This is a genomic window from Pseudomonas sp. B21-031 (genome assembly GCF_024748985.1).
GTDB classification, from domain to species: domain Bacteria; phylum Pseudomonadota; class Gammaproteobacteria; order Pseudomonadales; family Pseudomonadaceae; genus Aquipseudomonas; species Aquipseudomonas kermanshahensis.
In genome coordinates, this window is sequence record NZ_CP087181.1 from 4,750,130 (window position 1) to 4,807,800 (window position 57,671).

General features: G+C 63.0%; 48 protein-coding genes (2 of these 48 running past the window's edge). 26 read left to right on the forward strand and 22 right to left on the reverse strand.

Going from position 1 to position 57,671, the window contains the following annotated elements; all coding sequences use genetic code 11:
- From LOY53_RS21185 to LOY53_RS21210, 6 genes are all read left to right on the forward strand, one after another.
- Positions 1 to 325, forward strand: partial view of a glutamate/aspartate ABC transporter substrate-binding protein gene (locus LOY53_RS21185; protein ID WP_252825647.1) — the 3' end only. It extends 593 nt beyond the left edge of the window; only the last 325 of its 918 coding nucleotides appear in the window; the start codon falls outside the window, past its left edge; the stop codon is at positions 323 to 325.
- Positions 326 to 467: 142 nt separating this feature from the next.
- On the forward strand, positions 468 to 1,214 hold the full coding sequence (locus tag LOY53_RS21190; protein WP_027594180.1) for an amino acid ABC transporter permease: 747 nt from the start codon (positions 468 to 470) through the stop codon (positions 1,212 to 1,214).
- Positions 1,215 to 1,886 (forward strand): amino acid ABC transporter permease, encoded by a 672-nt coding sequence (locus tag LOY53_RS21195; protein ID WP_252825648.1) that lies wholly within the window; start codon positions 1,215 to 1,217, stop codon positions 1,884 to 1,886.
- Positions 1,883 to 2,617, forward strand: coding sequence for an amino acid ABC transporter ATP-binding protein (locus LOY53_RS21200; RefSeq protein WP_027594178.1), 735 nt, complete (start codon positions 1,883 to 1,885; stop codon positions 2,615 to 2,617). The genes LOY53_RS21195 and LOY53_RS21200 overlap by 4 nt, the downstream gene beginning before the upstream one ends.
- Positions 2,618 to 2,684: 67 nt before the next feature.
- On the forward strand, positions 2,685 to 4,589 hold the full coding sequence (locus LOY53_RS21205; protein ID WP_186677485.1) for an ATP-binding protein: 1,905 nt from the start codon (positions 2,685 to 2,687) through the stop codon (positions 4,587 to 4,589).
- A complete protein-coding gene (locus LOY53_RS21210) occupies positions 4,586 to 5,914 on the forward strand; it encodes a sigma-54 dependent transcriptional regulator (RefSeq protein ID WP_085273564.1) in 1,329 nt (442 codons plus the stop codon). Before LOY53_RS21205 ends, LOY53_RS21210 begins: the two co-directional genes overlap by 4 nt.
- Before the next feature lie 36 nt (positions 5,915 to 5,950).
- Here the strand turns inward: LOY53_RS21210 and LOY53_RS21215 are convergent, their stop codons facing one another.
- On the reverse strand, positions 5,951 to 6,946 hold the full coding sequence (locus tag LOY53_RS21215; RefSeq protein ID WP_252825649.1) for an alpha/beta fold hydrolase: 996 nt from the start codon (positions 6,944 to 6,946) through the stop codon (positions 5,951 to 5,953).
- Positions 6,947 to 7,142: 196 nt separating this feature from the next.
- Here LOY53_RS21215 and metR point away from each other — a divergent pair, with 196 nt between their 5' ends.
- Positions 7,143 to 8,060 (forward strand): transcriptional regulator MetR, encoded by a 918-nt coding sequence (gene metR / locus LOY53_RS21220; RefSeq protein ID WP_027594174.1) that lies wholly within the window; start codon positions 7,143 to 7,145, stop codon positions 8,058 to 8,060.
- On the opposite strand, the gene LOY53_RS21225 is transcribed toward metR, so the two are convergent.
- A complete protein-coding gene (locus tag LOY53_RS21225) occupies positions 8,044 to 8,457 on the reverse strand; it encodes an NUDIX domain-containing protein (RefSeq protein ID WP_252825650.1) in 414 nt (137 codons plus the stop codon). The genes metR and LOY53_RS21225 overlap by 17 nt on opposite strands.
- Before the next feature lie 127 nt (positions 8,458 to 8,584).
- On the opposite strand from LOY53_RS21225, the gene LOY53_RS21230 reads away from it, so the two are divergent.
- Positions 8,585 to 12,865: a DEAD/DEAH box helicase gene (locus tag LOY53_RS21230; protein WP_258703264.1), complete on the forward strand. Its 4,281-nt coding sequence runs from the start codon at positions 8,585 to 8,587 to the stop codon at positions 12,863 to 12,865.
- Positions 12,866 to 12,975: 110 nt separating this feature from the next.
- On the forward strand, positions 12,976 to 14,595 hold the full coding sequence (locus tag LOY53_RS21235) for an FMN-binding glutamate synthase family protein (RefSeq protein WP_027594171.1): 1,620 nt from the start codon (positions 12,976 to 12,978) through the stop codon (positions 14,593 to 14,595).
- Between the two features lie 38 nt (positions 14,596 to 14,633).
- Here the strand turns inward: LOY53_RS21235 and LOY53_RS21240 are convergent, their stop codons facing one another.
- Positions 14,634 to 16,052, reverse strand: coding sequence for an amino acid permease (locus tag LOY53_RS21240; protein WP_099455156.1), 1,419 nt, complete (start codon positions 16,050 to 16,052; stop codon positions 14,634 to 14,636).
- A gap of 418 nt (positions 16,053 to 16,470) precedes the next feature.
- On the opposite strand from LOY53_RS21240, the gene LOY53_RS21245 reads away from it, so the two are divergent.
- From LOY53_RS21245 to LOY53_RS21255, 3 genes are all read left to right on the forward strand, one after another.
- Positions 16,471 to 19,608, forward strand: coding sequence for a transglycosylase domain-containing protein (locus LOY53_RS21245; protein ID WP_099430279.1), 3,138 nt, complete (start codon positions 16,471 to 16,473; stop codon positions 19,606 to 19,608).
- 87 nt (positions 19,609 to 19,695) lie between these two features.
- Positions 19,696 to 20,241 carry a PadR family transcriptional regulator gene (locus LOY53_RS21250; RefSeq protein ID WP_252825652.1) on the forward strand — a complete coding sequence of 182 codons (546 nt, stop codon included), beginning with the start codon at positions 19,696 to 19,698 and terminating at the stop codon, positions 20,239 to 20,241.
- Positions 20,234 to 20,995, forward strand: a complete 762-nt coding sequence (locus LOY53_RS21255) for a siderophore-interacting protein (RefSeq protein WP_252825653.1) — start codon at positions 20,234 to 20,236, stop codon at positions 20,993 to 20,995. Before LOY53_RS21250 ends, LOY53_RS21255 begins: the two co-directional genes overlap by 8 nt.
- Positions 20,996 to 21,167: 172 nt before the next feature.
- On the opposite strand, the gene LOY53_RS21260 is transcribed toward LOY53_RS21255, so the two are convergent.
- Positions 21,168 to 21,809 carry a Pr6Pr family membrane protein gene (locus LOY53_RS21260; protein WP_252825654.1) on the reverse strand — a complete coding sequence of 214 codons (642 nt, stop codon included), beginning with the start codon at positions 21,807 to 21,809 and terminating at the stop codon, positions 21,168 to 21,170.
- A gap of 1 nt (position 21,810) precedes the next feature.
- On the reverse strand, positions 21,811 to 22,032 hold the full coding sequence (locus LOY53_RS21265; RefSeq protein WP_027594165.1) for a VF530 family DNA-binding protein: 222 nt from the start codon (positions 22,030 to 22,032) through the stop codon (positions 21,811 to 21,813).
- A gap of 164 nt (positions 22,033 to 22,196) precedes the next feature.
- On the opposite strand from LOY53_RS21265, the gene LOY53_RS21270 reads away from it, so the two are divergent.
- From LOY53_RS21270 to LOY53_RS21290, 5 genes are all read left to right on the forward strand, one after another.
- Complete coding sequence (locus tag LOY53_RS21270; RefSeq protein WP_258703265.1) at positions 22,197 to 24,248, forward strand: TonB-dependent receptor; 2,052 nt, start codon at positions 22,197 to 22,199, stop codon at positions 24,246 to 24,248.
- Positions 24,249 to 24,568: 320 nt separating this feature from the next.
- The gene (locus LOY53_RS21275) at positions 24,569 to 25,903 is read left to right on the forward strand and encodes a carbohydrate porin (RefSeq protein WP_252825656.1); all 1,335 of its coding nucleotides are present in this window, start codon (positions 24,569 to 24,571) and stop codon (positions 25,901 to 25,903) included.
- A 31-nt stretch (positions 25,904 to 25,934) separates the two neighbouring features.
- Positions 25,935 to 28,346, forward strand: a complete 2,412-nt coding sequence (locus LOY53_RS21280) for a glucose/quinate/shikimate family membrane-bound PQQ-dependent dehydrogenase (RefSeq protein WP_027594162.1) — start codon at positions 25,935 to 25,937, stop codon at positions 28,344 to 28,346.
- A gap of 147 nt (positions 28,347 to 28,493) precedes the next feature.
- The gene (gene lon / locus LOY53_RS21285) at positions 28,494 to 30,914 is read left to right on the forward strand and encodes an endopeptidase La (RefSeq protein WP_252825657.1); all 2,421 of its coding nucleotides are present in this window, start codon (positions 28,494 to 28,496) and stop codon (positions 30,912 to 30,914) included.
- A gap of 108 nt (positions 30,915 to 31,022) precedes the next feature.
- Positions 31,023 to 31,415: a protease inhibitor I42 family protein gene (locus LOY53_RS21290; RefSeq protein WP_099455161.1), complete on the forward strand. Its 393-nt coding sequence runs from the start codon at positions 31,023 to 31,025 to the stop codon at positions 31,413 to 31,415.
- A gap of 6 nt (positions 31,416 to 31,421) precedes the next feature.
- On the opposite strand, the gene LOY53_RS21295 is transcribed toward LOY53_RS21290, so the two are convergent.
- Together LOY53_RS21295 and LOY53_RS21300 are read right to left on the reverse strand one after the other, a co-directional pair.
- The gene (locus LOY53_RS21295) at positions 31,422 to 32,357 is read right to left on the reverse strand and encodes an alpha-xenorhabdolysin family binary toxin subunit B (RefSeq protein WP_258703266.1); all 936 of its coding nucleotides are present in this window, start codon (positions 32,355 to 32,357) and stop codon (positions 31,422 to 31,424) included.
- Between the two features lies 1 nt (position 32,358).
- The gene (locus LOY53_RS21300; protein ID WP_252825659.1) at positions 32,359 to 33,549 is read right to left on the reverse strand and encodes an alpha-xenorhabdolysin family binary toxin subunit A; all 1,191 of its coding nucleotides are present in this window, start codon (positions 33,547 to 33,549) and stop codon (positions 32,359 to 32,361) included.
- Between the two features lie 216 nt (positions 33,550 to 33,765).
- On the opposite strand from LOY53_RS21300, the gene cmoA reads away from it, so the two are divergent.
- Together cmoA and cmoB are read left to right on the forward strand one after the other, a co-directional pair.
- Positions 33,766 to 34,509: a carboxy-S-adenosyl-L-methionine synthase CmoA gene (gene cmoA, locus LOY53_RS21305; RefSeq protein ID WP_027594159.1), complete on the forward strand. Its 744-nt coding sequence runs from the start codon at positions 33,766 to 33,768 to the stop codon at positions 34,507 to 34,509.
- A complete protein-coding gene (gene cmoB / locus LOY53_RS21310) occupies positions 34,506 to 35,462 on the forward strand; it encodes a tRNA 5-methoxyuridine(34)/uridine 5-oxyacetic acid(34) synthase CmoB (RefSeq protein WP_252825660.1) in 957 nt (318 codons plus the stop codon). The genes cmoA and cmoB overlap by 4 nt, the downstream gene beginning before the upstream one ends.
- Positions 35,463 to 35,529: 67 nt before the next feature.
- On the opposite strand, the gene LOY53_RS21315 is transcribed toward cmoB, so the two are convergent.
- Positions 35,530 to 35,733 carry a hypothetical protein gene (locus LOY53_RS21315; protein ID WP_252825661.1) on the reverse strand — a complete coding sequence of 68 codons (204 nt, stop codon included), beginning with the start codon at positions 35,731 to 35,733 and terminating at the stop codon, positions 35,530 to 35,532.
- Between the two features lie 246 nt (positions 35,734 to 35,979).
- Between LOY53_RS21315 and LOY53_RS21320 the strand changes: the two genes are divergently transcribed.
- Both LOY53_RS21320 and LOY53_RS21325 read left to right on the forward strand, forming a co-directional pair.
- Complete coding sequence (locus LOY53_RS21320; RefSeq protein WP_258703267.1) at positions 35,980 to 36,654, forward strand: heavy metal response regulator transcription factor; 675 nt, start codon at positions 35,980 to 35,982, stop codon at positions 36,652 to 36,654.
- Positions 36,651 to 38,033, forward strand: coding sequence for a heavy metal sensor histidine kinase (locus LOY53_RS21325; protein WP_258703268.1), 1,383 nt, complete (start codon positions 36,651 to 36,653; stop codon positions 38,031 to 38,033). The genes LOY53_RS21320 and LOY53_RS21325 overlap by 4 nt, the downstream gene beginning before the upstream one ends.
- Positions 38,034 to 38,160: 127 nt before the next feature.
- Here LOY53_RS21325 and pdxJ read toward each other — a convergent pair whose 3' ends face one another.
- From pdxJ to rpoE, 10 genes are all read right to left on the reverse strand, one after another.
- Positions 38,161 to 38,883: a pyridoxine 5'-phosphate synthase gene (gene pdxJ, locus LOY53_RS21330; RefSeq protein ID WP_189662533.1), complete on the reverse strand. Its 723-nt coding sequence runs from the start codon at positions 38,881 to 38,883 to the stop codon at positions 38,161 to 38,163.
- Between the two features lie 61 nt (positions 38,884 to 38,944).
- On the reverse strand, positions 38,945 to 39,628 hold the full coding sequence (gene recO / locus LOY53_RS21335) for a DNA repair protein RecO (protein WP_252825664.1): 684 nt from the start codon (positions 39,626 to 39,628) through the stop codon (positions 38,945 to 38,947).
- 149 nt (positions 39,629 to 39,777) lie between these two features.
- Positions 39,778 to 40,680, reverse strand: coding sequence for a GTPase Era (gene era, locus LOY53_RS21340; RefSeq protein WP_027594149.1), 903 nt, complete (start codon positions 40,678 to 40,680; stop codon positions 39,778 to 39,780).
- Entirely contained in the window at positions 40,673 to 41,362 is a 690-nt protein-coding gene (gene rnc, locus LOY53_RS21345; RefSeq protein ID WP_027594148.1) for a ribonuclease III, read from the reverse strand. The genes era and rnc overlap by 8 nt, the downstream gene beginning before the upstream one ends.
- 161 nt (positions 41,363 to 41,523) lie before the next feature.
- Entirely contained in the window at positions 41,524 to 42,378 is an 855-nt protein-coding gene (gene lepB, locus LOY53_RS21350) for a signal peptidase I (protein ID WP_027594147.1), read from the reverse strand.
- A gap of 5 nt (positions 42,379 to 42,383) precedes the next feature.
- Positions 42,384 to 44,183 carry a translation elongation factor 4 gene (gene lepA / locus LOY53_RS21355; RefSeq protein ID WP_085273580.1) on the reverse strand — a complete coding sequence of 600 codons (1,800 nt, stop codon included), beginning with the start codon at positions 44,181 to 44,183 and terminating at the stop codon, positions 42,384 to 42,386.
- Positions 44,184 to 44,455: 272 nt separating this feature from the next.
- A complete protein-coding gene (locus tag LOY53_RS21360; protein ID WP_408981382.1) occupies positions 44,456 to 45,862 on the reverse strand; it encodes a DegQ family serine endoprotease in 1,407 nt (468 codons plus the stop codon).
- A gap of 209 nt (positions 45,863 to 46,071) precedes the next feature.
- Complete coding sequence (locus LOY53_RS21365; protein WP_252825666.1) at positions 46,072 to 47,037, reverse strand: MucB/RseB C-terminal domain-containing protein; 966 nt, start codon at positions 47,035 to 47,037, stop codon at positions 46,072 to 46,074.
- Between the two features lie 8 nt (positions 47,038 to 47,045).
- Positions 47,046 to 47,642 (reverse strand): sigma-E factor negative regulatory protein, encoded by a 597-nt coding sequence (locus LOY53_RS21370; protein WP_099430294.1) that lies wholly within the window; start codon positions 47,640 to 47,642, stop codon positions 47,046 to 47,048.
- Positions 47,643 to 47,673: 31 nt separating this feature from the next.
- A complete protein-coding gene (rpoE, locus tag LOY53_RS21375; protein ID WP_003252049.1) occupies positions 47,674 to 48,255 on the reverse strand; it encodes an RNA polymerase sigma factor RpoE in 582 nt (193 codons plus the stop codon).
- A 433-nt stretch (positions 48,256 to 48,688) separates the two neighbouring features.
- On the opposite strand from rpoE, the gene nadB reads away from it, so the two are divergent.
- Entirely contained in the window at positions 48,689 to 50,293 is a 1,605-nt protein-coding gene (gene nadB / locus LOY53_RS21380; RefSeq protein WP_252825668.1) for an L-aspartate oxidase, read from the forward strand.
- Between the two features lie 317 nt (positions 50,294 to 50,610).
- Here nadB and LOY53_RS21385 read toward each other — a convergent pair whose 3' ends face one another.
- Positions 50,611 to 51,075: a protein YgfX gene (locus LOY53_RS21385; RefSeq protein ID WP_258703269.1), complete on the reverse strand. Its 465-nt coding sequence runs from the start codon at positions 51,073 to 51,075 to the stop codon at positions 50,611 to 50,613.
- Complete coding sequence (locus LOY53_RS21390; RefSeq protein ID WP_027594141.1) at positions 51,059 to 51,313, reverse strand: succinate dehydrogenase assembly factor 2; 255 nt, start codon at positions 51,311 to 51,313, stop codon at positions 51,059 to 51,061. Before LOY53_RS21390 ends, LOY53_RS21385 begins: the two co-directional genes overlap by 17 nt.
- A 133-nt stretch (positions 51,314 to 51,446) precedes the next feature.
- On the opposite strand from LOY53_RS21390, the gene LOY53_RS21395 reads away from it, so the two are divergent.
- On the forward strand, positions 51,447 to 52,388 hold the full coding sequence (locus LOY53_RS21395) for a folate-binding protein YgfZ (protein ID WP_252825671.1): 942 nt from the start codon (positions 51,447 to 51,449) through the stop codon (positions 52,386 to 52,388).
- A gap of 55 nt (positions 52,389 to 52,443) precedes the next feature.
- Positions 52,444 to 53,250, forward strand: a complete 807-nt coding sequence (locus LOY53_RS21400) for an HDOD domain-containing protein (protein WP_027594139.1) — start codon at positions 52,444 to 52,446, stop codon at positions 53,248 to 53,250.
- 165 nt (positions 53,251 to 53,415) lie between these two features.
- Here the strand turns inward: LOY53_RS21400 and LOY53_RS21405 are convergent, their stop codons facing one another.
- Entirely contained in the window at positions 53,416 to 54,795 is a 1,380-nt protein-coding gene (locus tag LOY53_RS21405; RefSeq protein WP_027594138.1) for a sensor histidine kinase, read from the reverse strand.
- Positions 54,788 to 55,459, reverse strand: coding sequence for a response regulator (locus LOY53_RS21410; RefSeq protein ID WP_027594137.1), 672 nt, complete (start codon positions 55,457 to 55,459; stop codon positions 54,788 to 54,790). Before LOY53_RS21410 ends, LOY53_RS21405 begins: the two co-directional genes overlap by 8 nt.
- 200 nt (positions 55,460 to 55,659) lie before the next feature.
- Here LOY53_RS21410 and LOY53_RS21415 point away from each other — a divergent pair, with 200 nt between their 5' ends.
- Both LOY53_RS21415 and LOY53_RS21420 read left to right on the forward strand, forming a co-directional pair.
- On the forward strand, positions 55,660 to 56,949 hold the full coding sequence (locus tag LOY53_RS21415; protein ID WP_258703270.1) for an OprD family porin: 1,290 nt from the start codon (positions 55,660 to 55,662) through the stop codon (positions 56,947 to 56,949).
- A 32-nt stretch (positions 56,950 to 56,981) separates the two neighbouring features.
- On the forward strand, positions 56,982 to 57,671 hold the 5' portion of the coding sequence (locus tag LOY53_RS21420) for a tripartite tricarboxylate transporter substrate binding protein (RefSeq protein ID WP_027594135.1). The gene runs 291 nt beyond the window's last position; only the first 690 of its 981 coding nucleotides appear in the window; it begins with the start codon at positions 56,982 to 56,984; its stop codon lies beyond the right edge, outside the window.

Below are 57,671 nucleotides of genomic sequence, written 5' to 3' on the forward strand. Positions count from 1 at the left end.
CGTGGCTTTCATGATGGACGACGCCCTGCTGGCCGGTGAAATGGCCAAGGCTCGCAAACCGTCCGACTGGGTTATCACCGGTACACCTCAGTCGTACGAAATCTACGGCTGCATGGTGCGCAAGGAAGACGCTGCGTTCAAGAAAGCGGTCGACGAGGCCATCGTGGCTTACTTCAAGTCGGGCGAAGTCAACAAGAGCTACGACAAGTGGTTCATGCAGCCAATCCCGCCAAAGGGCCTGAACCTGCAGTTCCAGATGAGCGACGAGCTTAAAAAACTGATCGCCGAGCCGACCGACAAAGCGGCGGACGAGAAGAAGTCCTGATCCTCAGATAGTGGCCTGGTGCGCATGCGCACGAATCAATTCTGCAGGCCACTCATTAGTGTCTAACCTTTCATCCGAGGGCGCCAAGCGCCCCCGGATGCTCGAAGGTGCCCGTGAAACAACCGTCTGAGGGGAAATCCCGATGAATTACAACTGGGACTGGGGCGTGTTCTTCAAGTCCACCGGCGTGGGCAGCGAAACCTATCTGGACTGGTACATCACCGGCCTGGGCTGGACCATCGCCATCGCCATCACTGCCTGGATCATCGCGCTGCTGCTGGGGTCTGTCCTTGGCGTCATGCGTACCGTGCCGAACCGCCTGGTATCGGGCATCGCCACTGTCTATGTGGAGCTGTTCCGCAACGTGCCGCTGCTGGTGCAGCTGTTCATCTGGTACTTCCTGGTACCGGACCTGCTACCCGAAGGCCTGCAGGAATGGTTCAAGCAGGACCTCAACCCGACCACTTCGGCGCTGATCAGCGTGGTGGTGTGCCTGGGCCTGTTCACTGCGGCCCGTGTCTGCGAACAAGTGCGCACCGGCATCCAGGCGCTGCCCCGCGGCCAGGAATCCGCAGCCCGCGCCATGGGCTTCAGCCTGCCGCAGATCTACACCAACGTGCTGCTGCCGCAAGCCTACCGGATCATCATTCCGCCGCTCACGTCCGAGTTCCTCAACGTGTTCAAGAACTCCTCGGTGGCCTCGCTGATCGGCCTGATGGAGCTGCTGGCACAAACCAAGCAGACCGCAGAGTTCTCCGCCAACCTGTTCGAGGCGTTCACCCTGGCCACGCTGATTTACTTCACCCTGAACATGGGCCTGATGCTGCTCATGCGCCTGGTCGAGAAGAAAGTCGCAGTACCTGGCCTGATTTCTGTGGGGGGCAAGTAAATGGACATGGATTTCAGCGAAATCATCCCGGCCCTGCCTGCCCTCTGGGAAGGCATGATCATGACCTTGCAACTGATGGTCATGGGCGTGGTCGGCGGTATCGCACTCGGCACCCTCCTGGCGCTGATGCGCCTGTCGTCGAGCAAACTGCTGTCGCGGCTGGCGGGCGCTTACGTCAACTACTTCCGCTCGATCCCACTGCTGCTGGTGATCACCTGGTTCTACCTGGCGGTGCCGTTCGTGCTGCGTTGGATCACCGGCGAAGACACCCCCGTCGGTGCGTTTACCTCCTGCGTGGTCGCGTTCATGATGTTCGAGGCCGCCTACTTCTGCGAAATCGTCCGTGCCGGTGTGCAGTCGATCTCCAAGGGCCAGATGGGCGCCGCGCAAGCGCTGGGCATGAACTACGCCCAGACCATGCGCCTGATCATCCTGCCCCAGGCCTTCCGCAAGATGACCCCTTTGCTGCTGCAGCAAAGTATCATCCTGTTCCAGGACACCTCGCTGGTGTACACCGTGGGCCTGGTCGACTTCCTCAACTCGGCACGCTCCAACGGCGACATCATCGGGCGCTCGCATGAGTTCCTGATCTTCGCCGGGGTCGTCTACTTCCTCATCAGCTTCTCCGCTTCGTGGCTGGTCAAGCGCCTGCAAAAAAGGATCACCGTATGATTTCCATCAAGAACGTCAACAAGTGGTACGGCGACTTCCAGGTACTGACCGACTGCAGCACCGACGTCAAGAAGGGTGAAGTGGTAGTAGTGTGCGGGCCGTCGGGCTCGGGCAAGTCCACCCTGATCAAGTGCGTCAACGCGCTGGAGCCGTTCCAGAAGGGCGACATCGTGGTCGATGGCACCTCGATTGCCGACCCGAAGACCAACCTGCCGAAACTGCGCTCGCGGGTGGGCATGGTGTTCCAGCACTTCGAACTGTTCCCGCACCTGACCATCACCGAAAACCTGACCATCGCCCAGCGCAAGGTGCTCGGCCGCAGCGAGGCAGAAGCCTCCAAAAAAGGCCTGGCCCTGCTCGATCGCGTCGGCCTCAGCGCGCATGCCAAGAAACACCCCGGCCAGCTTTCCGGCGGCCAGCAGCAACGGGTGGCGATCGCCCGCGCCCTGGCCATGGACCCAATCGTCATGCTGTTCGACGAACCCACCTCGGCACTGGACCCTGAAATGGTCAGTGAAGTGCTCGATGTGATGGTTCAGCTGGCCAACGAGGGCATGACCATGATGTGCGTGACCCACGAGATGGGCTTTGCCCGCAAGGTCGCCAACCGGGTCATCTTCATGGACAAAGGCAGCATCATCGAAGACTGCACCAAAGAAGAGTTCTTCGGCGACCAGAACGCCCGCGACCAACGCACCCAGCACTTCCTCAGCAAGATCCTGCAACACTAAGCCGGCCTCAGCCTCCGCTGCCCGCCCCCATCGGGCAGCGGACGCTGGTCGTGACAAGGCCACTGTGATGAAATGCGATCCTTCGCTTCTTCTCCCTGCCAGACCTGCCGTGAATTCCCGCCTGATTCGTCAATTGCTGTTACCCCCCCTGATCATCCTGCTGATGGTCGGCCTCGGCATGGCCGGTTACCTGGTCAGCGAGAGCAATGGCATCCGCAGCCTGAGCGAAAACGGCGAGCGTCAGCTGGAGCTGCACGCGCGCACGGTAGAGAGCGAGATCAGCAAATACACCTACCTGCCTAGCCTGCTGGAGCTTGAAGACAGCGTCTCGCACCTGCTCACCGAGCCCGATGGCGGCTCCCGCCAGGCGGTCAACGAATACCTCGAAGGCCTGAACCGGCGCAGCCGCAGCCGGGCAATCTTCGTGCTCGACACCAACGGCCGGGTGCAGGCCACCAGCAACTGGCGCGATGCCGATTCGTTTCTGGGTGAAGACCTGTCGTTCCGGGCCTACTTCCAGACTGCCGTGCGCGGCGAACCCGGGCGCTTCTATGGCATCGGCAGCACCACCGGCGAGGCCGGCTACTACCTGGCCCATGGCCTGGAAGAACACGGCAAGATCATAGGCGTTGCGGTGATCAAGGTACGCCTGGACACCCTCGAAGAACGTTGGCAGCGTGCCCGCCTGGAAGCGTTCGTCAGCGATGAGAACGGCATCATCATTCTGTCCAGTGACCCGGCACGGCGCTTGAAGTCGGTGCGCCCGCTGACCCCGCAAATCAAGGAGCGCCTGGCGCGCAGCCTGCAGTATTACTGGTGGCCGTTGAACGAGCTGCAACCTCTGGCGCGGGAAACCCTCGCCGATGGTGTTGAAAAGCTGACCTTCCCGGCCAACAGCGAAACAGCACAAGGCAAGGCCCATGAAGTGGCCTACCTGGCCCAGACCCGTCGCCTGGTCGACACCCCGTGGCATTTCACCCTGCTGACCCCACTGCAAGACCTGCGCCGAGAATCGATGGTGCAAGGCATCCTGGTCGGGGTGGCATTCGCCCTGCTGGCCATCCTGGGCATCGCCTGGAACGAACGCCGCAAAGTCATCGCCACCCGCTTGGCTGCCCGTGAGGCGCTGCAGGAAGCCAACAGCCAACTCGAACGCCGCATCACCGAACGCACCGCCGACTTGCGCGCCAGCAACGAGCGGCTGAAGGGGCAGATCCGCGAGCGCCGACATGCTGAGCAAACCCTGCGCCATGCCCAGGATGAGCTGGTGCAGGCGGGCAAGCTGGCTGCCATCGGGCAGATGTCGACCAGCATCGCCCATGAACTCAACCAGCCCTTGGCCGCGTTGCGCACGTTGTCCGGCAACACCGTACGCTTCCTCGAACGCGGCGCGCTGGAAACGGCCAGCACCAACCTGCGTACCATGAATGACCTGATCGACCGCATGGGCCGAATCACCGCCAGCCTGCGTTCATTCGCCCGCCGTGGCGACGACGGTGGCCAGGCATCGCTGGCCAAGGCAGTGGACGCCACCCTGCAGGTACTGGCCAACCGCGTCAGTGGCTGCCACTTGCAATTGCACAACCAGTTCGAAGACCATCAACTGGCCATCGACCAGACCCGCCTGGAGCAGATCCTGGTCAACCTGATCGGCAACGCCATCGACGCCATGGCGACACAGCCCCTGCCAGAGCTGTGGCTCGAAGGCGAACTGCAGGGTGACAAGTATCGCCTGCGGGTCCGTGACAACGGCCATGGCATTGACGCCGAGGCACGCAAGCATCTGTTCGAACCCTTCTTCACCACCAAACCGGGCGAACATGGCCTGGGCCTGGGGCTGACCTTGTCGGCGAGCCTTGCCGCCGCCGCCAAAGGCAGCCTGAACGTCGAGCATCCTGTCAGTGGCGGCACGGCCTTTGTGCTTGTCCTGCCCCTGGTATCCCCCCCTAGCGAACCGGCAGAGCACCCATGAACCAAGCGCCTCTCACCGTCCTGATTGTCGAAGACGACCCGCATGTGCTGCTCGGCTGCCAGCAGGCATTGGCCCTGGAAGACATCGCCTGCGAAGGAGTCGGCAGCGCCGAACAGGCCCTGGAACGCATCGGCGACGACTTTGCCGGCATCGTCGTCAGCGACATTCGCTTGCCGGGCATTGATGGCCTTGAGCTGCTCAACCGCCTCAAGGCCCGCGACCGCAGCCTGCCGGTGGTGCTGATCACCGGCCACGGCGATATCGACATGGCGGTCGGCGCCATGCGCAACGGCGCCTACGATTTCATGGAAAAGCCCTTCTCCCCCGAGCGCCTGGTCGACGTGGTGCGCCGCGCCCTCGAACAGCGCGGCCTGTCCCGCGAGGTAGTTGCCTTGCGCCGCCAGTTGGCCGAACAGAGCAGCCTGGAGGGCCGCATCATTGGCCGCTCGCCGGCCATGGAGCACCTGCGTGAACTGATCGCCAACGTCGCCGACACCTCGGCCAACGTGCTGATCGAAGGCGAGACCGGCACCGGCAAAGAACTGGTCGCCCGCTGCCTGCATGATTTCAGCCGCCGCCAGGGCCAACCTTTCGTGGCGCTGAACTGCGGCGGCCTGCCCGAAAACCTCTTCGAGAGCGAAATTTTCGGCCACGAAGCCAACGCCTTTACCGGCGCAGGTAAACGCCGAATCGGCAAGATCGAACACGCCAATGGCGGCACGCTGTTCCTCGACGAGGTCGAGAGCATGCCGATCAACCTGCAGATCAAGCTGCTGCGGGTGTTGCAGGAGCGCACACTGGAGCGGCTGGGCTCGAATCAGAGCATCGCGGTGGATTGCCGGGTGATCGCCGCGACCAAGTCCGACCTCGATGCCATGGGGCAGAACGGGCAGTTTCGCAGTGACCTGTACTACCGGCTGAACGTGGTGACGCTTGAGCTCCCCCCCCTGCGTGAGCGCCGCGAAGACATCCTGCAGTTGTTCGAACACTTCCTGCAGCAATCGGCCCTGCGCTTCGACCGTGAAGCACCGACACTGGACAGCCAGACCTTGTCGCGGTTGATGGCCCATGACTGGCCGGGCAACGTGCGAGAACTGCGCAACGTTGCCGAGCGTCATGCCTTGGGCTTACCGGCCTTCAAGAAAGGCCCGAGTGGCGGCGCCAGCCAGGGCCTGGGCTTTTCCGAGGCGGTGGAGGCCTTTGAACGCAACCTGCTCAGCGATGCCTTGCAACGCACCGGCGGCAACCTCAGCCAGGCCAGCCAGGAGCTGGGCATGGCCAAGACCACGCTGTTCGACAAAGTGAAAAAGTACGGGCTGGGCTGAAAATCGGCGGCGCCTGCTTCGCGGGCAATGCAAATCTCACAGCCCCGCAATATGCGTCACATCCTGCCGATGTGATTGCAGGTAAGGCAGCACCGCCCCCAGCAACGGCGCCTTGAACGGCTCCTGAAAGCGGTGCGCCAGCCCCGGTATCAAGCGCAGCTGACTGCCCTGGATATGCGCCGCCAAGTGCACCCCATGCATCACCGGCAACAATGGGTCGGCCGTGCCATGCACCACCAGCGTCGGCACGCGCAGCTGGTTGAGCAACGCCACCCGGCTCGGTTCGGCCAGGATCGCCATGATCTGGCGCTTGGCGCCATCCGGGTTGAATGCCCGGTCATAGGCCACCGCTGCCTGCTGCAACAAGGCGGCCCGATCATCACGCACCTGTGGGCTGCCCAGTGCCGCCAGCAAGTCAGCCTGCTGCTCGATCGCTACCTCACGGCTGGGCGCACTGCGCCGGGCCAACAGCTGCACCAGAGCAGGGTCCGGCGCCGGCAGCCCTGCGGCGCCTGAGCTGGACATCACCAGCGTCAGGCTACGGACCCGCTCCGGCGCCATTGCCGCCAGGTGCTGGGCAATCATCCCGCCCATGCTGACACCCAGCACATGAAACTGGCGTACGCCCAATGAATCCATCAACCGCAACCCATCCCCCGCCATGTCGGTGAGCGTATAGGGGGCGGAAACCGGCAGGCCGAGCTTGTAGCGCAGCAGCTCGACCGTCAGGTTGGCCGAGGGTGGCAGTTGGTTCCAGCGCGACAGGCCGACATCGCGGTTGTCGTAGCGTATCACCCGAAAACCCTGGCGGCACAAAGCCTCGACCACGTCGTCCGGCCAATGGATCAGTTGCCCGCCCAGGCCCATGACCAGCAGCAATGCAGGGTCTCGCGGCGCACCGACGCTTTGGTAAACCAGGCTCAAATCACCCAGTTCAGCCCGTTGTACCGCTACCTGCGTGTCACAGCGCTGGTCGGCGAAACTCGCCGGCACGCTGAAAAGGAAGAAGAGAAACAGCAGCAAAGCCCGCATGAAAGAAACACCAGAATGCAGATCCCCAGTAGAGCGCGAGTGTGATGAATTTCTGTCGGGCGCGCTGCCACAGTTCAGTGACAGTTTGATGACCCCCGCTGAGTGGTGTGGCCAACGGTCCAGTCGACAGCCTGGGAAACATGAGAGAAACTCAACTCAATTGTTTCCCTTTGGCATTCAACCCTCGGAGTCAGCAGTGCTGGAGATCCGCCACCTGAAAACCCTTCATGCCCTGCGCGAGGCCGACAGCCTGGTAGAGGCCGCCGAACGCCTGCACCTGACACAGTCGGCGCTGTCGCACCAGTTCAAAGAGCTGGAAGAGCGCCTGGGCTTGCCGCTGTTCGTGCGCAAGAGCAAACCGATCCGCTTCACCAGCGCCGGCCTGCGCTTGCTGCAACTGGCAGATGCCACCCTGCCGCTGCTGCGCGGCGCCGAGCGTGACATCGCGCGCTTGGCCGGTGGCACCGCCGGGCGCTTGCACATGGCCATCGAATGCCACAGCTGCTTCCAATGGCTGATGCCGACCATCGACCAGTTCCGCGATGCCTGGCCGGAAGTCGAACTGGACCTGGCCTCGGGTTTCGCCTTCGCTCCCCTGCCCGCGCTGGCCCGTGGCGACCTGGACCTGGTGGTCACCTCCGACCCGCTGGACCTGGCCGGTATCACCTATGTGCCGCTGTTCACCTATGAAGCCATGCTCGCCGTGGCCAACCAGCACCCGCTGGCCAGCAAGCCTTACATGGTGCCGCAAGACCTGCTCGACCAGACCCTGATCACCTACCCGGTGGAACGCGATCGCCTGGATATCTTCACCCGCTTCCTGGAGCCGGCCGACATCGAGCCAGCCGCCGTGCGTACCTCGGAGCTGACGGTGATGATGATGCAATTGGTCGCCAGCGGCCGTGGCGTGTGCGGCATGCCGCACTGGGCACTGCACGAGTACAGCTCGCGGGGCTACGTGAAAGGCAAGCGCCTGGGCGAAAAGGGCCTGTTCGCCACGCTTTATGCGGCGGTGCGCACCGACATGCTCGATGCGCCGTACATGCGCGATTTCTTGCTGACCGCCAAGGACACCTCGTTTGCCACCCTCGATGGGGTCAGCGCGGTACGCTGACGGCCTGGCGGTACAACGGTAGGATCAGGTCGCGGGTCAGCGGCGCCAACTCAAGCGCAGGCGCCTGGTCCGCCGCCAGCCACACCACTTCTTCGATTTCCGCTGCCGGGGTCACGGCCTCGGCGCTGTCGACGCGAAACAGTTCGGCTTGCACCAGGTAGCCTGGCTCGTTGGCAGCCGGCGCGCTGAACTGGCCGACGTGGACGGCCTGGGCGGGGTCGATGCGCAGGCCCAGTTCCTCATGCAGCTCACGCACCAGCGCCTCTACCGGCGACTCGCCCGCATCGATCTTGCCGCCGGGCTGCATGAAGGCCACGGTACCGCGCTTGCGCACCAGCAGGGTGCGGCCCTGGGGGTCGATCAGCAGGGCGGCGGCGATGCGAAGGGTGTTGGGCATGGGATGGGCTCGCTGGAAAAGCCTGAGAGGATCCCATGGGGCTCATCGCCTGACAAGGACAGTGCAACTCGCACTCACAGACGAACGGCCCCTTGCCAACCCGCCGCCCACCCGCCATAACCAACACATGAACCTGCCCGCCCAACAGCACCCGGTGCTGGAGCTGTTCCACCCCGCCGTCGGCACTTGGTTCCGTCGCCATTTCGCCACGGTCACCGACGCCCAGGCGCGTGCCTGGCCATTGATTCACGCCGGCCGGTCGATGCTGCTGGCCGCACCGACCGGCTCCGGCAAAACCTTGAGCGCCTTTCTGGCCGTGCTCGACGAACTGTTCTGCCAAGGCCTCGAACACGGCGGCGAACTGCCCGCGTGCACCCAGGTGGTGTATGTCTCGCCGCTCAAGGCGCTGTCCAACGATATTCGCCTGAACCTGCAAGCACCGCTCGAAGGCATCAGCCAGGCGCTGGAAGACCAGGGCCTCAAACCGCCCCGCATCAGCACCGCAGTGCGCACCGGCGATACACCGCAAAAAGAACGTGCAGCCATGCGCAAGCTGGCCCCGCATATCCTGGTGACCACGCCGGAATCACTCTATGTGCTGATGGGCTCGGCCTCGGGCCGCGCGGGCCTGGCCAGCGTGCACACAGTGATCGTCGATGAGATCCATGCCCTGGCCGGCAACAAACGGGGGGCGCACTTGGCACTGACCCTCGAACGCCTGCAGGCGTTGACCGGGCGGCCGTTACGTCGCATTGGCCTGTCGGCCACCCAGCGGCCGGTAGAGCGCGTGGCGCAATTTCTGGTCGGCCATCAGCGCCCTTGCGCGATCGTCGACATCGGCCACGCCCGCCAGCGCGACCTGGTCCTCGAGGTGCCGCCCGTGCCCTTAGGCGCAGTCATGGCCACGGACGTGTGGAACCTGGTCTACGACCGACTGGCAACCCTCGCCCGCGAGCACCGCACCACGCTGGTATTCGTCAACACCCGGCGCCTGGCGGAACGCCTGACCCGCCACCTCAGCGACCGCCTGGGCAAAGACGCGGTGGCCGCGCACCACGGCAGCCTGGCCAAGGAACTGCGCCTAGACGCGGAACAGCGCCTCAAAACCAGCCAGTTGCAGGTGCTGGTGGCCACCGCGTCGCTGGAGTTGGGCATCGACATCGGCGATGTCGACCTGGTCTGCCAGATCGCCTCACCCGGCTCGATCGCGGCTTTCTTGCAACGTGTCGGGCGCTCCGGGCACCAGGTCGAGGGCATCCCCAAAGGGCGCCTGTTCCCCACTTCACGCGACGACTTGATCGAATGCATCGCCCTGCTGGACTGCGTGCGCTGCGGGGAGCTCGACCAACTGCACATTCCCACTGCGCCCCTCGACGTGCTGGCCCAGCAGATTGTCGCCGAAACCAGTAATCAGACGTGGCAGGAACAAGCGCTGTTCGACTGCCTGCGCCAGGCAACGCCCTACGCCGAACTCGATGTAACGCACTACCAGGCGCTGCTGCGCATGCTCGCCGAAGGCTATAACGGCCGCCAGGGCATCCGTAGCGCCTACCTGCACCGCGACGCGGTCAGCGGAACCTTGCGCGGCCGCCGCGGCAGCCAACTGACTGCGCTGACCAGTGGCGGCACTATCCCTGAAACCGCCGACTATGCCGTGCTGCTCGAACCGCAGGCGCTGAACATTGGCAGCGTCAATGAAGACTTCGCTGTGGAAAGCATTGCCGGCGATATTTTCCAGTTGGGCAACGCCTCCTACCGGATCTTGCGCGTCGAATCGGGCCGGGTGCGGGTGGAGGATGCCCATGGGCTGCCGCCGACCATCCCCTTCTGGCTAGGTGAAGCGCCGGGGCGCAGTGATGAATTGTCCGCCGCGGTCGCTCGGCTGCAGGCACGCATTGATGAGCGACTGGGGTTGCCCGGCGCCGACAGTACCGCCGTGCTGGCCTGGCTGCAGCGCACCTTCGAGCTGGGCGAAGACAGCGCCAGCCAGTTGCTCGATTACCTGGGGCGCACCCGCGACGTGCTGGGCGCCCTGCCCTCGCAGCAGACGCTGATCATGGAGCGCTTCTTCGATGAGTCCGGCGGTACCCAGCTGATCATCCACTCGCCCTACGGCAGCCGCATCAACCGTGCCTGGGGCCTGGCCCTGCGCAAGCGCTTTTGCCGTACCTTCAATTTTGAACTGCAGGCGGCGGCCAGCGAAGATGCCATCGTCCTGTCCCTGTCCACCAGCCACAGTTTTACGCTGGACGAGGTGTGGCGCTACCTGTCCAGCCGCAGCGCCGAACAGCTCCTCATCCAGGCCCTGCTCGATGCGCCATTGTTCGGCGTGCGCTGGCGCTGGAACGCTGCCGTGGCCATGGCCTTGCCGCGCTTCGTCGGTGGACGCAAGGTGGCCCCGCAGCTCCAGCGGATGAAAAGCGAGGACCTGATTGCGTCGGTGTTCCCCGACCAGATCGCCTGCCTGGAAAACATCGCCGGCGAACGGCAGATTCCTGATCATCCGCTGGTCGAGCAGACCCTCGACGACTGCCTGCACGAAGCCATGGACAGCGAAGGCTGGCTGGCCTTGCTGCGCCGCATCGAAGGCGGTGAGGTGCGCTTGCTCAGCCGTGACCTGCCGGCCCCGTCGCCACTGGCCTCGGCCATCCTCAACGCCAGGCCCTACGCCTTTCTTGACGATGCGCCCCTGGAAGAGCGACGCACCCAGGCCGTGCTCAACCGGCGCTGGAACGAACTGCACAACGCGGATGACCTCGGCGCGCTGGACACCGATGCCATTGCCGCCGTAGAGAGCGAGGCCTGGCCGCAAGCGGCTAACGCCGACGAGATGCACGAAGCGTTGATGAGCCTGGGGGCCATCACTGCCCATGAAGTGCAGGCCAACGCCCCTTGGGATTTACTGCTTCGGCAACTGGCCAAAGCGGGGCGCGCCTTGCGCCTGCCGGATCAACAGCTGTGGCTGGCGCGTGAACGCCTGAGCCTGCTGCAACGCGTGTATCCAGGTTCAGCCACTGAACCTGCGCTGAACGTGCTGCCAGGCTTCGAGCAGGCCATCGAGGCGGACAATGCGCTAAGCGAACTGCTGCGTGCTCGCCTGAGTGGCCACGGCCCGCAAACCGTGACGCAGATCGCTACCCCTCTAGGCAAGCCGCAGCCAGACATCGAACAGGCCCTGGCCCGCCTGGAAGCCGAAGGCTACGTGTTGCGTGGCTATTTCAGGCCTGCGCAACAACAGCTGCAGTGGTGCGAACGGCACTTGCTGGCGCGCATCCACCGCTACACGGTCAAACGCCTGCGCCGGGAGATCGAACCGGTCAGCCTGCAAGACTTCATGCGTTTTCTGTTCGACTGGCAGCACCTGGCCGCAGACGAGCGCCTGCGCGGGCCACAGGCCGTGGCTGAAGTGCTGGCACAGTTGCAGGGCTTCCCCGCTGCGGCCGGCGCCTGGGAGGCGGAGCTGCTGCCGGCACGCATCCAGGACTACAGCCCGCACTGGCTCGACGACACCTGCCGCAGCGGGCAGTTTGCCTGGAGCCGGCTGGCAACCACGGTGGCCAGCACGACCTTGGCCAGTACACCGCTGGTGCTGCTGCCGCGCGAACACCTGGGCCTCTGGCGCAGCCTGGCGCCCGTACCGGCAGTAGACGAACTCGGCCCGCGGGCGCAACGCGTGCATGACGTGTTGCAGGCGCATGGGGCGTTGTTCTTCGATGAACTGACGCAGGAAGCCCACCTGCTGCCCAGCGAACTGGAAACCGCATTGCAGGCACTGGTGGGCTTCGGCCTGGTGGGCGCCGACAGCTTCACCGGGCTGCGTAGCCTGATCACGCCAGCGGCAAAACGCACCTCGCGCAACAGCAGGCGTGGCCATGCCCCTCTTTCCACCAGCATGGCCCACGCCGGCCGCTGGGCGCTGTTGCGCAGGGGCACTGCTGCAATAGACGACAGCCAGCGTCTGGAGCACATCGCCCGCGCCCTGTTGCGCCGCTATGGGGTGATCTGCTGGCGGCTGCTGGAGCGGGAAAGTGATGTATTGCCGCCCTGGCGCGAATTGCTGCGTTGCTATCACCGCCTGGAGGCCCGCGGCGAAATCCGGGGTGGGCGCTTCATTGCTGGGCTAGCCGGTGAGCAGTTCGCCTTGCCAGAGGCTGTGGGCCTGTTGCGGCAAGTGCGCCGGCGTGAGCCGGAGGGCGCACTGGTGATGGTCAGCGCCAGCGACCCGCTCAATGTGGTCGGGTCATTGCTGCCGGGGGCGAAACTACCCGCGGTGAGCGGTAACCGCTTGCTGTACCGCGATGGCGTGCCGGTGGCGGTGCGAGTCGCCGGGCGTTACCAGTTCCTCATTGAGGCCTCGGTGGAGGAACAGCATACCTGGCGTCACAGGTTGTTGAGCGATGCACGCTGAAGCGAATGATTTTCGATACCCCGATTTTCATTTTCAGCATCGCCCAACCGGGCTATGGTCGGGGTTTGCCCCAGGCCCTGAGCCTGACCGCGCCATCGCAAGGACCCCGTATGAGCCTGTCACTTCTCAGCCGCTACGCCTTCTTCGCCGCCTGTGTATTGTTCACCCTGGCGAGCCTGCCGTTCACCCACCATGAGTGGTTGTGGCCGTTCACCCTGACCACTGCCGTGCTCAGCCTGATCGGTGTGTTCGACTTGCTGCAGCAACGCCACGCCGTACGCCGCAATTACCCGATCCTCGGCAACATCCGTTACCTGGTCGAGGGCATTCGCCCAGAGATCCGCCAGTACCTGCTCGAAGCCGACAGCGACGCCCTGCCCTTCTCCCGCGCGCAACGCTCGCTGGTCTATGCCCGGGCCAAGAACGAAGCCTCGGACAAACCCTTCGGTACCCTGATCGACGTGTATGAGTCCGGCTTCGAATTCATCGGCCACTCCATGCGCCCGGCACCGCTGACCGACCCAGCGAGCTTCCGCGTCATCGTCGGCGGGCCGCAGTGCCGGCAGCCGTATTCGGCGTCGATCTTCAACATTTCCGCCATGAGCTTCGGCTCACTCAGCGCCAACGCCATCCGCGCCCTTAACCAGGGCGCCAAGCTGGGCAACTTCCACCACGACACCGGCGAAGGCAGCATCAGCCCTTACCACCGGGAACACGGTGGCGACTTGGTTTGGGAGCTGGGCAGCGGCTACTTTGGCTGCCGCACGCCTGACGGGCGCTTCGACCCGGAGCGCTTTGCCGCCCAGGCACGCAGCCCGCAGGTGCGCATGATCGAGATCAAGATGAGCCAGGGCGCCAAGCCAGGCCACGGCGGCATCCTGCCCAAGCACAAAGTGACCCAGGAGATTGCCGAAACCCGCGGCGTGCTCATGGGCGAGGACTGCATCTCGCCGTCACGCCACAGCGCCTTCTCCACCCCGATAGAAATGATGCAGTTCATCGCCCAGCTGCGTGAGCTGTCGGACGGCAAGCCGGTGGGCTTCAAGTTCTGCCTGGGCCACCCGTGGGAGTTCATGGGCATCGCCAAGGCCATGCTGGAAACCGGCATCCTGCCCGACTTCATCGTCGTCGACGGCAAGGAAGGCGGCACCGGTGCAGCGCCGGTTGAGTTCACCGACCACATTGGCGTACCGCTGCGCGAAGGCCTGCTGTTCGTGCACAACACGCTGGTGGGCCTGAACCTGCGCGACAAGATCAAGCTCGGCGCCAGCGGCAAAATTGTCAGCGCGTTCGATATCGCCAGCGTGCTGGCCATCGGCGCCGACTGGGCCAACTCGGCGCGCGGCTTCATGTTCGCCATTGGCTGCATCCAGTCGCAAAGCTGCCACACCAACAAGTGCCCGACTGGCGTGGCCACGCAAGACCCGTTGCGCCAGCGTGCGCTGGTGGTGCCGGACAAAGCCCAACGGGTGCTGAACTTCCACCACAACACCCTGCGCGCCTTGGCTGAAATGCTGGCAGCGGCCGGCCTGGACCACCCCGCGCAACTGGAGGCCAAGCACCTGGTACGGCGCGTATCGGCCACAGAGATCAAGCTGTTCTCGCAGATGCACGTATTCCTCAAGCCGGGCGAGTTGCTGACCGGCGAGGTGAATGGGCAGTTTTATTCGCGGATGTGGCAGCTGGCCAGGGCGGACAGCTTCGAGCCGAACAGTGAGGTGGCAGCCTGACATGGCTGGGGCCGCTATGCGGCCCCAGCCAGTTCACATCAGGATGCGGTGCTCGCGACCCCTTGCGCCTCCTTCGGCGCCAGGCGGAAGGTGTAGTACAAGGCGGTCAGCAAGACCAGGAACGCCGGCCCGATGTACAGCGCCACGCGGGTATCCTCGAAGTACGCCATCAGCCCCACCACCAGCACCAGGAAGGCCAGTGCCAGGTAGGAGCTCAGCGGCCACAGCCACATGCGGTATTTCAACGCCTTGCGCTCGGCAGTCGACAGCCCGGCGCGGAATTTGAGCTGCGCCAGCAGGATCATCACCCAGGTCCAGATCGCGCCAAAGGTGGCGATCGAGGTCACCCAAACGAAGACTTTTTCCGGCACGAGGTAGTTGGCCAGCACGCCCAGCAACAGTGCGCCAATCGACAGCAGCAATGCATTGCGCGGCACACCGTTTTTCGAGGTGCGGGCAAAGGTCGCCGGGGCCTGGCCATTTTGCGCCAGGCTGTAGAGCATGCGCCCAGTGCTGAAGATGCCGCCGTTGCACGACGACAGCGCCGCCGTGATGACCACGAAGTTGATGATGCCGGCCGCAGTCTTGATACCGAGGCGCTCGAAGGTCATCACGAACGGGCTGCCCTGGCTGCCGATCTCGTTCCATGGGTAGATCGACAGGATCACGAACAGCGCGCCCACATAGAACAGCAGAATGCGCCAGAACACCGAGCCGATGGCCTGGGGGATGGTTTTTTGCGGGTTGCGCGCTTCGCCGGCGGTCAGGCCGATCATTTCCACGCCCAGGTAGGCAAACATCACCATCTGCAGCGACATCAGCACACCGGTCACGCCGTTGGGCATGAAGCCGCCATTGCTCCACAGGTTGGAAATGCCCACCGCCACGCCGTCGTTGCCCAGGCCGAAAGCAATGATGCCGATGCCCCCGAGGACCATGGCAATGATGGTGACGATCTTGATCAGGGCGAACCAGAACTCGAACTCACCGAACGCCTTGACCGCAATCAGGTTGACCGCACCCATGCTGCCCAGCGCCGCCAAGGCCCAGATCCAGCGGGGTACGTCGGGGAACCAGATGCCCATGTAGATGGCCACCGCGGTGATTTCCGCCACGCAGGTCACCAGCCACAAGAACCAGTAGTTCCAGCCGGTGAGAAAACCGGCCAATGGCCCAAGGTAGTCCTGGGCGTAGCGGCTGAAGGAGCCGGCAACGGGGTTGTGCACGGCCATCTCACCGAGGGCGCGCATAATGACCAGGATGGCCAGGCCACCGATGATGTAGGAAAGCATGATGGCAGGGCCGGCCATTTCGATGGCTTTGGCCGAACCGAGGAAGAGACCGACACCGATACAGGCGCCCAGCGCCATAAGACGGATGTGCCGTTCGCCCAGTTCACGCTTGAGAGGGCCGCCTTGTGCGGTCTCGGCATGGGCAGGGTGGTTGCCGACTGGCATAGCAATACAACCTCATTTTGTTATTGGATTTGACCTTCGTGCCGCAACGGCCGCGCCGATAGGCGGGGCAGTGACTGGCCAGGCTGGCCTTGTGGGCCGGCCCGTGTGCCGGAGTAGAGCGTCCGGCAGGCCGAAGGGGCGAGCAGTATAGGAAGCTACCTGTAGGGATTTTCACTGTATAAAAGGGGAAATTTGGCGAGAAATCTCGGGTCCATTCCACTGCTCATAGGGTTCTGAGGCTGTTACACGCCGCAGATTCAGGGCGACACCTTATCAACATCACCTGGCCCCGAAACCCACACCAAAGCCGCATATCCCTACGCCACTTTTCTCGCCTTCCTACAAATTTTTCACCCAACCCGGTCAACGTCTAAGCTTCAGACAAGCAAGACGAAAATACCTGGCCGGATTGAAGACTATGGGCGCACTGTGGCAATCGGAACCAACCAGAACGGAAGCACCCGCAACCCCTCCGGCCGAGACGCCACCTGCAAAGTCCCCACGTCAGCGTCGGCTCTGGTGGCGGCTGATCATTTTGATCCTGCTGGTGGCCCTCATCGCCCTGGGCTTTGCCGCCTATGACGAATTCCGCACCTCCAACCTGCAATCGCGGGAGTTCAGCAAGCTCGCCACCACCCTGACCTACTCGCTGCAGCCAGGCCCCAGCGACGCCATCGTCTACCCCGGTGAAGGCCCGTTCGACAAACGCCTGGGTTACAGCGCGCTGGGCGAATTCCTGCCGCGGCTGCTCAAACGCGACTACCTGATCAGCGAACAGGTGCAGTTCTCGCCCGCATTGATGGACTACGTCGATCACGGACTGTTTGCCCCCTATATTGAGAAGATCCAGGCGGGCCTGTCGATTACCGACTGCCGTGGCGACACGCTGTACCAGTACAACTACCCGCAACACCTGTACCCGGACTTTGCAGCGATCCCGCCGGTGATGGTCAACAGCCTGTTGTTCATCGAAAACCGCGACCTGCTCGACACCACCGACCCGCGCAACAACCCGGCCGTCGACTGGCCGCGCTTCGCCAAAGCCGCCTACAGCCAGGTGGCCAAGTACTTTGCCTTGCCCGGCCAGTCGGCCGGTGGCAGTACCCTGGCGACGCAGCTGGAAAAGTACCGCCACTCGCCGGATGGCCTGACCGTGTCCGGCGCTGAAAAGATCCGCCAGATGGTGTCCGCCAGCGTGCGTGCCTACCAGGGCGGCCCGGACACCACCGAGGCCCGGCAACGCATCGTGCGCGACTACCTCAACAGCGTGCCGCTCTCGGCGGTGCCCGGCCACGGTGAAGTGCATGGCATGGCTGAAGGCTTACGGGTGTGGTACGGCGCCGATTTCGACCAGGTCAACCAGGCCCTGCTGTCGACCGCCAGCGACCCCGAAAGCCTGGCGGCGCGTGGCCTTGCCCTGCGCCAGGTACTGTCGCTGATGATCGCCCAGCGCCGCCCCTCGCATTACCTGTCCAAAGGCCGGGTCGAACTGGCAGAACTCACCGACTCCCATGTGCGTGTGCTCGCCGCCAACAAAGTCATCGACCAGCCGCTGGCCGATGCGGCGCTGGCCAGCAAGGCGGTGTATCGCGACTGGGTGGCACAACCGACCATCGTGCCGATCATCACCAACAAGGGCATCAGCCTGGCCCGCAATCGCCTGGCGGCGATGCTCAACCGCCCGCTGTACGACCTTGATCGCCTCGACCTGTCGGCCACCAGCACCCTGCAGGCCGACCTGCAGATGCAGGTCAGCCAGTACCTGAAGAACCTTTCGGACCCTGAATTCGCGGCGCAGATCGGGCTGATCGGCGAGCGACTGCTGACCACCAAGACCACCGATCAGGTGCGCTACAGCTTCACGTTGTTCGAGCGCACCGCCGATGGCTCGAGGGTTCGGGTGCAGACCGACAGCACCGACCAGCCGTTCGACATTAACGAAGGCAGCAAGCTGGAACTGGGCTCGACGGCCAAGCTGCGGGTGCTCACCACCTACTTGGAAATCATCGCCGAGCTGCACGACAAGTATGCCGGCAAGCCCGCTGCCGAACTGAAGAAAGTCGAGGTGGCCGAACTGGACCGCATCACCCAGTGGTCACTGGAATGGCTGATGCAGAACAGCAAGGACCAGAACCTCGATGCCATGCTCGACGCCGCCCTGGAACGCAAGTATTCGGCCAACACCGGCGAAGCCTTCTTCACCGGGGGTGGCATGCACGTGTTCAACAACTTCCGCAAGGAAGACAACAGCCGCAATCCAACGCTGAAGATCGCCCTGCGCGAATCGATCAACCTGCCGTTCATCCGCCTGATGCGCGACCTGGTGCGCTACGTCACCTATCAACAGCCGTTCAATCGGGTACCGCTGCTCAAGGACGACGCCGACCCCCGCCGCCAGGAATACCTGGCCCGTTTCGCCGACAAGGAGGGCACCAACTACCTGATGCGCTTCTGGAAGAAGTACCAGCGCAAAACCTCGCAGCAACGCCTGGACACCTTCCTCGACAGTATGCGCGTGACCCCGCAGCGCCTGGCGGCGGTGCACCGCTACCTGTTCCCCGAAGCCGGCCAGGAAACCTTCAACGCCTTCGTGCGCGCGCACAGCAAGGACGACAAGATTGCCCTGGGCAAACTCACCGACGGTCGCCTGTCGGAAATGTACGACGCCTACGGCCCAGGCAAGTACGACTTGCCCGACCAGGGTTACATCGCCAAGGTCCACCCGCTGGACCTGTGGCTGCTCGGCTATCTGCTCAAGCACCCTAGCTCGACGTTGACCGAAATGGTCAATGCCAGCCGCTTCGAACGCCAGGAAGTGTATGGCTGGCTGTTCAAGAGCCGCCATCAAGGTGCACGCGACAGCCGTATCCGCACCATGGTCGAGATCGAAGCGTTCCTCGACATCCACCAGCGCTGGAAGCGCGTGGGCTATCCGTTCGACCACCTGGTGCCGTCACTGGCCACCGCCATTGGCAGCTCGGGTGACCGCCCGGCCGCCCTCTCCGAACTGGTCGGCATCATTCAGAACGACGGCGTGCGCCTGCCGACCTTGCGCATCGACACCCTGCACTTCGCCGCCAACACCCCCTACGAGACCAAACTGGTGAGTGACCCCGATCGCGGCCAGCGGATCCTCCCGGTGGAGGTCGCGCGGGCCCTCAAAGGCGCTATGTCACAAGTGGTCGACGCGGGGACTGCGCGGCGTATTTCCGGCAGCTTCAAGCTGCAGGACGGTACACCGCTGGTGATGGGCGGCAAGACCGGTACCGGCGACAACCGCATCGAAAGCTTCGGTGCCGGGGGCCGCTTGATCGGCTCGCGTTCGCTGAACCGCACTGCCACCTTCGTGTTCTTCCTGGGCGATAACCACTTCGGCACTTTGACCGCATTCGTGCCGGGGCGCTCGGCTGAAGCGTTCAAATTCACCTCGGCGTTGCCCGTGCAAGTGCTCAAGGGCATGGCGCCGATCCTTATGCCCTACCTGCAGCCAGGTAACCCGAATGAATGTAAAGCGCCGCAGGTTGCGATGCACGGGAGCGACTCATCTAACATTTAGATGATAATCATTGGCATTCATGGCTTGTCTTTAGATATATCTTGAGTAATATCTTAAGATATATCGCACAAGACGGAGCCCATGTTGATGCGCGACCATACACCCCACGATCCTTTCGAGCGCCGCCCCGGCCGCGGCGAACGCGGCCCTCGCGTATTCGCCCCCGGCGACCTCAAGCTGCTGATGCTGGCCCTGCTGGCTGAGCAACCTGGCCACGGTTATGACTTGATCCGCCAGATCGAAAACCTGTTCGACGGCAGCTATAGCCCAAGCCCTGGCGTCATCTACCCGACCCTCAACTTCCTTGAAGAGGCCGAGCTGATCAGCGGCCAGGTCCAGGGCAGCAAACGCCTGTACGCCATCACCGATACCGGCCGCACCGCCCTGGCCGAGCAAGCGGTCGCCCTCGACGGCGTGCGCATGCGCATCGAAGTCAGCAAACGCGCCCTGCGCGGGCACGACCGCCCACCCGAGATCCACGAAGCGGTCGGCAACCTGCGCCATGCGCTGCACATGCACAGCGGGCGCTGGACACCAGAAGAAATCGAACGGGTCCGCGACCTGCTTAACAACACGGCCAAGGCCATTGCCTCCGGGCCGGACGATGCCGTTACGGAGAACCCCCATGAGTGACACCATTCACCGCGTCAACCACGAAATCCGCCAGCGCCGCCTTGACGTGCTGCGCGTTACTGACCTGACCCCACGCATGCGCCGTATCACCCTGGGCGGTGCGGAACTGGCGGGCTTTACCAGCGTCGGTACCGACGATCATGTGAAGCTGCTGTTTGCCGAAACGCCGGCGCAACAGCAGGCCATCGACGCCCGTAATCTTGGCCGCGACGGTGGCGAACGGCCCACCATGCGCGAATACACGCCACGGCGCATCGACCTGGTGGCCAACGAACTGGACATTGACTTCGTCCTGCACGGTGATGGCCCTGCCTCCACCTGGGCCGCCCAGGCGGCGCCAGGCCAACACCTGAACATCGCCGGCCCACGCGCCTCGTTGGTGGTACCGGATATCTTCGACAGCTACCTGCTGATCGGTGACGAGACGGCGATCCCCGCTATCGGCCGCCGCCTTGAAGAACTGCCCGCGGGCCGGCACGTGCTGGCGGTAATCCAGATCGAAGACGAACAGGAACGCCAGCCGCTGCCAAGCAAGGCGCAGGTGGATGTGATCTGGGTCCGGCGCCAGGAAGAGGACCTGCTCGCCCTGCTGAAAAACCTGACCTTGCCACAAGGCAGGTTGTACGGCTGGGTGGCGCTGGAAAAAGCCCTGACCCGCCAGGCCAAGGCGTTGCTGCTGGAAAAAGGCGTGCCGGACGATGCCTTGAAGGCAGCGGCCTACTGGCGGGCGGACGGTACTGCGGACGACGAGTAAGCGCCGTTCTCGCGTAACGCGCTTGAGCTTCGCCCCAGATAATGGACGGGTGCCCAACATCTGAGGCGCAGCTCAGCTTTCTGTAGGAGCAGCCTTGTGCTGCGAAGAGGCCAGTGGCATCACCCCAGTTCTTCAGAGGCTCCACTGGCCTCTTCGCAGCACAAGGCTACTCCTACACGCTGACCGCCAACTGCCGGCCGCGCCAGCGGTCCAACCCCAGCAACACCAGCCCGATCCCCCAGAACCCCGCCAACACCCCGAGGGCATTGAGCATCACCCGCCCATACCCGAGGCTCGCCACATCGATGAAGGGGTAGGCATACACGCCAATCTCACTGCCCCGCCACAGCGCATAGGCAAAGTACCCCGCCGGGTACAGCGCCCAGCCCGCCAGGTGCCACAGCCGCAAATGGCCCTTGGGCACTGCGACCCACCAGTACAGCACGAACAACGCCGGCATCACATCATGCAGCAACTCGTCTGCCAGCCATTGCCAACCCTCGGGTTGCCACAGGTGACGCAGCAGCACGCTGTAGGCCAGCGCCACCAGCACGATACTGGCCGCCACGGCGGAGCTGACCGAGGGCAACAGAAAGAAGCGCCTGGCGCTGCCCTCCCGACCAAACGCGGCATAACTCAGCACCGTCGCCACCAAGGTGTTGGTCAGCACGGTGAAATAACCAAACACGTTGACCAGCCCGCCGATCAGGCTGGCCTGTTCCTGCCAGCGCGCCAGCAACACCAGGTAGACCTGCACCGCAAGGCCGAACCAACCGAGCACGGCGGCCAGGCTCAGCCAGGGATGGCGCCGCACCTCAGGCCTTGCGCTGCAGCTTCACGTACAGCTGTTCGACCTTCTCCCGCGCCCAAGGCGTCTTGCGCAAGAAGGTCAGGCTCGACTTGATGGTCGGGTTGCTCTTGAAGCAACGCACATCGACGCGCTCGGCCAGGCCCTGCCATTCGTAGTGAGCCACCAGTTCGGTGAGGATCTGCTCTAGGGTCTTGCCGTGCAACGCGTTGTGTTGGGCCGTGCTCATGCCAGTGCTCCAGCGTGGGAAAGGTGCGCACCTTACACGAGTGTAGTGGCCAGGGGACTCAGGTCGCTTGAAAAACCGCTGGCCAGAGGCGAAAGCCTTATGCTGAAATAGCAATGTTATACAGTAACAATACAAAAGCCTCTGCCAAGGAACGCCCCATCCCCATGCTGTACATCCCGCTCCGCCTCTCCCCCCTCGCCGTCGCACTGTGGCTGGCCTCATCACCCAGCCAGGCCGTTGAACTCGAACCCCAGGTCATCACCGCCAACCCGCTGGGCAATCGCCAACTGGCCGCCCCGAGCACGGTCCTCGAAGGTGACCACCTGCTGCAACAGCAACACGGCAGCCTCGGTGAAACCCTGAACAAACAGCCCGGCGTCGCCTCTACCTGGTTCGGCCCTGGGGCAAGCCGCCCGGTGATCCGCGGCCTGGACGGCGACCGCATCCGCATCCTGCGCAACGGCGTCGGTGCACTGGATGCCTCGTCGCTGTCCTACGATCACGCCGTACCGCTCGACCCGGTGACCGTGGAGCGGGTCGAAATCGTCCGCGGGCCCGCTGCCCTGCTCTACGGCGGCAATGCCATTGGCGGTGTGGTCAATACCTTCGATAACCGCATCCCCGATGCGCCCATCGAAGGCATCCACGGGGCGGGCGAACTGCGTTATGGCGGCGCCGACACCACCCGCAGCAGCGCCGGTAAACTGGAAGCCGGCAACGGCGCCTTCGCCCTGCACCTGGACGCCAACAGCCGCCAGTTCAACGATTTGCGCATCCCTGGTTACGCGCGCAGCTCAAAGGTGCGTGACGCCGACGAGCCGGGGAGCAAACACCGCTTGGAGAACAGCGACGGGCGTCAGGATGGCGGCGCCGTCGGCGGCTCTTACCAGTGGGATCATGGCTATGCCGGCCTGTCCTACAGCCGCTACGACAGCAACTACGGCTCGGTGGCCGAACCCGGCGTACGCCTGGACATGCAGCAAGACCACTACGCATTCGCCTCTGAACTGCGTGACCTCGAAGGCCCGTTCAGCTCGGTCAAGGTCGATGCCGGCTATACCGACTACGCGCACAGCGAAATCGAAGAAGGCGAGGTGCACACCACCTTCAAGAACAAGGGCTACGAGGCACGCATCGAGGCGCGTCACCAGCCACTCGGGCCGGTTGAAGGGGTGATCGGTGCCCAGGTCAGCCGTAACGAGTTCTCGGCACTGGGGGAGGAAGCGTTCGTCCCGCATACCGATACCGACAGCCTGGCGCTGTTCATGCTTGAGCAATGGCAAGCCACCGAGCGCCTGAACCTGAGCCTGGGCGCGCGTTTGGAGCACACCCGCGTCGACCCGGATGCCAAGGGCAACGAGACCTTTGCCGCGGCCGACAGCGCCAGCAGTTTCAATGCCTTCAGCCTGTCGTCCGGGGCGGTGTACCAGCTCGACCCGGTCTGGGCACTGGCCGCCAACCTTGGCTATACCGAGCGCGCCCCAACCTTCTATGAGCTGTATGCCAACGGTGCGCATGTGGCCACCGGGGCTTACGAGGTGGGCGATGCCAGCCTGAACAAGGAAAAGGCCATTTCCGGCGACTTGGCCCTGCGCTTCGACAACGGCACTCACAAAGGCAGCGTCGGGGTCTTCTACAGCCACTTTCGCAACTACATTGGCCTGATCGGCACAGGCAACCTGCGTGAGGGCCATGACCACGACCATGGCGAGGACGAGCATGACCACGATCATGATCACGACCATGCGGGCTTCCCGGAGTACCAGTATCAGGGCGTGCGAGCGCGCTTCTATGGCATCGAGGCGCAAGACCGCTGGCAACTGGTCGAGAACCGCTATGGCAGCTTCGCGCTGGAGCTGTCCGGCGACTATACCCGGGCCAAGAACCTCGACAGTGGCGAACCGTTGCCGCGAATCGCACCGCTGCGGTTGAACAGTGGCCTGGTCTGGGCGCTGGACCGCTGGCAGGCGCGGGTCGATGTGCAGCATGCCGCGTCGCAACATCGCACACCGGCCAACGAAACCAGCACCGATGGCTACACCACGCTGGGCGCCAGCGTTGGCTATCGTTTCGACATCGGGCAGAGCGAGTGGCTGGCCTTCGTGCGGGGTGAAAACCTGACGGATCAGACGGTGCGCTATGCCAGTTCGATTCTGCGGGATATTGCGCCAGCGCCGGGGCGCAGTGTGGAAGTGGGGCTGCGTACGACGTTTTGAGATCCCATTGGGGCGCCTTGCGCCCCAATTCGCGTGTAGGGGCAGCCTTGTGCTGCGAAGAGGCCGGAGATAACACAGCAGATCTTCACTGATTTCACCGGCCTCTTCGCAGCACAAGGCTGCTCCTACAAACGGCACTGTTACCGGATCGACAACAATCAACTGCGACAATTTGTCTTTTTTTCTTACAACTTCCCCTATATCCTCCCCGCCGCAAGCTGAATCGCTTCATCGACTCCACCTTGTTGTCATCTCCATTGAAGGGCCCGCCCTTCGATGCCCTTGTCGTTTTTTCAATAATCAAAAGATAGCGCTATCTCATGCTCCAGCTGCCCAAAACCTGTTTCATCGGCCTTGCCCTCACCGCCTGTGCAACCCCTGCCAGCGCCAGCGAAATGTTCGCCAGCGATTCCCCGTGGATGCTGGGCGATTGGGGCGGCACCCGCAGTGAATTACTGGCAAAAGGTTACGACTTCACCCTCGGCTATACCGGCGAAATGGGCAGCAACCTGCACGGCGGCTTCGACCACGACCGTACCGCGCGCTATAGCGACCAGTTCACCTTCGGTAGCCACCTGGACCTGGAAAAAATCTTTGGCTGGAACGACACCGAATTTCAGCTGACCCTCACCGAGCGCCACGGCGACAACATCAGCAACGACCGCATCAACGACCCGCGTGTCGGCGGCTTCACCTCTGCCCAGGAAGTCTGGGGCCGCGGTGAAACCTGGCGGCTCACGCAACTGTGGGTGAAACAGAAGTACTTCGACGGCGCGCTGGACGTCAAATTCGGCCGTTTCGGCGAAGGCGAAGACTTCAACAGCTTCCCCTGCGACTTCCAGAACCTGGCGTTCTGCGGCTCGCAGGTAGGCAACTGGGTTGGCGGCATCTGGTACAACTGGCCTGTCAGCCAATGGGCCCTGCGCGTGCGCTACAACCTCACCGACGCACTCTATGCCCAGGTCGGCGTGTACGAGCAAAACCCCTCCAACCTGGAGTCGGGTAACGGTTTCAAGCTCAGTGGCAGCGGCACCCAGGGCGCCATCCTGCCGGTCGAACTGGTGTGGAGCCCACAGGTCAATGGCCTGAAAGGGGAATATCGCGCCGGCTACTACTACAGTAATGCCAAGGCACTCGATGTGCTCGACGACAGCAACGGCCAGCCGGCCGCGCTCAGTGGCGCCGCCTACCGCAGCCGTTCGAGCAAGCACGGCATGTGGCTCGGCGCCCAGCAGCAGGTCACCTCGCTGGCATCCGACCAGTCCCGTGGCCTGAGCCTGTTCGCCAACGCCACCTTGCACGACAAGAAGACCAATGCCATCGACAACTATGTTCAGGCAGGACTGGTATACAAAGGGCCCTTCGATGCCCGCGCCAAGGACGACATCGGCTTCGCCCTCGCCCGCGTGCACGTCAACCCGGCCTACCGCAAGAACGCCCGCCTGGCCAACCAGGCCGCCGGCCTCGACGACTACGACAACCCTGGCTACCTGCCCGTGCAGGACACGGAGTACAGCGCCGAGTTGTACTACGGCATTCATTTGGCCGACTGGCTCACAGTGCGCCCCAACCTGCAGTACATCCGCCACCCGGGCGGGGTGTCGCAGGTTGACGATGCGCTGATCGGCGGCCTGAAGATCCAAAGCACTTTCTGAATCAACTTTTTGACATAACGGAGAACCTACGATGAGCACTGACGGTGCCAAGAATGGAACCCGCTGGCTACCGCGCCTTCTGGGCGTGCTGCTGTTGCTGATGGGCCTGGCCCTGCTGGCTGGCGGCATCAAGCTGAGCCAGCTGGGGGGGTCGCTGTATTACCTGATCGCCGGCATCGGCTTTGCCCTGTCCGGTATCCTGCTGCTGGCCCAACGCCGCATCGCCCTCGGGCTGTACGGCCTGGTGCTGCTCGGCAGCACCGCCTGGGCATTGCTGGAAGTGGGCCTGGACTGGTGGCAACTGGTGCCGCGCCTGGCCATCTGGTTCGCCATTGGCGTGGTCCTGCTGCTGCCCTGGGCACGTCGCCCACTGATCGGCCCGGCCGCCAAGGCCAATACCGCGCTGCTCAGCGTCGCCGTGGTCGCCTCCGGTGCCTGCGCCCTGGGCAGCCAGTTCACCCACCCAGGTGAAGTGTTCGGCGAACTGGGCCGCGAGAGCAGTGAGATGGCCAGCGCCGCGCCGGCCATGCCCGACGGCGAATGGCAAGCCTACGGCCGCACCGAGCATGGCGACCGCTATTCGCCGTTGCGCCAGATCACCCCGCAGAACGCCTACCGCCTGGAAGAAGCCTGGCGCATCCGTACCGGCGACCTGCCGACCGACAACGACCCGGTGGAGCTGACCAACCAGAACACCCCGTTGAAGGTCAACGGTATGCTCTACGCCTGCACTGCGCACAGCAAGCTACTGGCCCTGGACCCGGACACCGGCGCCGAAATCTGGCGCTACGACCCGCAGGTCAAGAGCCCGGTCGGTACCTTCAAGGGCTTCGCCCACATGACCTGCCGCGGCGTCTCGTACTATGACGAGAACAACTACGTCAGCCGTGATGGCAGCCCAGCACCGAAAATCACCGATGCCGGCCAGGCCGTCGCCCAGGCCTGCCCGCGCCGCCTGTACCTGCCCACCGCCGACGCTCGCCTGATCGCCATCAACGCCGACAACGGCAAGGTCTGCGAGGGCTTCGCCAACCAGGGCGTGATCGACCTGACCACCGGCATCGGCCCATTCACCGCCGGCGGCTACTACTCCACTTCGCCTGCGGCGATCACCCGTGACCTGGTGATCATCGGCGGCCATGTCACCGACAACGAGTCGACCAATGAGCCGTCCGGCGTCATCCGCGCCTACGACGTGCACGACGGCCACCTGGTGTGGAACTGGGACAGCAACAACCCGGACGACACCAAGCCTCTGGCACCTGGCAAGACCTACAGCCGCAACTCGGCAAACATGTGGTCGATCGCCAGCGTCGATGAAGACCTCGGCATGATCTACCTGCCGCTGGGCAACCAGACCCCAGACCAATGGGGCGCCGACCGCACCCCGGGCGCGGAAAAGTACAGCGCAGGTGTTGTCGCCCTCGACCTGACCACCGGCAAGGCCCGCTGGAACTACCAGTTCACGCACCACGACCTGTGGGACATGGACGTCGGCAGCCAGCCAACCCTGGTCCACCTGAAGACCGCCGATGGCGTGAAGCCGGCGATCATCGTGCCGACCAAGCAGGGCAGCCTGTATGTGCTGGACCGCCGCGACGGCACGCCAATCGTGCCGATCCGTGAGATCCCGACCCCGCAAGGCGCCGTGAAAGGCGACCACACCTCGCCGACCCAGGCCCGCTCCGACCTCAATCTGCTCGGCCCTGAGCTGACCGAACAGGCCATGTGGGGCGCCACGCCGTTCGACCAGATGCTGTGCCGCATCCAGTTCCGCGAACTGCGTTACGAAGGCCAGTACACCCCGCCGTCCGAGCAGGGTTCGCTGATCTACCCAGGTAACGTCGGCGTGTTCAACTGGGGCAGCGTGTCGGTCGACCCGGTACGCCAGTTGCTGTTCACCTCGCCCAACTACATGGCCTTCGTGTCGAAGATGGTGCCGCGCGAGCAAGTCGCCGCCGGCAGCAAGCGCGAAAGCGAGACCAGCGGCGTGCAGCCCAACACCGGCGCACCGTACGCGGTGACCATGCACCCGTTCATGTCGCCGCTGGGCGTACCGTGCCAGGCGCCTGCCTGGGGCTATGTGGCGGCCATCGATCTGTTCACCAACAAGGTCGTGTGGAAGCACAAGAACGGCACCACCCGCGACAGCACACCTGTGCCGATCGGCCTGCCGGTAGGCGTGCCGAGCATGGGCGGTTCGATCGTCACCGCAGGCGGCGTCGGCTTCCTCAGCGGCACCCTCGACCAGTACCTGCGTGCCTACGACACCAACAACGGTAAAGAGCTGTGGAAAGCCCGCCTGCCGGCCGGTGGCCAGGCCACGCCAATGACCTACAGCGGCAAGGACGGCAAGCAGTACGTGCTGGTGACCGCTGGCGGCCACGGCTCGCTGGGCACCAAGATGGGTGATTACATCATCGCTTACAAACTCGCCGACTAAGCTTCTAGCGGCAAGCTACAAGCCACAAGAGAAAGCGGGGCCTGCAGGGCCCCGTTTTTTTTTGCAACTTGCAGCTTCTAACGCAAAGCTTGAAACCCATCCCCCCGCGCCCCATCTAAGCACCATAGTCATTCACGCAGGTGCCCCATGAGCAACCAGCAGGATTTGCCCGAACACCCCGACGAACACAGCGAAGTCGAGCACGCCGATACCCAGGCCACCCCCGGCCACGCCCTCGCCCTGCCCGGCCAGCAACTGCCGGACAAGGTGTATGTGATCCCGATTCACAACCGCCCGTTCTTCCCGGCACAAGTGTTGCCCGTAATCGTCAACGAAGAGCCCTGGGCAGAAACCCTCGACTTGGTCGCCAAGTCACCCGACCACTGCCTGGCGCTGTTCTTCATGGACACCCCGCCCGAAGACCACCGCCATTTCGACACCTCGGCCCTGCCGGAGTACGGCACCCTGGTCAAGGTGCACCACGCCAGCCGTGAGAACGGCAAGCTGCAGTTCGTGGCTCAGGGCCTGACCCGGGTGCGCATCCGGACCTGGCTCAAGCACCATCGCCCGCCCTACCTGGTCGAAGTGGAATACCCGCGCCAACCCACCGAGCCTACTGACGAGGTCAAGGCCTACGGCATGGCGCTGATCAATGCGATCAAAGAGCTGCTGCCGCTCAACCCGCTGTACAGCGAAGAGCTGAAAAACTACCTCAACCGCTTCAGCCCCAACGACCCGTCACCGCTGACCGATTTTGCCGCGGCCCTCACGTCGGCCACCGGCAGCCAGTTACAGGAAGTGCTCGATTGCGTGCCCATGCTCAAACGCATGGAAAAGGTCCTGCCGATGCTGCGCAAAGAGGTCGAGGTGGCGCGCCTGCAGAACGAGATCTCGGCCGAGGTCAACCGCCAGATCGGCGAACACCAGCGCGAGTTCTTCCTCAAAGAGCAGCTCAAGGTCATCCAGCAGGAGCTGGGCCTGACCAAGGACGACCGCAGCGCCGACCTCGAACAGTTCGAGCAGCGCCTTGAGGGCAAGACCCTGCCCGCCCAGGCGCAGAAGCGCATCGACGAAGAAATGGGCAAGCTGGCAATCCTCGAGACCGGCTCACCCGAATACGCCGTGACCCGCAACTATCTCGACTGGGCCACCGCCCTGCCGTGGGGCGTTTACGGCAAAGACAAGCTCGACCTCAAGCACGCGCGCAAGGTGCTCGACCAGCACCACGCCGGCCTTGATGACATCAAGGAACGCATTCTCGAATTCCTCGCCGTGGGCGCCTGGAAAGGCGAGATCAGCGGCTCGATCGTGCTGCTGGTGGGCCCGCCAGGTGTGGGCAAGACCAGCATTGGCAAGTCCATTGCCGAATCGCTCGGCAGGCCGTTCTACCGCTTCAGCGTCGGCGGCATGCGCGACGAGGCGGAAATCAAGGGCCACCGCCGAACCTACATCGGCGCCCAACCGGGCAAGCTGGTACAGGCACTGAAAGACGTCGAAGTGATGAACCCGGTGATCATGCTCGACGAGATCGACAAGATGGGCCAGAGCTACCAGGGCGACCCGGCTTCCGCGCTGCTGGAAACCCTCGACCCCGAGCAGAACGTCGACTTCCTTGACCACTACCTGGACCTGCGACTGGACCTGTCCAAGGTGCTGTTCGTCTGCACCGCCAACACGCTCGACTCGATCCCCGGGCCGTTGCTCGACCGTATGGAAGTGATCCGCCTCTCCGGCTACATCACCGAAGAAAAGCTGGCCATCGCCAAGCGTCACCTGTGGCCCAAGCAGCTGGACAAGGCCGGCGTGGCCAAGACCAGCCTGAGCATCACTGACAGCGCACTACGCACCGTGATCGAGGGCTATGCCCGTGAGGCCGGGGTGCGGCAGCTGGAGAAGCAACTGGGCAAACTGGTGCGCAAAGCCGTGGTCAAGTTGCTGGAAGACCCGGATGCCAAGCTCAAGATTGGCAGCAAAGACCTGGAGGCCGCGCTCGGCATGCCAGTGTTCCGCAGTGAGCAGGTGCTGGCCGGCAAAGGCGTGATAACGGGTTTGGCCTGGACCAGCATGGGCGGCGCCACGCTGCCGATCGAAGCCACCCGCATTCATACCCTCAGCCGCGGCTTCAAGCTGACCGGCAAACTGGGGGATGTGATGAAAGAGTCCGCCGAGATCGCCTACAGCTACGTCAGCTCCAACCTCAAGCAGTTTGGTGGTGACCCAGGCTACTTCAACGAGGCGTTCATCCACCTCCACGTGCCCGAAGGTGCGACGCCCAAGGACGGCCCAAGCGCGGGGGTGACCATGGCCAGCGCGCTGCTGTCGCTGGCGCGGGACCAGGCGCCGAAAAAAGGCGTGGCCATGACCGGTGAATTGACCCTGACCGGCCAGGTGCTGCCCATTGGCGGGGTGCGTGAGAAGGTGATTGCCGCCAAGCGGCAGAAGATCTTCGAGCTGATTCTGCCCGAGGCCAACCGCGGCGACTTCGAAGAATTGCCAGACTACCTGCGTGAAGGGCTGACGGTGCATTTTGCCAAGCGCTTTGCCGACGTGGCGAAAGTGCTGTTCTGATCAGTCCTGGCCTGTTTGCGGCATTCGCCGCGAACAGGCCAGTACCGCTGGCACAAATTTGCACGTGCTTCGGTTATCCTCAGGTCATCGCCAGCCTACGGAGCCAACATGACCGCCCCTCGTCTGCTCGTTCCACTGAGCCTTACCCTGCTTGCTGCCTGCGCCCAGCACCCCCTGCCAACCGTCGAGCTGGACGCCGAAAGCGAATGCCCTCAGCGTCTGAAGGTGGGCCAGGCACTGACCCTGACCCTTCCAGGAAACCCCTCAACCGGCTACCGCTGGCGCATTGAGAACCCTGCCGCAAGCATCCTGAAAAGCCTCGGCCCTGAGGTCTACAGCGCCCCCGATGACACCGACGTGGTCGGCAGTGCCGGCTCGTCCACCTGGCGCTACCTTGCCAGCAGTGCCGGAGAAGCCCAACTGGTGCTGGTGTATCAACGCCCCTGGGAAGCTGAAGTAGCGCCGGTGCAGAGCTTCGAGTGCAAGGTCATCGTACGCTGACCGCGCTTAACGCCTGTCGCTGGCAACCTTGACTGCCAGCAGGTAGGTGTAAAGGTCCTGCAGCGCTACCTGCGCGACATCCAAGTCCATCATGGGGTTGAGCTGAATAGCTTGTGACTGCCATTCATGCTCCACCTTGCGCAGTTCCATCAGCCACTCCTGCTTGAGCGGTTCAAGCCCGACCAGCAACTTGACCGCCTCGTACTCGTTCAGTGCATCTTTCAAGGCGTGCTGCACCGTTGCCAGGTCACCGGTCGTTTCATTGATCTTCACGTCGAGCTTGGCGCGCACCTTGATCAAATCATTGAACGTTTTCGCCCCTTCCAGAACGTCGACGTGGCCCGTGAGTTTCTGAACGACTGCCGTGAGCAACTGGGTGTCGAATTTCGGGTCTTTGATCAACCCGGCTATCTGAGCGATCTCATCCTCACTGGGGATTAGCCCCTTCAAGGCACTGTAGATAGAGGGTTTTTCGAACAGCGTGATGGCCTGGACGATATCCGCCTGTTGTTGCCGCTGCTGCTGCAAGCGCTGGTCAAACGCTGCGACCTGGCCATCGAGCCTGGCAGTACGTGCTTCCAGGTCTGGCAATTGCTGCACCAAGGCGGACAGCGAAAAGAGCTCCAGCCGTAAACACTGCTTGGCCAATGCTGCATGATGCTGGTTGAGCCGGCTGATAACACCGGCCAGCCTCGTATCGACGCTGGCCACCGTCGTGCGTGTAACAAATTCGCGATTCTCCAGAAGCACAATGCCGCCGACCAGGCTTTCCAGAAAGCACCGTTCCACAGCCACTATCAGTTTCTTCAGGTCATCCAATTGCTCACGTGCTGCAGGCAGGACCTGCTGGCGTTTGGAATCAATCAACAAGAATGTGTGATCTTCCAACACTTGCATGCGGGTAAAATCAGGTAGGGCGAATTCGACGTTTGCAACATCCATGTCAGGCATCCTCGTACTCTTCAACCAAGTCATTAAACAATTCAGACAGCGTATGGCAAATACCGCCTATCTTGGTCCACGGATTAATCACCTCTGAAAAATCGTGGACAAAGGATTCCAATTGGGTGCTGCTGGTCAGTTCCTTGGCCTCATTCATCGAGTTATTGGCATAGGACGCCAAAAACAACCAGACATCTGCAAGCCTTTTAGTGGCCGCAGACAGGTCTTTGCACCTGAATTGAAGGTCCCTGACCAATGAAGATACCCGTTCAAAATCTTTGCGCGCTGGCTCCATTTTTATCAGCGCAAGCGCCAATTCATCGCGTTGCGTTATCAATCCATTCTTGGCTGCACGTATCTGCTCGGCCTTGGCGCCGAACACACCACCGGTCACCAGCAACCCCAGCGGGCCTAACAACAGCCCCGTGAAGGCATAACCGACATTGGCGTCGTACTCCGACTTGAGCTGATCGATTTTCTGATCCCACTCATCAAGCTGCTTGCGCTTTTCCAGTACATCGTTGGCGGCGATTTTCTCATCAAAATGCTTGAGCAACCGCACCATGCGTGGCTTGAGCTCAATCCTGATTTCACGATTAAACCAGGAGGCGCGCCCGTCGACGTCTGCAATGCGCCGCTGAGTGTTCTCGATTTCGCGGATCAGGCCAGTGATGCCGCCGCTTAACACCGATGTAATCTGTTCGCGCTCTTCCGGGGTCAGCTCATGGTTGTAAACATCCACGCCTTCCTCGGATTTGTTTTTCTTGATTTGCTGAAACACCTCGCTGCGCTCAAGGTTGCCCAGCAAGGCACCGCCGCGCTTTACCAGGCTTTCAGCGAACAGTTCGATTTCAGGCCCCAGCTGCTTAATGCTGCGTTCGAGCGTGTCCCACTCATTCACATGCCTGTGCAGCGCCCGATACAGATCATGCACAAAGGTGGCGTCAATGCCGAGTGACGCGTAATTGACATCTTGATCAACTTCGCTTCGAGTGCGCGGCAACTGGTTAACGACATTGGCATACGACTTGATAGCCTTGAGGTTCTCTGCGGTCAATAAGCCGCCCACTTGGCTACCACTATTGACACGGCTACTGATAAATGCAAAGTACCGCTCCGGCAATAACTTCACCTTGAGCGCCAGGTCCATTTCCTCAATGGGAATACCTGCCTGCCCCTGCGCGTCATTCATTATATGTTCCATAACCTTACCCGTATAACCCACGATGGAAGTGAGTTATTAAAGTAGCGGCATTACGGGGCCCACGTTAATAGCGGTTATTGTTGTTATCGGGTAGGAAAGTTCAATTAAACCAGTGTGAACGCACTGACCCCGAAGCACTGCCATGGCAAGATGCTCCGCCTTTGGCTAAAATGCGTCTCCGTTTCACCCCGTATCGAGCCCGCCGTGAGCAAACAACCCGACCGCCTCTTCGCCCAACCTCTGGAGCAGGTACCCGACTTCGCCTTCAACGAAGACGTGGTGCGCGTGTTCCCGGACATGATCAAGCGTTCGGTGCCGGGCTATCCGACCATCGTCGAAAACCTCGGCGTGCTGGCCGCACGCTTCGCCCAGCCGAACAGCACGCTGTACGACCTGGGTGCCTCACTGGGCGCTGTCACCCAGTCGTTGCGCCGTCATGTACGCAGCGACGGTTGCCGAGTCATCGCCGTGGACAACTCCGCAGCAATGGTCGAGCGCTGCCGCCAGTACCTCACCGCGCAGGACTCGATGTTCCAGGAGCTGCTGCCGGTCAACGTGCTGGAAGCCGACATCCTCGCCCTGCCCTTCGAGCCGGCCTCGGTAGTGGCGATGAACTTCACCTTGCAATTCATCGCCCCCGACCAACGCCTTGAGTTGCTCGGCCGTATTCGCCAGGCACTGCTGCCGGGCGGCGCGCTGATCCTCTCGGAAAAACTGCGTTTCGCCGACGATGACGAGCAAAACCTGCTGAATGAACTGCACCTGGACTTCAAACGGGCCAACGGCTACAGCGAACTGGAAATTGCTCAGAAGCGCAGTGCCATTGAGAACGTGATGAAGCCCGACACCCTGGATGCGCACAAGGCGCGCCTGCGCGCTGCGGGTTTCTCCAAGGTCGTGCCGTGGTTCCAATGCCTCAACTTCGCCTCGCTGATAGCCCTGCCATGATCGATCTGTCCCCTCTGGTCCGCCGTCTGGCGGGCACCCCCCTGGCGTCCTGGTCGCAAGGCCTGCAAGCGCAACTGGAAGCCAAGCTGGAAAAAGGCCACGGCGACCTCGATCGCTGGCGCGGTGCGCTGGATGCGCTTCCCGCCCTGCAACCCAGCGAAATCGACCTGGTCAACGGGCTGCGCCTGGATTGCGACTGCGACGACGCCACGCGCGCGCAGATGCGTGAGGCGCTGATGGGCTTGTCGCCCTGGCGCAAAGGGCCGTTCGACCTGTTCGGCGTGCACGTGGACACCGAATGGCGCTCGGACTGGAAGTGGTCGCGGGTCAGCCCGCACCTGGACCTCAAGGGCAAGCGCGTGCTCGATGTCGGCTGCGGCAACGGTTATTACCAATGGCGCATGCTCGGCGCCGGTGCCGATATGGTGGTCGGGGTCGACCCCAACTGGCTGTTCTTCTGCCAGTTCCAGGCCGTGCAGCAGTACTTGCCCGAGCTGCCAGCCTGGCACTTGCCGTTCGCCCTGGAAGATTTGCCGGCCAACCTTGAAGGGTTCGACACGGTGTTCTCCATGGGCGTGTTCTACCACCGCCGCTCCCCCATAGAGCACCTGCTGGCGCTCAAGGATTGCCTGGTCAAAGGCGGCGAGCTGGTGCTGGAGACGTTGGTGGTCGAAGGCGACGAGCAACAGGTGCTGGTCCCCGAAGACCGCTACGCACAAATGCGCAACGTCTGGTACCTGCCCTCGGTACCCGCCCTGGAGCGCTGGTTGCGCCGTGCCGGCTTCAGCGATGTACGCTGCGTCGATGTCAGCGTCACCAGCATCGAAGAACAGCGCAGCACTGACTGGATGCGCTACCAGTCGCTAAGCGACTTCCTCGACCCGAACGACCACAGCCGCACTCTCGAAGGCCTGCCGGCTCCGCGCCGGGCGACATTGGTAGCGCGCAAATAAAAAAGGCGCCCGACGGGCGCCCGAACAACCTTGCGACGAGGAGCGATGGCGTCGCAGGTGGGTACAATCAGTCCTTGGCCACCTCGCGAGCCTTCTCCTGCACTGAGCGCTCGCGCGCCACCACTGCCTGTTGCTTGTCCCCGTGCAGGCGCTGCTGGTCCTGCCGGAAGGCTTCCCAGAACTGCCGGGAACGTTCAGCGCCACCTTCGGCATAGACGCTTGCACTGCCGAAGGCCAAGGTTGCCAGCAGCAGGTATTTGATCAGGTTCATCGTGTTTGCCTCGTGATAACCGTTCAGTTGCGGCCATCCTATTGAGGTGCAGCTAACGCCAAGGTGAGGCGCGCATTACAGTCTTGCAATGTGCCCTGCATTGTCTGCCAGGCAGCGGCATGACGCCCGGATTACAAATCTGTTATCCAGGTAAATCCCCCGCGCTCATGGCGTAACATCCTGCCGCTTGACCCTGATGCCCCTACAGGGTCGAAAATCGCCCCTTTTCACCCTTTCGAGCCCCCTATGCGCCTACTGATCATCGAGGACGAGCTGCGTACCGCCGACTACTTGCAGCAAGGCCTACGCGAAAACGGCTACGTGGTCGACTGCGCCCATACCGGCACCGACGGCCTGCACCTGGCCCGCCAGCAGGCCTATGACCTGGTCATTCTCGACGTCAACCTGCCAGAGCTCGATGGCTGGACGGTGCTGCAGCGGCTGCGCGACGAATCGGCAACACGCATCATGATGCTGACCGCCCACGGCCGCCTGGCTGACCGGGTTAAAGGCCTGGACTTGGGCGCCGATGATTACCTGCTCAAGCCCTTCGAATTCCCTGAGCTGCTGGCACGTATCCGCAGCCTGCTGCGCCGCAACGACCAGCAATTACAGCCCAGTACCCTGCGCGTCGCCGACCTGGAGCTGGACCCCGGCCGCCACCGCGCCTATCGCGCCGGGCAACGTATCGACCTCACCGCCAAGGAGTTCGCGCTGCTGCACCTGCTGATGCGCCAGACCGGCGAGGTGCTGTCGCGCACACAGATCATTTCGTTGGTGTGGGACATGAACTTCGACTGCGACACCAACGTGGTCGAAGTCTCGATCCGCCGCCTGCGGGCGAAAATCGACGACCCGTTCGATGACAAGCTGATCCACACCTTACGCGGCGTTGGCTATGTACTCGAGGCACGCTTTTGAAAAACGCCAGCCTGTCGTTGCGCCTGGGCCTGAGCGTTACGCTGATGGGCGCTGTGCTGGTGCTGCTGCTGGCCTGCCTGGCCGTGTTTGCCCTGGACCACGAGCTGGACAGTCGCGCCCGCAAAGACTTGGCGCGCAAGATGTTGCAGGTGGAACATAACCTGCGTGTCGACCTGCGTAGCGAGGACCTGGGCAGTCGCGCCCACCCCCTGCTCGACCTGGTCATGGGGCACGACAACCTCAGCCTCAGCGTGCTCGCCCTCGAGGGCCGCCACCCGCACCTGCTCAGCCTGGGCCCAGCCCTGGAGTCGAGCGTGGGCGCGCTGGCGACCGGCGCCCGGCTGACGTTTCACGAATGGCGCGACAGCCGCGGTAAGCAAATGCTGACCGCGACACGCCAGATGCGCTTGCGCGACGAGACGCCGGTACGGGTGATGATGACGCTCGACCGCGCCGACGACAACGCACTGCTCCAGGCTTACCTGCACTCGACCCTGATGGCTCTGCCCTTGCTGTTGATACTGATCGGCATCGGCGCCTGGAAGCTGGTGCAACGCAGCCTGAAACCCCTTCGCCATTTTCGCCGGGTAGCCGGCCAGGTTTCGGCCCAGGACCTCAACCACCGCCTGCCCGACAGTGGCCTGCCACAAGAGCTGGGCGAGCTGGCCAGGGCCATTAACGTGATGCTCGATCGGCTTGACCAGGGCGTGCAACAGTTGTCGCAGTTTTCCGACGACCTTGCCCATGAGTTGCGCACGCCGCTGAGCAACTTGATGGGCAAGGCCCAGGTCACCCTCAGCCGCGAGCGCGACAATGCCAACTACCGGGAAGTACTGGAGGACAGCATCGAAGAGCTGACCCGGCTCAACCGCATCATCAACGACATGCTGTTCCTCGCTCACGTCAGCCAACCGCAGGCGCAGGTGGCGCTCAAGCCCCTGGCGCTGGCCGATGAGGCTGCACAGGTGGTGGAACTGTTTGCCATCAGCGCGGAGTTCAAGGACATCGAGCTTCACCTGCAAGGCTGGGGCACGGCCTTGGGTGATCGGCTGATGTTCCAGCGTGCGCTGTCTAACCTGTTGAGCAATGCCATTCGGCATGCGCCGGCGGGCAAGCGCATAGACCTCGGTATCGAGCGCCACGCAAGCGATGTCAGGATATGGGTGGAGAACCAGGGCGTGGGGATTGCCGCAGAGCATCAGCCGCAGTTGTTCGAGCGTTTCTATCGCGTGGGCGCTGGGCGCTCACGGCTTGAGGGGGGCACCGGGCTGGGGCTGGCGATCGTGAAGTCGATCATGCAGTTGCATGGTGGACGGGTTGAGGTGATAAGCAGCCCGGCGGGTCCGACCCGGTTTACCCTGGTGTTCAGAGCCGATTGACCGGCTGCTGGTAACGGCCTTATCGCCGGCAAGCCGGCTCCCACATGAACTGCGTAGGCTTCAAGGCTAGCGCTGTACCTGTGGGAGCCGGCTTGCCGGCGATGAGGCCAGTTCCGTCAACCTGCGATCAGCGCGAAGCCGCCACGATCAACGCCTTCATCTCTGCCACCGCAGCCTTGAAGCCGACGAACAGCGCGTGGGCCACCAACGCGTGGCCGATGTTCAGCTCATTGATGCCCTTGATCGCTGCGACTGCCTCGACGTTGTGGTAATGCAGGCCATGGCCGGCATTGACGATCAGCCCTTGGCCCACCCCGAACGCAACACCGTCCGCGATGCGCTTGAGCTCTTCAGCGACTTCAGTCGGCGTCTGCGCATCGGCGTAACGGCCGGTATGCAACTCGATGGCCGGCGCGCCTACGCGACGCGAGGCTTCGATCTGCCGCTCGTCGGCGTCGATGAACAACGACACTTCGGCACCGGTGCGGGCCAGGCGCTCGACTGCTGCCTTGATCCGTGCCTCTTGGCCCGCCACGTCCAGGCCGCCTTCGGTGGTCAGTTCCTGACGGGTCTCGGGTACCAGGCAGATGTGCGCCGGGCGGATCTTCTCGGCGAAGGCCATCATCTCTTCGGTGACGCCCATTTCGAAGTTCATGCGGGTCTGCAGTACATCCTTGAGCACCACCACATCGCGCTCCTGAATGTGCCGGCGGTCTTCGCGCAGGTGCACGGTGATGCCGTCGGCACCCGCTTCTTCGGCGTCCAGGGCAGCCTTGACCGGATCAGGGTAACGCGTGCCCCGGGCCTGGCGCAGCGTCGCCACGTGGTCGATATTTACGCCGAGAAGCATGCGGTTGCTGTGAGTCACGAAAGGCTCTCCTGAAGATTTAGCCCCACAGCATACGACGTGATCAACGCTTGCGAAACAGTTCCCGGCTGACCAGGGGTTTGGCGCCCAGGTGAACGGCCAGTGCCTGACGCATCAACCGCTTGGCTGCGAGCAGCGCCCCCGGGGCTTCCCAGTCGGCTTGCGCCAGCGCCAACAGCTCGGCCCCCAGGAACAAGCCGGGCTGCAGCAGCTCGACCCGCTCAAGCCCGGCATCCACGCGCAAGCGGTAGCGGCCATCGACGGCGATCGGCAAGTCGTTCACGTCATGCTGCAACGAAAACGCATAACCGAGCTCGTCCAGCAGGCGCCATTCGAAAGAACGCAACAATGGCTCCAGGGGGCGTCCGGCGGCCAGCGCCTGCAATGTCAGGGTGTAGTGCTCGAACAGCGCAGGGTGAGGGGCTTCGGCGGGCAGCAAACGCATGAGCAGCTCGTTGAGGTACAACCCGCTGAACAGCGCATCGCCGTGCAACCAGGCGGCGATACCGAGCGTCTCCAGGCGGCCGACATTCTTCAGCTCGCCGCGCCCGCGCAGCTCCACTTCCAGCGGCACGAACGGCCGCACCAGGCTGCCACCTTTGCCGCGCGCACGGCGCAACACGGCCCGCACACGGCCTTGCGGCGTGAGGAAGTCCACCAGTGCGCTGGTTTCCTTGTAGGCACGACTGTGCAGCACATAGGCCGGCTGGCCGACAGGTTGTTCCATGGCAATCACTTGTCCCAAGGCCAATCGGGCCGCTATGCGGCCCATCGCCGGCAAGCCGGCTCCTACAGGGCTCGGTAGCGCTGCGGTTGTGTGGGAGCCGGCTTGCCGGCGATGGGCTGCAAGGCAGCCCCAAGCCCATACAGCAGGGGTTACAGGTCGCCGTAGCCCAGCGAGCGCAGGGCGCGCTCATCGTCAGACCAACCGCCTTTGACCTTGACCCAGAGGTTGAGCATGACCTTGGCGTCGAACAGCACTTCCATGTCCTTGCGCGCGTCGGAGCCAATGCGTTTGATACGCTCGCCCTTGTCACCAATGATGATCTTCTTCTGGCCATCGCGTTCGACCAGGATCAGCGCATGGATGTGCAGCACGTGCCCTTGCTGCTTGAACTCTTCGATCTCTACGGTGATCTGGTACGGCAGCTCCGCACCCAACTGGCGCATGATCTTCTCGCGCACCAGCTCAGCGGCCAGGAAACGGCTGCTGCGGTCGGTGATCTGGTCTTCCGGGAAGAAGTGCTCGTTCTCCGGCAGGTGCTTGGCGATCAGGCCTTCCAGCGCCTCGAGGTTATGCCCCTGTTGGGCGGAGATCGGTACCACTTCCGCGTTCGGCAGTTGCTCCTGCAGCCATTGCAGGTGCGGAATCAGGTCGGCTTTTTCTTCCAGGCGGTCGGTCTTGTTGACCGCCAGGATGACCGGGCCACTGACGTACTGGACGCGCTCGAGCACCAACTGGTCCTCGTCGGTCCAGCGGGTACGGTCAACCACGAAGATCACCACGTCGACGTCTTTCAGGGCGGCCGAAGCGTTACGGTTCATGTAACGGTTCAGGGCCTTGTCGTTGGCCTTGTGCATACCCGGCGTGTCGACGTAGATCGCCTGCACGTCACCCTCGGTCTTGATGCCGAGCATGTTGTGGCGGGTGGTCTGCGGCTTGCGCGAGGTGATCGCCAGCTTCTGCCCAAGGATGTGGTTGAGCAAGGTCGATTTGCCCACGTTGGGGCGGCCGACAATGGCCACGTAGCCGCAGCGAGTCGGGTTGTTATCAGTCATTGCCATTCTCCACGCCCAGGGCGATCAATGCAGCCGCAGCGGCGACTTGCTCAGCGATACGCCGGCTCACACCCTGACCACGGCTCTTGTTGTTCAGCAGCACCACTTCGCATTCGACGAAGAAGGTACGGCAGTGCGGTTCGCCCTGAATATCCACCACCTCGTAGCGCGGCAGCTCACAGCTGCGCGACTGCAAGAACTCTTGCAGGCGGGTCTTGGGGTCCTTGTTGGTATCGACCAGGGTCAGGCTTTCGAATTCATCGGCCAACCAGGCCAGGATACGCTCCCGGGCGGTCTGCATGTCCGCGTCCAGGTAGATGGCGCCAATCAGCGCCTCCAGAGCATCGGCCAAAATCGATTCGCGGCGGAAACCGCCGCTTTTCAACTCACCCGAACCCAGGCGCAGGTATTCGCCCAGATCAAAGCCTCGCGCCAGGCGGGCCAGGGTCTCACCCTTGACCAGGCGCGCACGCAAGCGCGACAACTGGCCTTCGCGGGCCTGCGGGAAGCGCTCGAACAGCGCCTCGCCGGCCACGAAGTTGAGAATGGCGTCGCCCAGAAACTCCAGGCGTTCGTTATTGCGCCCGGCGTAGCTGCGATGGGTCAGGGCCAGAAGCATCTGGTCCTGGTTCTTGAAGGTGTAACCGAGCTTTCGCTCCAGTGCGGCGAGGGAAGCACTCATGCGGCCACCCGTTCGTTGTTCAACGCGTTGTTCAAATCAACATCCTGAAAGACTGTTTGGCTGTGGTCCGCCGCTGTACGCGGCGAAACTCTCGATCCCTGAGAACACAGCCTATGTCAGAAATGCATTCGGCGCTGTCTGCTGGACAGCGCCGAAGGGTATCAATGGATCAGGCCGACCCGCGACAGGTTAGGCATATGGCTGAGCTTGGGCTCTGGCCAGCTCATCCAGACCGCGAAGGCCTTGCCGACAATGTTCCGGTCCGGAACCATGCCGTGAAGTTCCTTGGGAATGTTCGGGTCATCCCAGTAACGGCTATCGTTGGAGTTGTCGCGGTTGTCGCCCATCATGAAGTAATGGCCAGCCGGTACGGTCCATTGCTGGTCCGGCGGCATGCGGTAACGGCTCATCTCCTTGCGGATCAGGTGTTCGGCCTCGCCCAGCTTTTCTTTGTACAGCTCGGCGCTACCCAAGGTGCCCGGTTCGGTGCCCACCAGTTGTTCGGCAATGGGTTGGCCATTGACGTACAGCCGCTTGTCGTTGGTGTAGCGGATCTGGTCGCCCGGCAGGCCAACGACACGCTTGATGTAGTTGACGTTCGGGTCGCTCGGATAGCGGAACACCATCACATCGCCGCGTTGCGGGTCACCCACCTCGATGACCTTCTTGTCGATCACCGGCAGGCGAATGCCATAGGAGAACTTGTTCACCAGAATGAAGTCGCCCACTTCCAGGGTCGGTTTCATCGACCCCGAAGGGATCTGGAACGGCTCGACCAAAAACGAGCGCAGTACCAGCACGATGAACAGCACCGGGAAGAACGACTTGCCGTATTCGACCAGCAGCGGCTCCTTGTTCAGGCGCTCGACCACCGCCATCTCGGGCGGATTGACGCGCCCCTGATAGTTGGCGATTGCCGCTCGCCGGCGCGGGGCCAGGAACAGCAGGTCGATCAAGCCCAACAGACCGCAGACAGCTACGGCGATGACTAGCAACAGCGGGAAATTTAGCGACATAGGACCTAGCTATCCAACCTGAGCACAGCAAGGAAGGCCTCTTGTGGAATCTCCACGTTGCCTACTTGCTTCATGCGTTTCTTACCGGCCTTCTGCTTCTCCAGCAGTTTCTTCTTACGGCTGACGTCACCACCGTAGCACTTGGCCAGTACGTTCTTTCTGAGCGCCTTGACGGTTGTCCGCGCGATGATCTGGCCGCCGATGGCTGCCTGGATCGCCACATCGAACATCTGCCGAGGGATCAGTTCCTTCATCTTCTCGGTCAACGCACGGCCTTTGTAGGCCGCGTTGTCGCGGTGCACGATCAACGCCAGGGCATCGACCTTGTCGCCGTTGATCAGTACATCCAGTTTGACCAGGTTGGCCGACTGGTAGCGATCGAAATGATAGTCCAGCGAAGCGTAACCGCGACTGGTCGACTTGAGGCGGTCGAAGAAGTCCAGTACCACCTCGTTCATCGGCATGTCGTAACGCACCTGAACCTGGCTGCCGAGGAACTGCATGTCGCGCTGAACGCCACGTTTCTCGATGCACAGGGTGATGACGTTACCCAGGTGCTCCTGCGGCACCAGGATGGTCGCGGTGACGATCGGCTCGCGGAAGTCGGTGACGGACGAAACGTCCGGCAGCTTCGACGGGTTGTCGACGATGATGGTTTCGCCGGTTTTCAGCTCAAGCTCGTAGATCACGCTCGGCGCAGTGGTGATCAGGTCCAGGTCGTACTCACGCTCCAGGCGCTCCTGGATGATCTCCATGTGCAGCATGCCCAGGAAGCCGCAGCGGAAACCGAAGCCCAGGGCGTCGGAGCTTTCCGGCATGTACTGGAGCGACGAGTCGTTGAGCGTCAGCTTCTGCAGCGCGTCGCGGAAGTCTTCGAAATCGTCCGAGCTGACCGGGAACAGGCCGGCGTAGACCTGTGGCTGGATCTTCTTGAAGCCCGCCAGCACTTCGACTTCCGGGGTCGAGGACAGGGTCAGGGTGTCACCAACCGGTGCACCGTGAATGTCTTTGATGCTGGCGATGATGAAGCCCACTTCACCGGCCTTGAGGTCGGCGGTCTGGGTGTGTTTCGGGGTGAAGACGCCGACGCTGTCGACCAGGTGCACCTTGCCGGTGGACTTGACCAGGATCTTGTCGCCTTTCTTGACGCGGCCCTGGCGCACGCGCACCAGCGAGACAACGCCCAGGTAGTTGTCGAACCAGGAGTCGATGATCAGCGCCTGCAGCGGCGCGTCGATTTCGCCTACCGGCGCGGGGATGGTGTGCACCAGGCGCTCGAGCACCTCGTCGACGCCCATGCCGCTCTTGGCACTGCACGCCACGGCGTCGGTAGCGTCGATGCCGATGATCTTCTCGATCTCGTCCTTGACGCGGTCCGGGTCAGCCTGGGGCAGGTCCATCTTGTTCAACACCGGCATGACCTCGAGGCCTTGCTCAATGGCGGTATAGCAGTTGGCCACGGACTGGGCTTCGACGCCTTGACCGGCGTCTACCACCAACAGTGCGCCTTCACAGGCGGCCAGCGAGCGCGAAACTTCATAGGTGAAGTCGACGTGGCCGGGGGTGTCGATGAAGTTCAGCTGGTAGGTCTTGCCGTCTTGCGCCTTGTAATGGAGCGTGACGCTGTGGGCCTTGATGGTGATCCCGCGTTCGCGCTCCAGGTCCATGGAGTCGAGGACCTGGGCTTCCATTTCGCGCGCAGACAGGCCACCGCACATCTGGATGAAACGGTCGGCCAGCGTCGACTTGCCATGGTCGATGTGGGCGATGATGGAGAAATTGCGGATATGACTCAAATCACTCACGGGTCAACACTCGAAAAGGCTGCGAGCCGGGACGCCCGCCGAAAAATAGCCGGGAATTGTACCTCAAGCAGCAGGGATATGGGAGATTCCTGATCGGCTGTCTGTGCCGACAGTGTCGCTGGCAAGCCGCTTAGTAACACCGCAGCGCCGTACCTGAAACCTCCGCCCCACCTGTGGGAGCCGGCTTGCCGGCGATCGGACCAGCCCACTCCTCCGTAGATTCCACGAAAAAGGGCAGCCAACGCTGCCCCTTTTCCTACCTGAAGACCCGCTTATTCAGCCAGCTTGAAGGTGATAAAGCTCGCACGCCCCTGGCGCAGCACACGCATGGAGACCGAACGATTCTTCGGCAGACCCTTGGCGATCTCGGTGAATTCCTTCGCCGAACCAATGGCCTGGTTGTTCAGGTGGCTGATGACGTCACCTGGGCGCAGGCCGATCAATGCGGCCGGGCCATCCTGGACTTCCTTGATGACCACGCCACCCTTGAGTTCGAGGGCTTTCTTCTGCTCGGCGCTGAGGTCAGCGACCGAAACACCCAGACGGTTGCTGCTGCGCTCGGCACTGCCATCTGCACCGGTACCGGTTCCGATGTCAGCGTCATCGTCCGGCAGCGCACCGACGCTGACGTCCAGGTTCTGGCGCTTGCCGTTGCGGATGATCTCGAGCTTGGCTTTGTCGCCGTCCTTGAGGCTGCCGACCAGGTGCGGCAAGTCGGCCGACATGACGATCGGCTGGCCATTCATGCTCAGGATCACGTCACCCACCTGCAGGCCACCTTTGGCGGCAGGGCCATCTTCCAGCACCTGGGCCACCAGGGCACCGGCCGGTTTGTCCAGGCCAAAGGACTCAGCCAGGTCCTTGTTGACCTCCTGAATCACCACGCCCAGCCAGCCACGGCTGACTTTGCCGTCTTTTTTCAGCTGGTTGGATACGTCGATCGCCACATCGATCGGGATCGCGAACGACAGGCCCATGAAGCCGCCCGAACGGGTGAAGATCTGCGAGTTGATACCCACGACCTCGCCCTGCATGTTGAACAGCGGGCCGCCGGAGTTACCCGGGTTGATGGCAACGTCAGTCTGGATGAACGGCACATAGGTGTCGTTAGGCAGGGTACGCCCCTTGGCGCTGACGATACCTTTGGTCACCGAATGGTCGAAGCCGAACGGCGAGCCGATGGCCAGCACCCACTCACCCACCTTGAGCTTCTCGGAGTCGCCCAGCTTGACGGTCGGCAGGTTCTTGCCTTCGACCTTGAGCAGCGCGACGTCGGTACGCGGGTCGGTACCGACCAGCTTGGCTTGCAGCTCGCTGCGGTCCGACAGGCGGACGATGATCTCGTCGGCGTCGGCCACCACATGGTTGTTGGTCAGTACGTAGCCATCGCTGGAGATGATGAAACCCGAACCCAGCGACTGGGCTTCACGCTGACGATCACCCCGCGGCGAGCGGGGCTGCTGCGGCATGTTGCGCTCGAAGAACTCGCGGAACATCGGCGGCAGGCCTTCGAGGTCCGGCATCTGCCCAGCGGCGATGCGGCGGTCCGGCAGCTTCTGCTTGGTACTGATGTTGACCACGGCCGGCGAGGCTTGCTCGACCAACGTGGTGAAGTCTGGCAGGGCTTCCTCGGCCTGGGCGGTGAGCACCTGGCCGAGCATGAGCACGGCGGCGAACATCGATAGGTAGGATTTCAAGCGTGGTATAGACATACGGCTCCCGTCACAACGAGCGTGGTTAGCGTAAGGCCCCTGCACAAGCAGGAAAGGCCAGGCTCCAAGAAGCCTGACCTATAGAAAATTTACGGAAAGATTGCAAATGACAATGCTTTAATTTCATTTCAGGAGCATGTCTCTCACGCCGGAAACCACCTGAAAAGCGCACGCCATCATTGCCGCGCCTGGGCATCCTGAGGCCGCATCGACAGCGCAATGCGCTCTGCGGTACCCAGGGGAATTTCACCTACCACAGTGACCAGGACCTTGCCCTTCGGCGTGTTCAGACGGCGCGATACCGCCACGGTTGGGCCGAGTTGCACGCGTGTGTCGGTGCCTGAGTTGTCGTTGACCGGCTCGAGGAATACCGAAACGCGCGCCAGGCCATCGTCATACATCAGGCTGCTGACTGTGCTGTTGCGGGCCGGGTCACGGCGTACCGAGCTGTTGACCAGCTCAAAACCCGGCGGCAGCCAGTCCGAGCGCCATCCGGCGACGCTTTCCTGGCCGGTACTGGTGCCCCGCTCCACCGGCTTGCAAGCCGCACTGGGGCGCAAGTCATCCGCGGTAGGCAGGTCATCGGTATCGAGGCGGGTCATCTGGAAGCGCTCGAGCAATTGCCCCTTGTCGTTGAGCATCAACGAACGCAGCGGCAAGCCGGTGCGGCGGTCAAGGTGCAATTCGAACGCATAACGGTGCTGGTCGCGCGGTGTGAGGGTGACGATCACCGCGTCGCGCCCGGCGACACGTGACTTGCCCGCCACACCCAGATCGTACCAGCCCATCAATTTGAGGGGATCCAGCGCACGCGGCGCCGCATCGGGCGGCGTCGTAACGCCGTTGACCAAGGCACCACTGATGCACGCAACCTTGCCATCCACGCGCACGATTTCCTGGGCAGTGCCATCGAGCTGCAGCAGCCGCTCGCTGACCTTACCGTCCTCAACCCTGTGCCAGATATCGTGGGAAGAAAAGCTGCCGTTGCGCTCGTAGACGAAAGAGCCTTGGTAGCTTTGCTTTTGCTCGGCCTGTGCCAGCTTGTTCAGCCACTCATTCGCCTCAGGCGAAGAGTTGGCCGCCAACGCTGGCACCGTCATGCAGCTGCCTATCAGCAGCGACAGGAGAGGTAGCGCGCGCATGATCCTCCTTACTTAGCGGGGTTATCCAGGCTGGCGGCGCGGGCATACGGCAACGCCGTTTCGCTGCCCTTGAGCGCAGATTCCTGGGCGTGCTGGCGCAGATAGCCTGGCAGACGCTGATCCCAGCCGGCTTGGTTCTGCAGCACACCGTTGGCCATCGGCCCAGTCGGTTGCTCACTGCTTTCACTATAGCCTGCCAATACCGCCGGGCCTTGAGTTTGTGGCACGCTCAGCCCCTGCTGCGCAGGTTGCTGGGAGGCAAGCTCTGCACCGGTGATTTCGTCCTGGTTGTACATGCGCACACCCGCCAGCACGGCAACCGTCACCGAGGCAGCGACTGCCAGGCGAGCGACGCTGCGCCATGGACCTTTATTGACCTTGGCCGGTACCGCTTCGTCGGCCAACGCTGCCGACACCGCCGAGGCGATATCGAGGTTGGGCAGCAGCAGTTCCTTGTGCATCGCTGCGCGAGCGACCTGGTAACGCGACCAGGTAGCACGGGTTTCGGCATCGTCGACGGCACTCAGTACCCGACGTAATTCCAGTTCGTCCGCTTCGTTATCCATTACCGCGGACAGCGATTCCTGCAACGCTTCACGACTCATGGCGGTTCCTCTCTTGGCTGTAGCCGCTGTCTCAGGTTTCCTGCAACAACGGCTGCAGGGCTTTATCTATGGCCTCCCGAGCGCGGAAGATTCGAGAGCGCACGGTACCCACCGGACATTGCATGACACTGGCAATGTCTTCGTAACTCAATCCGTCGAACTCGCGCAGGGTCAATGCCGTGCGCAGGTCTTCGGGCAGTTGCTGGATGGTGCGATGGACCGTGCCTTCGATTTCATCCCGCAACAACGAGCGCTCTGGGGACTCGAGATCCTTGAGACCATGATCGCCGTCATAAAACTCCGCATCCTCGGAGCTCACATCACTGTCTGGTGGCCGTCTTCCACGGGACACCAGGTAGTTCTTCGCCGTGTTGATGGCGATGCGGTACAGCCAGGTATAAAACGCACTGTCTCCGCGAAAATTGCCAAGCGCACGGTAGGCCTTGATAAAGGCTTCCTGTGCCACATCCTGGGCCTCGTGGGTGTCGTGAACGAACCGCACGATCAACCCGAGAATCTTGTGCTGATACTTCAGCACCAACAGATCGAACGCTCGCCTGTCACCGCGCTGCACGCGCTCGACAAGCTGCTGATCCTCTTCCTGGGTTAGCATGAACACTCCTCGGTAGACTCGAAGGAGCGTTGCAACAGCCATCGTTCAGGCTTGCAAACATAGACTCGGGCTTTGCGCAAAAGTTCTCCCCTCCAAGCAAGTTTCCTGCAGCCCTTGGTCGGCTCGCACGGAAGACGCGGCGCGGTCACGGCCGGCAACGTCAATAATCAGGTTTCGAATACGCAGGTGTCAGCCCGAATAGAGCTGCCGCCGTGCGTCGCCGCGACATTTGTGGCGTGCGGGCAGCCTTCATAGGATTTCCGTAGCTGTCGGAAAGTTCCCACAAGGTCGCTGCTTCCTGGCAAGTGGCATGGAAATTGGCCACCCGGGGCTGCTATAAAGGCAACCCGGCCTGGTTTAACGATAGTTTCACAATGCCATCGGCGCGTGACTATTGTGCCGTGCCCCTTCCGTAGATTACTAGTGTCCCGACATGAGCCAACAATTCCAACATGATGTCCTGGTGATCGGCAGCGGCGCCGCCGGTCTCAGCCTGGCACTTAACCTCCCCAGCCACCTGCGTATCGCCGTGCTCAGCAAGGGCGACCTGGCCAATGGCTCGACCTATTGGGCCCAGGGCGGTGTTGCCGCCGTGCTGGACGACACCGACACCGTCCAGTCGCATGTCGAGGACACCCTCAATGCCGGCGGCGGCCTGTGCCATGAAGATGCCGTGCGTTTCACCGTCGAGCACAGCCGCGAAGCCATTCAGTGGTTGATCGAGCAAGGCGTGCCCTTTACCCGGGATGAGCAGCACGGTGTCGACGATGGGGGCTTCGAGTTCCACCTGACCCGCGAAGGTGGCCACAGCCACCGGCGCATCATCCACGCCGCCGATGCCACCGGCGCCGCGATCTTCACTACCTTGCTGGCCCAGGCCCGCCTACGCCCGAACATCCAGCTGCTGGAGCAGCGCGTGGCGGTCGACCTGATCACCGAGCGCCGCCTGGGCCTGCCCGGCGAGCGCTGCCTGGGTGCCTACGTGCTGAACCGCAATAGCGGCGAAGTGGACACCTTCGGTGCACGTTTCACCGTGCTCGCCACCGGAGGCGCGGCCAAAGTCTACCTGTATACCAGTAACCCCGACGGTGCCTGCGGCGACGGCATCGCCATGGCCTGGCGCGCGGGCTGCCGGGTGGCCAACCTTGAGTTCAACCAGTTCCACCCGACCTGCCTGTACCACCCCCAAGCCAAGAGTTTCCTGATCACCGAGGCCTTGCGCGGTGAAGGCGCGCTGTTGCGCCTGCCCAACGGCGAGCGTTTCATGCCGCGCTTCGACCCGCGAGAAGAACTGGCCCCGCGCGACATCGTGGCCCGCGCCATCGACCACGAGATGAAACGCCTGGGCGTGGACTGCGTGTACCTGGACATCACCCACAAGCCGGCCGATTTCATCAAGGGCCACTTCCCCACCGTTTACGAACGCTGCCTGGGCTTCGGCATCGACATCACCCGTCAGCCGATCCCGGTAGTACCCGCAGCCCACTACACCTGCGGCGGTGTGGTGGTGGACGACCGCGGGCATACCGACGTACCTGGGCTGTATGCCATCGGTGAGACCAGCTTTACCGGCCTGCATGGCGCCAACCGCATGGCCAGCAACTCGCTGCTTGAATGCTTCGTCTATGGCCGCGCCGCTGCCGCCGACATCCAGGCGCACCTGGAACAGGTCGACATGCCCAAAGCCCTGCCCGGCTGGGATGCCAGCCAGGTCACCGACTCGGACGAGGATGTGATCATCGCGCACAACTGGGACGAGCTGCGGCGCTTCATGTGGGACTATGTCGGCATCGTGCGCACCAGCAAGCGCTTGCAGCGCGCCGAACACCGCATCCGCCTGCTGCTCGACGAAATCGACGAGTTCTACAGCAACTACAAGGTCAGCCGCGACCTGATCGAGCTGCGCAACCTGGCGCAAGTGGCGGAACTGATGATTCGTTCGGCAATGCAGCGCAAGGAAAGCCGCGGGTTGCATTACACGCTGGATTATCCGGGGATGCTGGACGAGGCTAAAGACACCATCCTCAGCCCGGTCTGAAAGCTGCAGGGGGCTGGTCTGAAAGCTGCAGCGGTCTGGTCTGAAAGCTGCAGCGCCTGTGAGATCGAGCGCCGCCCGCGCGGCGCTTCGCAGCACAAGGCTGCTCCTGCATCTGTTTCGGGCCAGTAAAGCCTGTGAGAGAGGCGCGCGACCGCCTTGTTTGTTCGACTCGATATGGTGTCAGGCGCCAAGGGGCCGCGCGCCAATGCCTCAGGAATAATTGGCCCGAAACAGATGCAGGAGCAGCCTTGTGCTGCGAAGCGCCGCGCGGGCGGCGCTCGATCCCACAGGCACTGAACCTGCCACGGCGAAACCTATCAGCCCTGAATCGCTCCCACCTCAGCCCAGCGCCGCCGGCTGAACTTCAGCCTTACCCGCAACCGCCGATGCTCATCAACCCCAAGGGCATCCCAAGGAACGCACTGCCCCTGCCCCAGCCAACGCCCTTCCCGCACAAACCGCAACACCACCATCCCCGGCAACGCAACACTGTCCCGACACAAACGCACCGGCTGCCAACCCTGGGCGCGGCTGAATACCCGCCAGCCAAGCAGGTCTCGGCGCAGCCCGGTAACCGCATGCGGATGCGTGAGCAAAATTCGTCGGGGGATGGCCCAGCAGGCGTGGGCGACAGACGCGGCAGTGGCCGCCAGGGACAGCCACCAGGGCAACGCGCTCACCCACACAGTGAACAGCGCCAGCACCTGGCAACTCAAGTAAGCCGTCAGCAGCAGGCGCGAGCCTTGCCAACGGCTTTCGAAAAACTCACTTGGGCTGGACACGGTCCAGGATGATGCGGACCATGCGCTGCAGCTCCGGGTCTTCAGACTCGGTGCGCTCCATGAACCAGCCGAACATGTCCTGATCTTCGCAGCTCAACAGGCGTACATAGAGTTCGCGGTCGGCTTCGTTGAGGGTGGCGTAGACTTCCTGGGTGAAAGGCACCAACAGTACGTCCAGTTCCAGCATGCCGCGGCGGCTGTGCCAGAAAAGCCGGTTGAGTTCAGTTTGTTCGACCATGGGGCCCTCCTCGAATGGCCCGCCAGTATACAGCCAGGCGAGCGAAGCGGCACAGGGCGTTGGTCTAGTCACCTACCTATTTTGTTACTGGCGTTCTATGATGGCCGCCAGTCTTTAGCCACCGCGATGACCCATGGCCGATTCCGCTTTCTTCAGCCCCCTGTCCCACGAGGGCATCCTCGCCGTCCGCGGCTCCGACGCAGGCAAGTTCCTGCAGGGCCAGCTGACCTGCAACATCAACTACCTCAGCCAGGAACATGCCAGCCTCGGTGCCCGCTGCATGGTCAAAGGGCGCATGCAGTCGAGTTTCCGCATCGTGCCCGAAGGTAACGGTTACCTGCTGGCCATGGCCAGTGAACTGCTCGATGCCCAATTGGCCGACCTCAAGAAGTACGCCGTGTTCTCCAAGGCCACCTTAAGCGACGAGAGCGCCGCCTGGGCGCGCTTTGGCCTGCAGGGTGGCGAGGCGGCACTGCAAGCCTTGGGCTTGACGCCGCCGGTCGAAGCGGGCGCCACCGTGCGCCACGAGGGCCTGATCGCCATCGCCGTGTCCGCAGGCCGTGTCGAGCTGTGGGTACCGGCCGAGCAGGCCGCCGACGTAGGCGCGGCACTCGCCGCCAGCCTGCCTGAAGGCAGCCTCAACGAGTGGTTGCTGGGCCAGATCCGCGCAGGTATTGGCCAAGTCATGGGCCCTACCCGCGAGCTGTTCATCCCGCAGATGATCAACCTGCAGGCCGTGGACGGCGTCAGCTTCAAGAAGGGCTGCTACACCGGCCAGGAAATCGTTGCCCGCATGCAGTACCTGGGCAAGCTCAAGCGCCGTCAGTACCGGCTCTCGCTCGATCAGCAGGACATCCCCGCGCCAGGTGCCGAGATCTTCTCGCCCACCCATGGCTCGTCGGTCGGTGAAGTGGTGATGGCGGCCAATACGGGTACCGGTTGCGAATTGCTCGCGGTGCTCAGCGCCGATGCGGTGGCCGATGACAACCTGCACCTGGGCAGCCTCGAAGGGCCACGCCTGCACGTGCTGAGCCTGCCCTATGAACTGGACCGCGACCGGGAAATCCAGCGCTGACCAGCCTGCCCCGTCCGCGTGACGGGGCCGCACCACCACTGCGGTAGAGAAGTCCATGAACAAGCTGGCCGAGATGGTTCAAGCACAGTTGCTCGATGCCATCGAAAAGGATGACCTGGTCCTGCCGACCCTGCCCGAGGTTGCCTTGAGCATCCGCGAGGCTGCCGAGGATAGCGAGATCAGCGTGTCGGCCCTGAGCAAGGTGATCGGTCGCGACGCGGCCCTCTCGGCGCGCCTGATCAAAGTCGTCAACAGCCCCCTGTTGCGCGCTGCGGTAGAGGTCACCGACCTGCACACCGCAATCACTCGCCTGGGCATCAACTACAGCTGCAACCTGGCCATCGGCCTGGTGATCGAACAGATCTTTCATGCCCGCTCGCCGGCTGTTGAGCAAAAGCTGCGCGATATCTGGGTCAACAGCCTGGAAGTGGCAGGCATCAGCTACGAAATCTGCCGCCGTTTCACTCACCTCAAACCCGACCAGGCGACCCTCGGTGGGCTGGTCAACCAGATCGGTGCCCTGCCGGTGCTGATTTACGCCGAAGAACACAACGAGCTGCTGTCCGACCCGGTCTGCCTGCACTACGTGATCGAGCAGATCCAGCCCGTGCTGGGTGACAAGATCCTCAAGGCGTGGGAGTTTCCCGAGCAATTGGTCAACCTGCCGAGCCAGGTTCAGGACCTCGACCGGCAGACCGACAAGGTCGACTATATCGACGTCGTGCAGATCGCCCGCTGCATCAGCCAACGTGGGCGTAGCCGGCCACTGGCCGCGTTGCCGGCGTACCGACACCTGGGGCTGCCGTTCGGCACCGAACTCGAAGTCGAAGAGCTGCTCGAGGCGCGGAGCCTGTTGCGCTAAGCCGCCGAAAGCCCGCTACACCAACCCTCCTGCGCGATTCAGGTAGGAGCAGCCTTGTGCTGCGAAGAGGCCGCTAACAACACAGCAAATCTTCGCAGCAGTCACTGGCCCTTTCGCAGCACAAGGCTGCTCCCACAGTGCCGACGGGCCAATGGAAATGAAACCCTAATCAGCGATGAAACTCACCCGCACCCGCAAACCGCCCTTCTCGCCATCGTGCAGGCTGATCTGCGCCAGGTGCGCGCGGCAGATCTCGCCGACAATCGCCAACCCCAGCCCACTGCCTTGGGCACTGCGGCGGTAGAAGCGCTCGAACACCCGCTCGCGCTCATCCTCGGGAATGCCTGGGCCATCATCCTCGACCTCAAGCACCGCCGGCGCCAGCACCCGCAAGATCACGTTGCCACCGGCCGGGGTATGCGCCAAGGCGTTATCCACCAGGTTGCTTAGCAGTTCGTTGAGCAAGGTCGGCTCACCCTTGAGCCACACGGGCGCCTCGGCCTCCAGGGCCAATGCCACGCCACGGTTATGCGCCAAGGGCGCCATGGCCATGCCCAGTTCGCGGGCCAACTGGCTGAGGTCCAGGCGCTGCGCGCCACCTTCGGCGATTGCCCGGGCACCATTCTCGACCCGTGCCAATGACAACAGCTGGTTGGCCAGGTGGGTCAAGCGGTCGGTGCCTTGGGCGGCTGATTCCAACGTCTGCCGCCACTCCTGCGGCTCGGATGACCGCAAGCCCAACTCGACACGCGCCTTGAGCGCCGCCAACGGCGTGCGCAACTCGTGGGCGGCGTCTGCGATGAACTGGGCTTGGCGCTCGAACTGCCCGCGCAAGCGCTCGGTAAAGTGGTTCAAGGCCCGCACCAGTGGGCCCAGTTCGCGCTGCACCTGCACCACCGGCAAGGCCCGCAGGTCATCGGGTTGGCGCTCTTCCACGGCGGTACGCAGGCGCTCCAGCGGGCGTAGCGCGGCACTGACCGCAAACCACACCATCACCAAAGCGCCCAGCGCCAGCATCCCCAGGCGCAGCAGGGTATCGGCCATCAGCCCGCGCGCCATGCGCACCCGCGCTTCTTCGGTCTCGGCCACGCGAATTTCCGCCATGCCGTTCATGTTCGGCTCGCTGACCGGCTTGAGCAGGCTGACCACGCGCACGTCCTGGCCGAGGTACGTCGCGTTGTAGAACCGCGCCAGCGCCGGGTAGTCGTCGGTGCGCGGCGTGCCAGGCGGTGGCGCTGGCAGGTTCTCGTAGCCCGAGATCAATCGCTGCTTGATGTCCAGCACCTGGTAGTAGATACGCCCGGCACTGTCGTAGGCGAAGGTATCCAGGGCCACATAGGGCACGTCCGCGCTCAACGAGCCGTCGCGTTGCGACAAGCCCGCGGCGATGGTCCGTGCCGACGCTAGCAAGGTCCGGTCGTAGGCCGTGTCGGCGGCTTCACGGCCATTCCAGTAGGCGCTCAAGCCGCTGGCCAACATCAACACCACCAGCAGCAGTGCCAGGTTGCCCAGCAGCCGCCCGCGCAAGCTGCCGTTGTCACGCATCGCGATGCTCGAGCAGATAACCCAGGCCCCGGAAGGTGACGATCGCCACCGGGTGGCCGTCGAGCTTTTTGCGCAGGCGGTGGATGTAGATTTCGATGGCGTCGGGGCTGGCTTCTTCGTCCAGGCCAAACACCTGGGCGGCCAGTTGCTCCTTGCTCATCACCCGGCCTGGGCGGGCGATCAGCGCTTCCAGCACGCTCTGCTCACGCGAGGTCAGGGTCAGGTTGTCCTCGCCCAGGCTGAAGCGCCGGGTATCCAAGTCGTACACCAGCGGCCCGCAGCGCTGCTGGCGTTCGCCACCCAGCACGCTGCGGCGCAGCAAGGCCTTGACCCGGGCTTCCAGTTCAGTCAGTTCGAACGGCTTGGCCAGGTAATCGTCAGCCCCCAAGTTCAGCCCATGGACCCGGTCCTTGACGTCACTGCGCGCGGTCAGCATCAGCACCGGCAGGGTCTTGCCGCGGCCACGCAAACGCGCCAGCACTTCAAAGCCATCCATGCGCGGCAAGCCGACATCGAGCACGGCAACGGCGTATTCCTCACTGGCCAGGGCCAGGTCGGCAGCCACGCCGTCATGCAGTACATCCACGGTCAGGCCGTGACTTTTCAAGGCCTGGGCCACGCTTTCGGCCAGTTGCAGGTGGTCTTCGACCAGCAGCACACGCATCGGATTCTCCCTGCTCGGGTGGGGCGGTGGCGCGGAGTGTACCGCTGTCGACCGGCCTGTGAAGCCCCTTCTGACAAACCTTTCACGCTGAAAGGTTAGCGAAAGGTTCGTTACCTAGCATCGCACCACGGTCGCCCCACGCGCCGAAAAAAGCACCAGCAAGGTGCAACGAATAAGAACAATAAACGGAGTCATCGACGATGCTGTCATCGCAGCCGCAGGCATACGTGCCTACCCGTTCCTTTGCCGCACGCCCTTCTGCCATCGCCAGCGCCCTTGCGCTCGCCGGTGTCGCGCCCATGAGCCAGGCCGCCTTCTTCGAAGACAGCACGGCGACCTTCGAAACCCGCAACATGTACTTCAACCGCGACTTTCGCGACGGCACCAGCGCGCAGCAATCCAAGCGCGACGAATGGGCCCAGGGTTTCATGCTCAACTTCGAGTCCGGCTACACCGACGGCACTGTAGGCTTTGGCCTGGATGCGCTGGGCATGCTCGGCATCAAGCTCGACTCCAGCCCCGACCGCACCGACACCGGCCTGCTGCCGACCCATGACGACGGCAAGGCCGCCGACGAGTACTCCAAGCTCGGCCTGACCGGCAAGGTCAAAGTGTCCAAGACCGAATTGAAGATCGGCACGCTGATCCCCGAACTGCCGACCCTGCAGCCCAACGACGGGCGCATCCTGCCGCAAACCTTCGAAGGCGGCTTGCTCACCTCGAAAGAGATCAGCCATCTGACCTTCACCGGCGGGCGCCTGGAAAAGGCCAAGGACCGCAACGACACCAACTGGGAAGACCTGGCCCTCAACAACAAGAACGGCCGCTTCGGTGGCACTTTCACGGCCGATAACCTCGACCTCGCGGGCCTGGACTACCAGTTCACCGATCGCATCACCGGCAGCTACCACTTCGCCCAACTCGACGACATCTACCGCCAGCACTTCCTCGGCATGGTCGCTACCCAGCCGTGGGGCCCGGGTACCTTGGGCGCTGACCTGCGCCTGGCCGTGAGTGACGATGCCGGCGCCGCCAAGGCCGGCAACATCGACAACACCACCGTCAACGGCATGCTCAGCTACGCCCTGGGCGGGCACAAGGTCAGTGCCGCCTACCAGCACCTGTCCGGCGACAGCGCCTTCCCCTACATCGATGGCGCCGACCCGTACCTGGTCAACTTCGTGCAGATCAACGACTTCGCCGGTGCCGACGAGCACTCCTGGCAGATGCGCTACGACTACAACTTCGCGGCCTTGGGCGTCCCCGGCCTGACCTTCATGACCCGTTACATCAGCGGCGACAACGTCAGCCGCGCCGATGGCAGCGAGGGTAAGGAGTGGGAACGCAACACCGAGTTCAAGTACGTGGTACAAAGCGGCCCGTTGAAAAACGTCGCCGTGCGCTTGCGCAACGCCACCTTCCGCTCGAATTTTGCCCGCGACGCCGACGAAGTGCGGCTGCTGGTGAGCTACAGCGTGGCCCTGTGGTAACCCAATAACAACAACGCTCACGGAGATTGACGATGACCTTTTCACTGCGCCGCCTCGTCCTCGCTACCGGCTGCCTGCTGCTGGCCGGCAACGCCCTCGCTGCCGAACCGAAACGCCCCGAATGCATCGCCCCTGCCTCGCCTGGCGGTGGCTTCGACCTGACCTGCAAACTGGTGCAGAGCGCCCTGGTGCAGGAGAAGATCCTCAGCAAGCCCATGCGTGTCACCTACATGCCCGGCGGCGTCGGCGCGGTGGCCTACAACGCCGTGGTGGCCCAGCGCCCAGGGGATGCCGGCACCCTGGTGGCGTGGTCCAGCGGCTCGCTGCTGAACCTGGCCCAAGGCAAGTTCGGCCGCTTCGACGAGAACGCGGTCAAGTGGTTGGCAGCGGTCGGCACCAGCTACGGTGCCATCGCCGTGAAGAGCGATTCGCCCTACAAAACCCTCGACGACCTGGTCGCCGCCCTGAAAAAAGACCCGAGCAAGGTCGTGATCGGCTCCGGTGGCACGGTCGGCAGCCAGGACTGGATGCAAACCGCGCTGATCGCCAAGGCCGCCGGCATCAACCCGCGTGACCTGCGTTACGTGGCCCTGGAAGGCGGCGGTGAAATTGCCACTGCATTGCTGGGCGGGCACATCCAGGTCGGCTCCACCGACATCTCCGACTCCATGCCGCACATTCAGAGCGGCAACATGCGCATCCTCGCGGTGTTCTCCGAAAAC

Coding starts and splice junctions, on each gene's coding strand:
- LOY53_RS21190 (WP_027594180.1), top strand. CDS start 468: ATGAATTACAACTGGGACTGGGGCGTGTTCTTCAAGTCCACCGGCGTG.
- LOY53_RS21195 (WP_252825648.1), top strand. CDS start 1,215: ATGGACATGGATTTCAGCGAAATCATCCCGGCCCTGCCTGCCCTCTGG.
- LOY53_RS21200 (WP_027594178.1), top strand. CDS start 1,883: ATGATTTCCATCAAGAACGTCAACAAGTGGTACGGCGACTTCCAGGTA.
- LOY53_RS21205 (WP_186677485.1), top strand. CDS start 2,685: ATGAAATGCGATCCTTCGCTTCTTCTCCCTGCCAGACCTGCCGTGAAT.
- LOY53_RS21210 (WP_085273564.1), top strand. CDS start 4,586: ATGAACCAAGCGCCTCTCACCGTCCTGATTGTCGAAGACGACCCGCAT.
- LOY53_RS21215 (WP_252825649.1), bottom strand. CDS start 6,946: ATGCGGGCTTTGCTGCTGTTTCTCTTCTTCCTTTTCAGCGTGCCGGCG.
- LOY53_RS21225 (WP_252825650.1), bottom strand. CDS start 8,457: ATGCCCAACACCCTTCGCATCGCCGCCGCCCTGCTGATCGACCCCCAG.
- LOY53_RS21230 (WP_258703264.1), top strand. CDS start 8,585: ATGAACCTGCCCGCCCAACAGCACCCGGTGCTGGAGCTGTTCCACCCC.
- LOY53_RS21235 (WP_027594171.1), top strand. CDS start 12,976: ATGAGCCTGTCACTTCTCAGCCGCTACGCCTTCTTCGCCGCCTGTGTA.
- LOY53_RS21240 (WP_099455156.1), bottom strand. CDS start 16,052: ATGCCAGTCGGCAACCACCCTGCCCATGCCGAGACCGCACAAGGCGGC.
- LOY53_RS21245 (WP_099430279.1), top strand. CDS start 16,471: ATGGGCGCACTGTGGCAATCGGAACCAACCAGAACGGAAGCACCCGCA.
- LOY53_RS21250 (WP_252825652.1), top strand. CDS start 19,696: ATGCGCGACCATACACCCCACGATCCTTTCGAGCGCCGCCCCGGCCGC.
- LOY53_RS21255 (WP_252825653.1), top strand. CDS start 20,234: ATGAGTGACACCATTCACCGCGTCAACCACGAAATCCGCCAGCGCCGC.
- LOY53_RS21265 (WP_027594165.1), bottom strand. CDS start 22,032: ATGAGCACGGCCCAACACAACGCGTTGCACGGCAAGACCCTAGAGCAG.
- LOY53_RS21270 (WP_258703265.1), top strand. CDS start 22,197: ATGCTGTACATCCCGCTCCGCCTCTCCCCCCTCGCCGTCGCACTGTGG.
- LOY53_RS21275 (WP_252825656.1), top strand. CDS start 24,569: ATGCTCCAGCTGCCCAAAACCTGTTTCATCGGCCTTGCCCTCACCGCC.
- LOY53_RS21280 (WP_027594162.1), top strand. CDS start 25,935: ATGAGCACTGACGGTGCCAAGAATGGAACCCGCTGGCTACCGCGCCTT.
- lon (WP_252825657.1), top strand. CDS start 28,494: ATGAGCAACCAGCAGGATTTGCCCGAACACCCCGACGAACACAGCGAA.
- LOY53_RS21290 (WP_099455161.1), top strand. CDS start 31,023: ATGACCGCCCCTCGTCTGCTCGTTCCACTGAGCCTTACCCTGCTTGCT.
- LOY53_RS21295 (WP_258703266.1), bottom strand. CDS start 32,357: ATGGATGTTGCAAACGTCGAATTCGCCCTACCTGATTTTACCCGCATG.
- LOY53_RS21300 (WP_252825659.1), bottom strand. CDS start 33,549: ATGAATGACGCGCAGGGGCAGGCAGGTATTCCCATTGAGGAAATGGAC.
- cmoB (WP_252825660.1), top strand. CDS start 34,506: ATGATCGATCTGTCCCCTCTGGTCCGCCGTCTGGCGGGCACCCCCCTG.
- LOY53_RS21315 (WP_252825661.1), bottom strand. CDS start 35,733: ATGAACCTGATCAAATACCTGCTGCTGGCAACCTTGGCCTTCGGCAGT.
- LOY53_RS21320 (WP_258703267.1), top strand. CDS start 35,980: ATGCGCCTACTGATCATCGAGGACGAGCTGCGTACCGCCGACTACTTG.
- pdxJ (WP_189662533.1), bottom strand. CDS start 38,883: ATGCTTCTCGGCGTAAATATCGACCACGTGGCGACGCTGCGCCAGGCC.
- recO (WP_252825664.1), bottom strand. CDS start 39,628: ATGGAACAACCTGTCGGCCAGCCGGCCTATGTGCTGCACAGTCGTGCC.
- era (WP_027594149.1), bottom strand. CDS start 40,680: ATGACTGATAACAACCCGACTCGCTGCGGCTACGTGGCCATTGTCGGC.
- rnc (WP_027594148.1), bottom strand. CDS start 41,362: ATGAGTGCTTCCCTCGCCGCACTGGAGCGAAAGCTCGGTTACACCTTC.
- lepB (WP_027594147.1), bottom strand. CDS start 42,378: ATGTCGCTAAATTTCCCGCTGTTGCTAGTCATCGCCGTAGCTGTCTGC.
- LOY53_RS21360 (WP_408981382.1), bottom strand. CDS start 45,862: ATGTTCGCCGCCGTGCTCATGCTCGGCCAGGTGCTCACCGCCCAGGCC.
- LOY53_RS21365 (WP_252825666.1), bottom strand. CDS start 47,037: ATGCGCGCGCTACCTCTCCTGTCGCTGCTGATAGGCAGCTGCATGACG.
- LOY53_RS21370 (WP_099430294.1), bottom strand. CDS start 47,642: ATGAGTCGTGAAGCGTTGCAGGAATCGCTGTCCGCGGTAATGGATAAC.
- rpoE (WP_003252049.1), bottom strand. CDS start 48,255: ATGCTAACCCAGGAAGAGGATCAGCAGCTTGTCGAGCGCGTGCAGCGC.
- nadB (WP_252825668.1), top strand. CDS start 48,689: ATGAGCCAACAATTCCAACATGATGTCCTGGTGATCGGCAGCGGCGCC.
- LOY53_RS21390 (WP_027594141.1), bottom strand. CDS start 51,313: ATGGTCGAACAAACTGAACTCAACCGGCTTTTCTGGCACAGCCGCCGC.
- LOY53_RS21395 (WP_252825671.1), top strand. CDS start 51,447: ATGGCCGATTCCGCTTTCTTCAGCCCCCTGTCCCACGAGGGCATCCTC.
- LOY53_RS21400 (WP_027594139.1), top strand. CDS start 52,444: ATGAACAAGCTGGCCGAGATGGTTCAAGCACAGTTGCTCGATGCCATC.
- LOY53_RS21405 (WP_027594138.1), bottom strand. CDS start 54,795: ATGCGTGACAACGGCAGCTTGCGCGGGCGGCTGCTGGGCAACCTGGCA.
- LOY53_RS21410 (WP_027594137.1), bottom strand. CDS start 55,459: ATGCGTGTGCTGCTGGTCGAAGACCACCTGCAACTGGCCGAAAGCGTG.
- LOY53_RS21415 (WP_258703270.1), top strand. CDS start 55,660: ATGCTGTCATCGCAGCCGCAGGCATACGTGCCTACCCGTTCCTTTGCC.